Genomic DNA, 55181 nt, shown 5'->3' with positions numbered 1-55181 from the left:
AGGTATCGAAATACACGTTGTTCATGAGATGCGTATCGAGGCTCGGCTGCTTGAGCATATCGGCGAGGCCACGATAGCGCCCCCAATGATACGGCACCGCGCCGCCACCATGCGGAATGATGAACCGCAGTGTCGGGAAATCGGCGAACAGATCGCCCTCGATCAACTGCATGAACGCGATCGTATCGGCGGCGATGTAATAGGCGCCGGTCGCGTGCAGCCCCGGATTGCAGCTTCCCGAGACGTGGATCATCGCCGGCACGTCGAGCTCGACCATCTTTTCGTAGAACGGATACCAGAAGCGGTCGGTCAGCGGCGGTGCGGTGAAATGCCCGCCGCCGGGATCGGGGTTGAGGTTGCAGCCGATGAACCCCATGCCGACGCAGCGCTCCAGTTCGGCGATCGACCCGGCCATATCGGCCTTGGGGTTCTGCGGCAGCATGCACACCGGCGCGAAGATGTCGGGATACAGATCGGCGCAGCGCTTGATGAGATCGTTGTTGGCGCGCGCCCATGCCAGCGCGACGCTTTCGTCGCCGACATGCGGCGCCATTGCCGAGGCGCGCGGGGAGAAGATCGTCATGTCCGCGCCACGCTCGCGCAGCAGGCGAAGCTGGTTGGTCTCCAGCGTCTCGCGGATCTCGTCGTCGGAGATGACGGGGTAGGGGGGCGTGGCCTCGCCCGCCTTGAACGCGGCCTTCTGCGCGTCGCGCCAGTCGTTATGCGCGGCGGGGGCGGTGGTGTAATGGCCGTGGCAATCGATAATCATGCGGCGTCAGCCTTTCGGGTGAGCAAATCGAGTTTGGCGGCGAGGCCGTCGGGCGGGGTGGCGCCGATCGCGCCGATCGCGCGCTGGCGGACGACCGTGCCGGTCGTCATCGTCGCGCCGGTGCCGAGCGAGTCGAGCGTCTTGACGACTTCCTCCATCTCGGCGGCGCGGCGCAGGCCGTGCGCGAGCATGCGGTCGAGATTGTAATCGGCGCGCTCGGCCCAGGGCTTGGGTTTCTCGCTCGCGTCGAGCGAGGCGAGCACTTCGTCGAGCACGCCGGCCCGGCTCGCGGCAAGCACGCATTCGGCGGTGAGCGCCTCGAGTCCCTTCACCATCACCGAGCGGATCATCTTGATCGACGACGCCCGCCCGACATCCCCGGGGACGACGCGCACGCTGGCGAAACCGAGTGCGGTGAGAAGCGCCGCGCCAGCCTCGGCGTGCGGACCGGACACGAGCAACGGCGCGGCGGTGCGCGCCGGCAGCACCGGCGACATCACCGCGACATCGACATAGCGACCGTTCTTGGCGTGGATCGCGGCGGCGGCAGCGTGCTTGGTATCGGGCGCGACACTGTTCATGTCGAACCAGAGAGTGCCGGGTGCGATCGCCGCACTCTCGGCCGCGAGCAACGCCTGATCGGCGGTGACGAGCGACAGCACCGCCTCGGCGCCATCGAGCGCTTGCGCGGCGGTGTCGCAGCCGGTCACGCCCAGCGACTCATATTGGGCACGCTTGGCGGCGGCGAGATCAGCGCGATCGGTCTTGATGTCATACGCCCGCAGCGACGCCGACAGGCCGGGCGCGAACGCCATCGCCGCCTCGCCGAATCCGATTAGGGCTATCGTCCGCTCCATGACACCGGCTTGCCGCGTGCGTGGCGCAGCGCCCAATCGGAATGCGCGCCGGGCTATTCGAAATCCTGATGTCCACTTTCAATGGAAGCCCAAGCCGGTTAGCCCGGAGCGAAGCCCTAACCGTTCTCTCCGAACGAACTCCCAACCCGTTCGCCCGGAGCGCACCCTAACCCGTTCGCCCCGAGCGAAGTCGAGGGGCAGGCCCGGAGCGCAGGTGCCTCGACTTCGCTCGGCACGAACGGATAGTGCATCATTCTCGCCCCGAAGGCCCCGCCACCCCCGCCAACGCCTTGAGAAACCGCGCCTGCGCGCGCGTCGGTCGCCAGTCGCGCCGCGTGGTCACGCCGATCACCCGGCCGCTCACCTCGGGTTCCGGGCCGATCGCGGCCAGTACCCCGCTATCCACCTCAAGCGCGACCTGTTGCGGCGACAGCAGCGTCAGAAAATCGCTCTCAACCAGAATGCCGCGGATCACCATCACCGATCCGCACTGCACCGGCGCGCGCGGCAGCGGCCCGTCGCCGAACATCCGCTCCCAAAGCGAGCGCAGCGGCGCGCCGGCATGGCTCACCACCCACGGAAAAGCGGCGAGCTGCTCGGGCGTTGGCGCCGCCACCCCGGCGAGCGGATGGCCGGCACGCCCGACGATCACCAGCCGGTCGGTGACGAGCGGCATTTGCACCATGTCGGGCGGCCCCGGCTCGGGTCTTAGCGCGCCGATCATCAGGTCGATCGCGCCGTCGCGCAGCGCCTCGGCGAGTTCGCGCCACGATCCCTCAATGACATGGATCGCGACGTGCGGCGCCGCCGCCACCGTCTGCGCGATCGCGCGCGGCACCAGCATCGCGCGCGACAGCGGCATCGCGCCGATCACGACGCTGCCGCCCGCCTGATCGGTGATCTCGGCGATGCCGCCCGCGATCTCGGCCCGCGCCAGCCTTATGCCACGCGCGAGCCGAAGCCCTGCCGGGCTGAGCGCGATGCCACGCCCGCGCCGATCGACCAGAGCGATCCCGCACACCTGCTCCAGATCGCGCACCGCGCGGTGGATCGCCGGCTGCGACAGCCCGGTCGCGGCGGCTGCGCCCACGAAGCTGCCGGCGTCGGCGAGGCTCAGGAACGCATGCGCCTGAGTCGCGGTCATTAGCCATTCCGGGCTGGCGAAGCGCCGCCCGCCGCGCACGCCGCCGGCCAGATGCGCGAACGCGGCGGCCACGCGCGCCGCGAGCGCGCGGCCCGCCTCGGTCGGGTCCATCCCGCCCGGCCGCCGCGCGAATAACGCCACGCCGAGCTGCGCCTCCAGCTTGGCGATGCCCTGCGTCAGCGCCGGCTGCGACAGGCTGACCGCGTTCGCCGCCGCGCTCATGCTGCCCCGCTGCACGATCGCGCCGACCGCGCGCAGATGCCGCAGGTTGAGATCGAAGGGGGCGAGACTCATGCGCACGAATAGAGAAAACTTATCGGCACTTTGCAATTCGGAATTGTGATCATGCGCGGAAGGTTCAGGGCAGGCGGCAAAGGAGACTGTGAACATGGCCAGGGTCGTCACCAACATCGAACGCGCCGATCCATCGGTGATCGACGGCCTCGCGTCAGCGGGCGTCGCCACCGTCCACGAGGCGCAGGGCCGCATCGGCCTGCTCGCCAGCCACATGCGCCCGATCTACCCCGGCGCGCGCATCGCCGGCTCCGCCGTCACCATCTCGGCCCCGCCCGGCGACAATTGGATGGTCCACGTCGCGATCGAGCAGTTGCAGGCCGGCGACATCCTCGTCCTCGCGCCGACCTCCCCTTGCGAAGACGGCTATTTCGGCGATCTCCTCGCCACCTCGGCCATCGCGCGTGGCTGTCGCGGCCTCATCATCGACGCCGGCGTGCGCGACGTGCGCGATCTCACCCAGATGGGCTTCCCGGTCTGGTCGAAAGCGGTGTTCGCGCAAGGCACGGTGAAAGCCGTGCTTGGCTCCGTGAACGTGCCGATCGTCTGCGCGAACGCAGCGATCGAAGCCGGCGACGTGATCGTCGCCGACGACGACGGCGTCTGCGTGGTCAAGCGCGCCGATGCGGCGGACGTGCTCAAGAAAGCGCAAGCCCGCGAAGCCGCCGAGGAAGCCAAGCGCCAGCGCCTCGCCGCCGGCGAACTCGGCCTCGACATCTACGACATGCGCGGCAAGCTCGAAGCGATGGGGCTGAAATATGAATAAGATCCTCCCCGGCACGGGGAGGATCGTATGACATCCGCCCCCTGCATGTGGATGCGCGGCGGCACGTCGAAGGGTGCGGTGTTCCTCGCCGACGATCTCCCGCAGGACACCGCCACCCGCGACGCCTTCCTGTTGCGCGTGATGGGCTCGCCCGATCCGCGCCAGATCGACGGCATGGGTGGCGCCGATCCGCTCACTTCCAAGGTCGCGGTGGTTTCCAAATCGGCGCGCGACGGCGTCGATGTCGAGTATCTGTTTCTGCAAGTGTTCGTCGATCAGGCGATCGTCACCGATGCGCAGAATTGCGGCAACATGCTCGCTGCGGTCGGCCCGTTCGCGATCGAACGCGGCCTCGTCCCCGCGACCGCCGACGAGACGCGCGTCGCGATCTTCATGGTCAACACCGGCCAGATCGCGGTGGCGAGCGTCCAGACTCCCGGCGGCGTGCCGACCTATGCCGGCGACGCCCGCATCGATGGCGTCCCCGGCAGCGCCGCGCCGATCCCGCTCGAATTCCGCGACACCGCCGGCTCATCCTGCGGTGCGCTGCTCCCGACCGGCAACCCGGTCGATATGATCGACGGCGTCGCCTGCACGTTGATCGACAACGGCATGCCCTGCGTGGTGTTCAAGGCGGCGGATGTCGGCGCGACCGGCTATGAGGATCGCGAGACGCTCGACGCCGCGACCGATCTCAAGGCGAAGATCGAGGCGATCCGCCTCAAGGCCGGCCCGCTGATGAACCTCGGCGACGTCACCGAAAAGTCGGTCCCCAAGATGATGCTCGTCGCGGCGCCCGCGCACGGCGGCGCGGTGACGGTGCGCAGCTTCATCCCGCACCGCGCGCACGCGACCATCGGCGTGCTCGGCGCGGTCAGCGTGGCGACCGCCTGCCTCGTCGCGGGCTCGCCCGCCGCCGAGGTCGCGGTGATCCCCGAGGGCTCGCGCAAAACGCTGTCGGTCGAGCATCCCACCGGCGAGATGAGCTGCGTGCTGGACCTCGACGATCACGGTGCCGTCGCCACCGCCGCGTTGCTGCGCACCGCCCGCAAATTGATGGACGGAATTGTCTTCGGCTGACCTCCGTAATCGCACGTCGCGATCAGCCCACTTGCCTTTTGCGTCGCCGCGCGGATGATGGCGCCGCAGTTCGAGGGCGGTGCCGGCGCATTTTTCCAAGACCAGGGGCGTTCCCGTCGCATAAATGGGGCGCAACCCCGTCATAAAAGTGGCGCGCAGGCAACGAAGACGGACGAGCGACGTATATGCCTGGCAGGGAGCATTCCGCTCGAACAGGCAAGCACGGAGAGCATGATGGCACGAACGGCAGAAAAGAGCGGCAAGGGCGAGACGGCAGCCGCAGAGAAGAAGACCAAGGCGACCGCGAAGCCCGCCGCCAAGGCCACCGGCAGCGCGCGCGGCGGCATCACCGCCCCGGTCACCCCCTCGGCAGACCTGGCCGAGATCGTCGGCAAGGCGGACCTGCCGCGCAGCGAGGTCGTCAAGAAGGTCTGGGAGTATATCAAGAAGCACGATCTGCAGGACGCCAAGGACCGCCGCCAGATCAACGGCGACGACAAGCTGCAAAAGATTTTCGGCAAGCCCTCGGTCAGCATGTTCGAAATGAACAAGCACCTCAGCGCGCACCTCACCGCGAAGAAGGACTGACGGCACAGCGCGCCGCGACGCTGGCGGATCGGATGGTCCGCAACGGCGTCGCGGCGCGATGACCTCGCCCTCCGCCCGTTCGCTCAGCACGAACGGGTTGGAAAACCGTCAGCGCGGTCTCACGCCCCAGCGCAACATTTCTTGAACTTCTTCCCCGATCCACACGGGCAGGGGTCGTTGCGGCCGACCTTCGCAGCGGGCGTGCCCACCTCCGGCAGCGCGCCACCCGCGCCGCCATGCGCCGCGTAAAGCCGCACCACCTGCTCAGGGATAGCGATCGGCGCGGCGTCACTGACCTCGTTGATCTCCATGCTGGTCAGTACCGAACGGTTGTCGGCGATGTCCGCCAGTGCCAGCAGATAGATCACAGCCGCCGCAACTTCCGCGTCCGCGCCGGTGGTTATCGCGCGCCACGCATCCTCGCGCAGCGCCATCGCCAGCGCGAAACCGTCGATCCAGATCTCCCACAACACTTCGCCGTTGCGATCGTCCACGTCGAAGATCGGCACGAGCTTGCCCCGCCCCAGGTCGCGCACGATTTCGCCGTAGCGCGCGGCCACCATGTCGGCGAACAAAGTCGAGTCGGTCGGGTCTTCGAACGGCGCAGCCTCGCCATACAGGCCGCCCCAGATCGGCGGCAGCCATTCGCCGACCGCGATCGGCTCGGGGGAAGTGGCGATACCCGCGAGATAGCCGTCCAGCTCGGACAGCAGCATCGGTTCGTCCACCGGCAGATCGTACAGAATCTCGTCGAGCCGGCGCAGCCGCGAGGGAAGCTTAGCCACCTATTTGACCATGCCGTCGAGCGTCGCCGCCACTGTCGGGTGATAGGTCGCACGCGCGGTCGCATAGATGCGGCGTGCGATCGGCTGCCCCCACGCGCCTTGCGCCATCAGCCCGCGATACAGCGGATAGACGAACAACCCGCGCCCGATCGTGTGGAGATAGTGGTCGAGCGGCGTCACCACCGGATCATAATGGTTGGCGATGGCGAGGCTGAACCACGCGAAGCCGATATAGGCGCTCGGCGATTTTGACAGCCCCCAGGCCGAATCGAGTTCCGCCAGCCGCGCCGCGCTCTGCTGGCGCGGCAGCCCGTTGAGGAAGCGCAGCCATTCCTGCGTGCTCCACTTAGCGGTGTCGATCGAGGACGCTGCCGCACCCGCGTTGAACGCGGCGAGCTTGGTGTCGATCGCCGCCAGCGTCGCCGAGCGGACATGCACTGCATTGTCGGGCAGGCCGGGCTGATACGCCCAGCGATCCAGTTCGAGGTCCTTCTCCAGCGCGGCATCGCCCTTGATCAGATTGGCGCGCAGATCGGCGAGGAAGCCAGCGGTGGTCTGCGGCTGGAAGGCGTGGCGATCGAAATAGCTGCGCAGATACGCATCCCAGCGCGCCCGCCCGACGCGGTACTCGATCGTGCGCAGGAAGGTCGCGCCCTTGTTGTAATCGAGCTCGCCATAGGTGCCGCCCGGATCGCCATGCAGCCGCGTCGCGCCCGAATCCGCACCCGCCGCCTTCAGGTCGCGCTGGAGATTGTCCCAGCTAAGGTCCGCCAAAGTCGCGGCGCGCTCCTTGCCGTAGACCGCTTCGTCGATACGATTCTCGAAATAGGTGGTGAAGCCCTCGTTGAGCCACGCGTCGGACCAGGTCGCGTTGGTGACGAGATTGCCCGACCAGCTATGCGCAAGTTCGTGCGCGATCACATCGACGTTGGATTTGTCGCCGGTCAGGATCGTCGGCGTCGCGAAGGTGAGGGTGGGGTTTTCCATCCCGCCATAGGGGAAGCTTGGCGGCAGCATCAGGATGTCGTAGCGGCCCCAGCGATACGGCCCGTACAGCGCGCTGGCGGCGGCGACCATCTTCTCGGTATCGTCGAGTTCGGCGGCGGCGCGCGCCAGCGTCGCCGGCTCGGCATAGATTCCGGTGGTCGGGCCAAGCGGCTTGAATGCGAGATCGCCGACCGCGAAGGCGATCAGATACGGCGGCACCGCATGCGGCATATCGAACGCGAAGCGCTTCAGCCCCTTGCCCGCCGCCGCGCCCTGCGGCGTCAGCCGGTTGGCGCTCATCACCGTCATCATGTCGGCGGGCACGGTGAGGTGCGCCGACCAGCTCTGGCGGATGCCGGGGCTGTCCTGCGTCGGAATCCAGCTTCGGTTGTTGGTCGGCTCGCCCTGGCTGAACAGGAACGGCTTGGCCTTGCCGGCGGTGAGCGACGGCGGCAGCCATTGCAGCGCGCTCGCCTTAGGCGCGGACGTATAGGTGACGACGATCCGCCGCGCCGCGCCGATCGCGACCGTCAGCGGCGCGCCCTTGTCGGGCACGATGGCGCCGACGGTGTATTTCAGCGCACGCCCCTTGGCGTCGGTGATCCGCGCAATGACGAGCCCGTCGTCATCGAGCACGATCGTGCCGACGCCGGGCTTGGCGAGAATATCGAGCGTCGCCGTACCGCTCAGCCGCTGCGCGGTGAAATCGGCGGTAAGATCGAGATCGACATGAGTCACCCGCGCTTGTTCGGGCTCGGCGAAGGAGAGCGTATCCTTCGCCTCGGGCGTGGTGAGGATCGGGGCGGGCGCGTCCGCCGGGGTGGCGAGCGGCGCGGCGGCGAGCGCGAGGAGGGTCGGGATCATGGCGCGGTGCTACCGCGTTTCGTGGGGCGGGCAAAGAGGTGGTGGGGTGTTTGGGTCGAGCGGCGGAGCGGGGGAGCACGGTTCCGTGCGATGAACGGCTGCTGGCGCCCTCAACCGGAACCGACCCATGATGGCTGCTCGCACGCGCGGACGGCACCTCGGTAGCCCGGTAAAGCTCACCGGAGCCCAGTCCGCTGGTCGCCAAACCATCGCCAGCATGGCCGGCTTGCTCGGTTTCGATCGTTCCACCCTGTGGCGTGCAATCAAGTGATCTGCATCATTTGGTCCTTGCCTCATAAGTATGATATGTGATGCGTAACGAGTGGAGGCTTCTATGTCAGCGATCGAACGCATGACCATCACCATGCCGGCCGAGATGGCCGCTATTCTGCGCCAGACTGTTGCGGGTGGCGAATATGCGTCAACCAGCGAGGTCGTTCGCGAGGCATTGCGCGAGTGGACGCGCGCTCGCGATATTGAGCGTCGCGATCTGGAATCCTTGCGCGAAGCCATCCAGGCGGGGTTGAACAGCGGCCCCGGCATTCCGGCCGAGGAAGTCTTCGCCGAGCTACGCGCGCGTTACGCCAACAAGGCCTGATGCCCCGTGGCGTATCAGCTTTTACCGGCCGCACGGGCCGATCTGATCGAGATTGGCGATTTCATTGCGCTCGATAATCCCGCGCGTGCACAGTCGTTCATTGCCGAGATCGAGGCTACCATGATGGCGATCGCGGAGCGGCCAAGCAGTTTCCCGGCCCGCAATGAGTTGGCGACCGGCCTGCGAAGTGCGCGGCATGGTCGATATCTGATCTTCTTCGTGGCTGGCGATGTAGGGGTGCAGATTGTTCGCGTGCTTCATGGTGCCCGCGATCTCCCACAGGCCTTCGCCACCCATTGAGGAGAGGATCATGGATCAACTCTATTTCGAGATCGACCCCAATGAAGGCGGGTGGTTGCTCCGATTGTTCATGGGCAACGCGGAGCATGAAACTCGCCAATTTCCCGACGATGATGATGGTCATCACCAAGCCCGCACGGCCGGGCTCCAATTGTGCGAGGAATGGGCTGGTGGAGACTGGGCGCTCCTGCGGGATTAACGGCCGCTAGCGCCCAATTGACGACGCAAACGTCCGGGCGTTCCCGCGCTCACTCTTCGACGTCGCTGAATATCTCCTCGATCTGTTGGCCGAAAAGGCGCGCGATGCGGAACGCCAACGGCAGCAGCGGGTCGTGCTTACCGGTTTCGATCGCGTTGATGGCTTGACGCGAGACGTTGAGCCGGAGGGCCAATTCGGCCTGGCTCCAGTTCCGTTCCGCACGCAAAACCTTGAGGCGGTTGGTCATAGCCCGGTGCCACGGATACGCGTGTAGAAGTAGGCGAGCGACCAAGATGCAATGAGCACGCCGATCGTCGCGTGCATTGATACGCCACCCAAACTGGCGGTGAACAGCATCTGCCAGAGCGCGAGCGTGAAGAACACGGTGAACATGGCGATGAACGCCGATTTGGTCAGCGTTCGAAATAGAAAATCGTCGGCGTGCTTCTGGTCGTGTCGCGTGCTGAAGATAGCCAGCAAACCGGCTACGAAAATGGCGCCGATGATCGCAGCGCCCTTGATCGGCGGTTGAGCAGCGGGTGCAATCGGGGGGTAAGCTCTACTGGTGTTGAGCATTATGCCGATCACCGCAAAAGTGCCCGATGCGGCGAACAGCCCGTCAAACAGCAGTGGCGAGTATAACCTTTTGAAAAACCCGGGCATGCGAACCTCCCTCGTGTGTCAGGTATACCTGACTAGAGAAATTGGCGAAGATGTCAAGCTTACATGACATAATGTCGCAGTTTCATTACTTGAGTTGGTCGCCGGTCGGCTATCGCCCCAATTGGAGCGGCGAGACCCTATTTCGACCGTGACTCGGGCTGGCGCAAATCTGAGATATTCATGGTATGTTCCAAATTAACCGTTTCCCCGCCGGTGGTTTGTCGGTTAGATTTCATCTGCCGCTTCACGGCACCGCCGCAGGGCAGAAGGCGGAAACTATGACTTAACAGCGATCATCATTTTAAAAGCGACGGCTGAGTGGTCATCTGCTGCCTGCGTCTGGACGATTTGAACTCCCTGATTGATGGCGGAAACATAAGAACCCAGACTCTTTCACAGTCTATATCCCTGGACCTTCGAACAGAGACGACGCGCGGGCCTGTGCAGCCAATCCCAAGAGGAGATGGCTTATGCGCACCGTCAATCCCATGTTCCATATGGACGTGGACTATAACTGGCGCTGGTATTTGACTGGCGATCGGGGAAAAGTCCTGTGCATTTCGGCTCGGTCATTCTTCAATTTCGAAGATGCCCGCAGGGACTATGACGTTACGCAGGGGCAGTTCATGGCCAAAGCGGCCTAAACTGTCCCAACCTCAGATAATGTGAAGCGGTCGGGCGGCTCGGAAGGGTCGCCCGCTCTGCGTTCGGCAGGGGCAGTTGTTCCGTATTCACCAAGTCGCGACGTTCGCGATCAGCAAAGCCGACATCAGCGGCGGCCTGTCGGCAGTCACCTCACGTATTGCCGTCAAATCCTTGAGCGCCGCCTAAAAGCCGCCACGGTCTTCGCTATCCCGCCGGAACGGTTTCGAGAAACCGCGACAACAGGCCCGTCGCGCGCAAGGCGGGAAGATAGGCGGCCGCTTCGCACGATGCCCTGCTGCCCTCCGTTAGGTCGCACCCGGCAATGCCGCCATCGGGCGAGCGTGGCAACGCCGTGTCGAGGCGCTTGCGATCCGCGACCGGCAGGCTGTCGCGAAACCGGTCCAGTCGATCGAGCCGATCGGCCGGCGCCATAGCCGTATACCTCGCGGTCTGTCCGCTTCGCGCCGTCGCGCAGAGCGCGCCGGGCTGACACGGCGGCGTCTTCCAGTTCGCAATCTCTTTCTGCAAGGCGATCAACCACCGCCCGGCATAGGCGCCTCGCTCCTCCGCGCTGAGCACCCCGTCGTGATTCGTATCGGCTTCGTCGAACGCGCGATCGGCACCGGCGATCTCTTCCTCGGTCGAGATGCGGCCGTCATGGTTGGTATCCGCGCGTTCGAACGCAGCGCGCCCGACGGGGTCGTCGGGGAGTTTAGCGGTAGGGACCGGCTGCCCCTTGGGCATCATCGTCATCATCGTCATCATCGTCGCCAGCGCGGTGGCGCGGATTTCGGCATAGGTGGTGTAGCCGTCGTGGTTCGCATCCAGCCGACGGTGCAATGCCGATGCCGCTGCTTCGTTCTGCGCCCGTGTCGTCCCCGCTGGCGTGGCAACGGGGGCGGTCAGCAGGATCGCAAGTGAGAGCATGGCGTGATCCTGCTCCGCGCATCATGACGGGGCGATGAAGAGCGGGTGAAGATGGGATGGGATCACACGATACCCATTGTGGTCGGACCTGTCCTACACGCGAGGCCGGTGCCATACTTCCGGTCCCGCTCTTTGACAGTGTCCGCGCCAACCATAACGGCCCAGCTTCGTACCAAACGAGGCATGCACCCGCACGTCAGCCATGCCCAAAAGTGACACTCCCGGCACGGTGCGCCCGGTGGCTCACCTTAGCCGCGTTAAGCCAGTCTTCCGCACGCCTCAGGCCAGCGTGAGGTAGATCTCCGCCTCGATCACCCAAACGCCGCCGGTCTCGCGCCACTTGGCGGTGTACGCGCCCGAAGCGTTCGTCTGCCCGGCGGTGATGCCCTGCCAGCGGCCATGTTCGAGCGCGATCGGCTCGACCGGCGAGGCCACGATCGTATCGGGCGTGCGCGTATAAACGGTGCGCGTCACCGCCGCGAACTCGCGCTGCCACGCGGCAAGCTGCGCCTTGCGCCCGCTCAGCACCGCGCTGTCGGTGCCGGTGACGAGCATTGCATCGGCCGCGAGCAACGGCCCGATCGCGGCGAGATCACCCTCGACAAGCGCCCGGTTGAACGCCGCGCGGCGCAACCGGATGGCGAGATCGGCGCTCATCGCGCGAGCTTCACCAGCGCGGTATCGAGCGCTTGCAGGAAGCGCGAACGATCGGTCTTCGCGAACGGCGCCGGCCCGCCGATCACGTCGCCGCCGGCGCGCAGATCGGCCATGATCGCCCGCGTCGCGATCGCGCCGCCGATTGAGCTGGCGGTGAACGGCTTGCCGGTCGGCGCGAGCACCGTCGCGCCCGCCTTCAGGCAGCGGTCGGCGAGCAGGATGTCGGCGGTGATCACCACCGCGCCCGCATCCGCCCGCTCGGCGATCCAGTCGTCCGCCGCGTCGAACCCGTCCGACACCACCACGCGGCTGACCATCGGATGCAAGGGCACACGAAACGGGCTGTTGCTGACCACGACGACCGGCACATCCCGGCGATAGGCGACCTTGTAGATCTCCTCCTTGACCGGGCAGGCGTCGCCATCGACGAGGATGCGGGCGGTGGTCAGCGGGTTACGTCCTTGCCTGTGTTCCAACCCGTTCGTGTCGAGCGAAGTCGAGACATCCTGCGCCACACGTGCGGCATGTCCCTCGACTTCGCTCGGGACGAACGGCGTCTCGCAGCTACGCCGCGATCCCCTCGAGCGATTCGCTGATCTCGAACCACACCGCCTCGGCCGCTTCGAGCTTCTTCGAAACCGTCGCGTGCTCCTTCGCCCGCGCGTGCGGGTTCATCCGCGCCAGCCACGGCTCGGCCACCGACGGATCGGCGATGGCGCGGTCGATCGCGTCGCGCTGGCGGGTGAGCTTGGCGACCAGCGCCTCGGCCTCATGCGCGCGTTTCCTGAGCGCATTGGCCTGTTCGCGCGCTGCGTCGCCGGCCTTGTCCTTGGCTTTCGCCTTGCCCTTGGCCTCGGCGGCGGCGGGGTCGCCGGCCAGCACGAAGGCGATATAATCCTCCATGCTGCCGTCATATTCGCGCGCGGTGCCGTTATCGACCAGCACGAGCCGGTCGGCGGTCAGCTCGACCATGTGGCGATCGTGGCTGACGAGGATGACCGCGCCGTCATAGGCGTTGAGCGCCTGCACCAACGCCTCGCGCGCATCGACGTCCAAGTGGTTGGTCGGCTCGTCGAGGATCAGCATGTGCGGCGCGTCGCGGGTGATGAGCGCCAGCGCGAGTCGCGCGCGCTCGCCGCCGGAGAGCTTGCCGACCTTGGTGACCGCCTTGTCGCCCTGGAAGCCGAACCGGCCGAGCTGCGCGCGCACCGATGCCGGCGTCTTGCCAGGCATCACGCGCACCATGGTTTCGAGCGGTGTGTCGTCGCCGTCGAGTTCCTCGACCTGATATTGGGTGAAATAGCCGACCCGCATCTTGCCGCTCGCGTTCATCTCGCCGTGCATCGGTGCAAGCTGCGCGGCGAGCAGCCGCGCGAGCGTGGTCTTGCCGTTGCCGTTGCGCCCCAACAGCGCGACCCGGTCGTTCGGGTCGATCCGCAGGTTGAGCCGCTGGAGAATCGGCGTCTCGCCATAGCCGACCGTCGCGAGATCGAGCGTGATGAGCGGCGGCTTCAACTCGTCGGGGCTGGGGAATTCGAACGACAAGGTCGGGTCTTCGGCCATCGATGCGATCGGCTGCATCTTGGCGAGCATCTTCTGGCGCGACTGCGCCTGTTTCGCGGTCGAGGCGCGGGCGGAGTTCTTGGCGATATATTCCTGCAGCTTGGCGCGCTGCGCGTCCTGGCTCGCCTTGGCGGCGGCGAGCTGCGCCGCGCGTTCCGCACGCTGGCGTTCGAAGCTGTCGTAATTGCCCGAATACATCGCGACGCGCCCGCCCTCGACGTGGAGGATCGTATCGACGACGTTGTTGAGCAGGTCGCGCTCGTGGCTGATGACGACCATCATGTTGGGATAGGACTTGAGGAAATTCTCCAGCCACAAGGTCGCTTCGAGATCGAGATGGTTCGACGGCTCGTCGAGCAGCAGCAGATCGGGTTCGGAGAACAGCAGCGCGGCGAGCGCGACGCGCATCTTCCAGCCGCCCGAATAGCTGTCGAGCGGACGGTTCTGCATCTCCTCGTCGAAGCCCAGCCCGACGAGGATGCTGGAGGCGCGGGCAGGGGCGGTATACGCGTCGATCGCGCCGAGCCGCTCGTAAATCTCGCCGAGCCGGTCGGCATCCTCGCACGTCTCTGATTCGATCAGCAGCGCGGCGCGCTCGACATCGGCGGCGAGCACGGTTTCGATCGGCGTGGCGGTGCCTTGCGGGGCGTCCTGCTTGAGATAGCCGATCCGCGTCTTGCGCGGCATTTCGATCTCGCCGGTGTCGGGGTCGATCGAGCCGATCATCACCTTCATCAGCGTCGACTTGCCGGCGCCATTGCGGCCGATCAGCCCGACGCGGCTCTTGCCAGGCAGCGTCGCGGACGCATTGTCGAGGATCGTGCGCCCGCCAAGGCGCACCGTGATACCGTTGATATTGAGCATAAGGCTGCGCGCTTATCATGCGGTGCAGCATTCGTCACCTCCCGGCTTCGGGCCGGGTTGCCGTGGGGAACACTTCAAGGGCTGACACGTTGAATCGTGCAGGACTGACGGCGAGTCGAGTGAGAGCCTCTCTCCGCATGGATACGAGGAGCGAACGATGAACGGTGTTATCTATTTTCGCGCGGATCATGAGCTGGTTAGCCGGGTGATCGCAGAGAAACTGCGCCGCCGCACCGACCGCAATCGCATCGAAGACGGCTTCCGCGTGGTGCCCCGCAGCGGCGCGCACTTCGCGGCGGGCGCGGCGTAAGAAGACCTTAACGCGGCAAGGTGATCGTCGCGGTCAACCCGCCGCCCGCGCGATTGGCGAGCATGATATCGCCGCCCGCCTCGCGCACGATCGCACGCGCAAGCGCGAGGCCTAGACCGATCCCGCCGGTATCCTTGTTGCGCGAATGTTCGAGCCGGGTGAACGCCTCGAACACGTCGTTGAGCCGCTCCTCGGGGATGCCGGGACCACGGTCGCACACCGCGATCGTCACCTGATGCGGTGTTTCGGCGAGCTGCACCTCCACCTCGCGCGCATATTTGAGCGCATTCTCGATCAGGTTGCGCAACGCGCGCCGCATCAACGACGGCCGCAACCGCATCCGCAAACGCGCGCGCTCCTCCAACGCGACCTCCTCGCCGAGATCGAGGAAATCGTCGACCACCGCCTCGACCAGCGCCGCCAGATCGACTTCGGTCGGCGGCTCGCTCGGGCGGCCCAGCCGCGCGAGCGACAGGATGTCGTCGAGCGTGCGGTTCATCTCGGCGATCGTATCGGCCATGCGCGCGCGGTCGGTATCGTCCTCGACCGATTCGATCCGCACGCGCAAAGCCGCCAGCGGTGTGCGCAGATCGTGGCCGATCGCGCCGAGCATCCGGTCCTTCTCGTCGAGCATCGCGGTCACACGCAGCCGCAGCGCGTTGAACGCGGCGATCACGTCGCGAACGTCCTGCGGCCCGCGCCCTTCGATCGGCTCGGCCGGCTCACCGGGGCGGAAACCGCGCGCCGCGCCCGCCAGCGTGCGCAGCGGCTTGGAAATCTGCCGCGCCGCGACCAGCACCGGCACCAACACGACGACGTAGAGGATGATCGTCTGCCAGATCAGCCGCCAGAAGATCATGTCGTCACCACGGAACCACGGCACCGACAATACCAGCCAGTCGCGGCCGGGGCGTTCGACCGCGATCATCAGTTCACCGCCGGCGCGGCGGAAGCGTTCGCGACGTTCCTTGCCGGTGAAACGCAAGCGCCGGTCATCGGGCGCAAGCGCGCGCACTTCGGTCTCGACCCGGCCGACCTTGATCCCCGCCTCGGCGAGCGCGGTGCGCAGGCTGTGTTCGATATCGTTGCGATGCTCGCCCTGGGGCGCGACCGGCGAGGCGGCGACGCTGCGCACGCGCCCGCGATCGAACCGTGACGGATCGCCGAACGCATTGCGCTCGATCGCGTCGGCGATGCGCCCGACCACCGGCCCGGTCGCGCCCTCGATCCGCGCGCGCTGGCGTTCCTGCAACAACAAGGTGAAGTTGATCGCCTGCGCGACGAACAGGGCGACCGCAATCACCAGCGCCATCTGCCCGGACAGACTCCGTGGCCAAATGCGCAGGCGGAATTTCAAAGCCGCGTGACTTCGGCGGCGAGCGTATAGCCGCCGCCCCAGACGGTCTTGATGAGTTCGGGGTTCTTGGGATCGGCCTCGATCTTGCGGCGCAGGCGGCTGACCTGATTGTCGATCGCGCGATCGAACGCTGCCGCTTCGCGCCCCTGCGTCAGATCGAGCAACTGGTCGCGCGTGAGCACCTGCCGGGGCCGCGTCACCAGCGCGTGGAGCAGATTATACTCGCCGGTCGACAGCGGCACCGAGACGCCGTCGTGATCGACCAGAGCGCGCTCGCCCGACTTGAGCACCCAGCCCGCGAACGCGAACGATCCGGCGGCGGGCGCGTGCTGGCGTACCCCGCCGGCGGCGGCGCGGCGCAGGATCACCTTGATCCGCGCGGTCAGCTCGCGTGGGGAGAACGGCTTCACGACATAATCGTCGGCGCCGATCTCCAGCCCGACGATCCGGTCGGTCTCCTCGGTCCTGGCGGTGAGCAGGATGACCGGCGTGTCGCCGGTGGCGCGGATGTGGCGACACAGGCTGAGGCCGTCCTCGCCCGGCATCATGATGTCGAGGATGACGAGATCGATCGCATAGGCCGCCATCCGCATCCGCGCGCCCTCGGCGTCGCCCGCCTGCGTGACGCGGAAGCCCTGCCGCGTCAAAAACTGCGCCAGCGGTTCGCGGATCGAGCGCTCGTCGTCAACGAGGAGCAGATGCGGCGTATCACCCATAGGCTCGGGGCTTAGCATAAAGCGTCATCCTGCCAAATTCGCCGGGCGGGCGAGGGGGGAGGAACCCGCCCGCCCGGCAGCCGGACCTTATTGGCCGGCGGCGGCACCCGGCGGCGGCGGGGGCATGTCGCCGTGGCCGTGGTGTTTGTGTCCGGCGGCCAGCTCGGCCTTGTCGAGGAAGCCGTCGTGGTTGGTGTCGAGCATGTCGAAACGTTTATCGGCTTCGGCCCGCATTTCCTCGCGGCTGACGCGGCCGTCGTGATTGGTGTCCAGTTTCTCGAACCGGTCGCCGTGACGATGCGGCCCGCGCGCCTCATCGCCCGGTGGCGGGGGCGCTCCCTTGCCGGCGTCGCCGCTGCGCTCGCGGAAGCGCGCCTGCAACGCCGCCATCTCGTCCTTGGTGATCTTGCCGTCGTGATTGGTGTCGAGCCGTTGGAAGCGCGCTTCGGCCTCGGCCATGAACGCCTCCTTGGTGATCGCGCCGCCCTGCGCCCGCTCCGCCATCCGCCCGCGCACCTCGTCGCCCGAGAGCTTGCCGTCGTGGTTGGCGTCCATCCGCTGGAAGCGCTCGGCGGACTGCGCCAGAAACTCCTCGCGGGTGATGACGCCATCGCCATTGGTGTCGGCGCGCATCATCATGCCGCCACCGCCACCCGGACCCTGCGCCACCACCGCCGTGCCGGCCAGAAGCGTGCCGGAGAGCGCCGCGGCGAGAAAGAGCATCTTCATCGTGATCGTCCTCATGGTGGACCCGGCCATCCCCGGATCGTCCATGCCGGTCTACGCGCCGTCTGTACCGGGGCTATGTCAGCCAGCCGCGAATGTGTCGCAATTTGTCGCGCGGCGTTCGCCGAACGGAAGCGGTTGTCAGGGCGCCGTGGCGATGCTCGACAGATCGGTCTCCGCATCGATCGGGACGCCGGCGTCCTTGCGCTCCGAATAGCGATCGACAAGCTGGGCGGTATGCGGGCGTAGCAGCACGGTGAAGCGCACCAGCTCCTCCATCACGTCGACGATCCGGTCGTAATAGCTCGACGGCTTCATCCGGCCGGCGTCATCGAACTCGGCGAACGCCTTGGCGACGCTCGACTGGTTGGGGATCGTCACCATCCGCATCCAGCGACCGAGCACGCGCAGCGTGTTGACGCTGTTGAACGACTGCGATCCGGCCGACACCTGCATCACGGCAAGCGTGCGCCCCTGCGTCGGGCGCATCCCGCCCATCGCGAGCGGCAGATGATCGATCTGCAGCTTCATGATGCCGGTGATCTGACCGTGCCGCTCGGGGCTGCACCACACATGCCCTTCCGACCACATCGACAGCGCGCGCAGTTCGTGGACGGCGGGGTGGTCGTCGCCCGTCACCTGATCGGGCAGCGGCAGCGTTGCGGGGTCGAAGATGCGCGTTTCGCACCCGAAGAAACGCAGCAGCCGCGCGGCTTCCTCGACGCAGAGCCGGGAGAACGACCGCTCCCGCAAACTGCCGTAGAGCAGCAGGATGCGCGGGGCAGGTTCGCCGGCGCCAAGCCCGAGGGCGGGCCGTGCGATCGCATAGCGGCGGTCGAGCGCCGGCAAATGGTCGGGATCAGGAAGTTCGCGCAGGGGCATCAGGCACTTCCGATCCGCAACGCCAGGGCCGCGAGGGTGATGAGCAGGACGGGTAGGGTCAGCGTGGCCCCGACCCGGAAGTAATACCCCCAGCCGATGCGGATGCCCTTCTGCCCGAGCACGTGCAGCCACAGCAACGTCGCCAGCGAGCCGATCGGGGTGATCTTGGGGCCGAGGTCGCAGCCGATCACATTGGCGTAGATCATCGCCTGCTTGATCGCACCCGTGGCATGAGTCGCATCGATCGACAGCGCGCCGACCAGCACGGTCGGCATGTTGTTCATCACCGACGAGAGCAGCGCCGCGATCACGCCGGTGCCGATCGCCGCGCCCCACACGCCACCCTGCGCGGTGCGATCCAGCAGCGCGGCGAGATGGTCGGTCAGGCCAGCGTTGCGCACGCCGTAGACGACCAGATACATGCCGAGCGAGAACACCACCACCTGCCACGGCGCGCCGCGCAGCACCTTGCCGGTGGAAATCACATGGCCCCGCGCCGCGACCGCCAGCAGCAGGATCGCGCCGGCCGCCGCCACTGCGCTGACCGGCACGCCGAGCGGTTCGAGCAGGAAGAAGCCCGCCAGCAGCAGCGCCAGGACGATCCACCCGGCGCGGAAGGTGGCCACGTCGCGGATCGCCGCGCGCGGCGCGCGAAGCTGCGCGACGTCATAGGTCGCCGGTATGTCGCGCCCGAAGAACAGCAACAGCGCCGCCAGCGTCGCGACGATCGACACCAGATCGACCGGCACCATCACGCTGGCATAATCGCCGAAGCCGAGGTGGAAGAAATCGGCCGACACGATGTTGACGAGGTTCGACACGACCAGCGGCAGGCTCGCGGTATCGGCGATGAAGCCCGCCGCCATGACGAACGCCAAAGTCGCCTTGTCACCATATCCCAGCGCCCGCAGCATCGCGATGACGATCGGCGTCAGGATCAGCGCCGCGCCGTCATTGGCGAACAGCGCCGACACCGCCGCGCCGAGCAGCACCACCAGCGCGAACAACCCGCGACCATTGCCCTTGCCCCAGCGCGCGACATGCAGCGCCGCCCATTCGAACAACCCGGCTTCATCGAGCAGCAGGCTGATGACGATGATCGCGACGAACGCGGCGGTCGCGTTCCAGACGATGCCCCACACCACCGGCACGTCGGACAGCGAGACCACGCCGGCGAGTAGCGCCACCACGGCACCGCCCATCGCGCTCCAGCCGATGCCGAGCCCCCGGGGCTGCCAGATGACGAGCGCGATCGTCGCGACGAAGATCGCGACCGCCAGCAGCATCATGCGATCCGCTGGCCTGCGGCATCCACCACCTTTTCGCCGTCTTCCTTGGCGAATGCGCCGCGCTGTTGCACCGGCAACAGATCAAGCACGGCTTCGGACGGACGGCACAGTTTCACGCCGAGCGGCGAGACCACCAGCGGGCGATTGATGAGGATCGGGTGCGCCATCATCGCGTCCACCAGCGCGTCGTCGGACAGCGTGGTATCGCCAAGACCCAGTTCGGCGAACGGCGTGCCCTTTTCGCGCAACAGATCGCGCGGCGCGATGCCGGCGCGGTCGATCAACTCGACCAGCAACGCGCGCGACGGTGGCGTCTTGAGATATTCCACGACATGCGGCTCGATGCCGGCATTGCGGATCAGCCCGAGCACGTTGCGCGACGTGCCGCACGCGGGATTGTGATAGACGACGATATCGACAGGCATGGCAGGCTCCATCAGCAGCAGGCGAGGTCTGCAAGCAGCGGCGCGCACACTTCGGCGCGGCCCTGGCAGCAGTCTTTGGCGAGGAAGATCATCAGCGCGCGCAGCGTATCGAGATTGGCGCGCTGGATGATCTGACGGCCGCGTTTCTCAGGCGTGACCAGCCCCGCCTTCACCAGCACCGCGAGGTGCGTGGAAAACGTGCTTTGCGTCAGCCCGGCGGCGGTGGCGAGGTGTCCAGTGGAAAGGCCATCCGGTTCGTGCCGGACGAGCAGCCGGAACGTCGCGAGCCGCGTCGGATGGGCGAGCGCGGCCAGCGCGGCAAGAGCGTCGGTATCAATCACCCATCGGGAATATCCGATGTTTTCCCCGGCGTCAACGAGGTATCGGATAATCCCGATGGATGTGTTCATCGTTACCGCGCGCCGGCGCGCCGCGTCACTCGGTATTGCCGAACGTGTTCGAGGAATCGACCGCGCGATTGTAGTTCTCGACCATCGACTTGAGATTGCGCACTTCATGCCCCTGCTTGAGCGTGCGGTAATCGCCGATCATCGACGTCAGCGAACTTAGCCCGGACGGGTCGCTCTTGCTGGCTTTGGTCGCTTCCTGATGCGCGTCGGCGATCGCTTTCTCGATGATCGCGACTTCGGCGTCGCCCTTGGCGAACAGTTCGGGCTTGTTGACGTCTTCCGGCGCGTTGAACAGCCCGATCAGCGCCTTGGCGTGGAGCAGGGCGAGCTTGGTATTGTATTTGATCGGGCTGCTGCCCTTCAGCGTTTCCAGCATCGCCTGATCGCGCTTGGCGAGCGCGACGTCGAGCACCGCGCTATACCGTGCGAAGTCCTTCTCGGCGGCGTCGAGCTCGGCCAGCATCCGCGCGTCTTCCGCCTTGCCGCGCGCGAGCTTGTCGTCGAGATATTTCTTGCTGCTGTAATAGTTTTCGAGATCGGCGAGATGGGTCTGCACCTTGCCCATCGAGGCGATCAGCGCATCGGCAGCGGTATCGAGATCGCTTGAGCTGCCCGGCATCGCGCGCGCCGCCTTCAGCTTGGTCAGGCCCTGGTCGATCCAGCCGGCATCGACGTTGAACGGACCCTCGATCGAAGCATGGGCGATGTCGGACTTGCGATACGCCGCCGCCTTTTCCTCGAAGCCGAACGTATCCACGAAGCTGTTGTGCGCCTCGACATAGGTGTCGAGCTTCTTGCCCGCGCTCGCGTCTGACGCGGCGGCCGTGCCGGCGGTCTCGGCATCGCCGCTCGTGTTTCCTGCGGTCGAACCGGGCTTGTTGCAAGCGCCGAGACCCAGCAGGGCAACGCCGATCAGCAGGATTTTCGCCTTCGCAAATGTCATGAGCATACCTCGATAGGATGGCCCCCGCCCGGCACGCTTGTAGGGCGGAGCGTGTCGTCGAGGCAACACCCGGTCGCGCATGGCCTCACGCCGGCGCGACCCGCTCCCACCGTACCAGCCGCGCCGCGACGATCACCGCCGCCGCCCCAGCCAGCGCCGCCGCCAGCAGGAACGCCGCGCCCGGCGTGCCATGTTCCGTCCCGAACGCCAGCGTCTGCGTCATTGCGAGCGGCCCGATCACTTCGGCGACGCTGCCGAGACTTGCCATCCCGCCCTGCAACGCGCCCTGATTGGAGGAATCGACGCTGCGCGACAGCAACGCGTTGATGCCGGGGAACACCAGCCCCGTCAGCGATCCGAGCGCGATCAGCGCGAACACCATCCAGCCCGCCGTCGCGAAAGTGATCGCGACGAAGGTGACGAGCGCCACCACCATGCCGATCATCACCGTGCGCGCCTCGCCGAAGCGACGGATCACGCGGCCGGTGAGGAACACCTGGGTCAGCGCCATCGTCACCCCCGACGCCGCGAGCGACAGGCCGACCATATGCGGACTCCAGCCGAAGCGGATCTCGGACCAGAACGCCCAGGTGGCGGGATAGACCATCTGGGCGAATTGCCAGAGGAACGCGACGATCAGCAGCGGCGTCGCGCCGCCGGCGTGGAACACCGGCTTGAACGCGCCGAACGCATTGGCGCGGCGCCAGTCGAACGCGCGGCGGTCGGCGGGCGCGAGCGTCTCGGGCATCGCCACCGCCATCCACACCGCGTTCAGCACCGCGAGCGCAGCCGCCACCACGAACGGCGCGCGCGGCCCGAACCCGGCGAGCAGCCCGCCGATCGCCGGCCCGATGATGAACCCCGCGCCGAACGCCGCACCCATCAGCCCGAACACCTCGCCCCGCTTTTCCGCCGGCGTCACATCGGCGAGTACGGCGTTGGCGGGGCCATAGATCGCGCCCGCCACCCCGGCGAAGATGCGCCCCAGGAACAGCCAGCCGACCGTCGGTGCGAACGCCATCAGCCCGTAATCGATCGCGAAGGCGATCATTGCGGCGAGCAACACCGGCCGCCGCCCGAAGCGGTCTCCGAGGCTGCCGAAGATCGGCCCGGCGAAGAATTGCGCGGCGGCGAATGCGATCAGCAACGCGCCGCCGGTGCGCGCCGCGTCGGAGAGGGTGCCGCCCTTCAACTGCACGATCAGCGTCGGCAGTACCGGCATGACGATGCCGAAGCCGATCGTATCGATCAGCACGGCCGCCAGCACGATTGGCACCGCGCGATGTTCGAACCGCATTCTTCTGAAAACCTCATCCGCCCGCGCGCGTCGCGCTACCACGGTTGGGCGGCGTTTAGAACAGCAGCTTGGTGCCCACCACGAACAGCGTCACCGCCAGGATCGCGCGCAGCACGCCGTCGGGCACGCGCGCCGACAGCAAGCTGCCGATGACGATTCCGGGCACCGATCCGATCAGCAGGCTGCCGAGCAGCCCCAGATCGACCGCGCCCATCGCCCAATGGCCCATCCCGGCGATCAGCGTCAGCGGCACCGCATGGGCGATGTCCGATCCGACCAGCCGGTTGGTCGGCAGATGCGGGTAGAGCGCGAGCAGCGCGGTCATGCCGATCGCGCCGGCGCCGACCGAGGTGAGCGAAACCAGCACGCCGAGCAACACGCCGAGCGCGATCGTCAGCGTGGCGATGCGCCGCGCACTGAGCGCGGTGATTGTCGGTGCGATCCGCGCGACGATCTGCGTGCGGAACAGCATCGCGATCGCCGTCGCGATCAGCGTCAGGCCGAGCACGATCGTCACGACCTCGACCATCCCGCCATAATGTCTGCCGGCATAGCCGAGCACGACCAGCGTCAGCACCGTGGCGGGCACGCTGCCGAAGGCGAGCAGCCGCACCACACGCCAGTCGACGGTGCGGTTGAAGCCGTGGACGCCCGTGCCGACGCTCTTGGTCGCGGAGGCATAGAGCAGGTCGGTGCCGACCGCAGTGACGGGATGGAAGTTGAACAGCAGCACGAGCAGGGGGGTCATCAGCGATCCGCCACCCACGCCGGTCAGCCCGACGAGCGTGCCGATGGCGAGACCGGCCACTGAGTAGAGCGGGTTGATACCGGCAAGAATCATTCGCGAGCCTTCGAAACGTCGGGTCAGCCCATGCACTGCGCGCCACGGAGCCGCAACAAACAGAAGCTTGTCCGCCTGTCCATGCCGGTATCATCGCCGGGAACAGAATGAAGGTAGCGCTCCCACAATACTCGCCGCCAATAGATTGCATCTTGTCGGACAAACGCGAGTTGAACTGCGCCGTTACAAAGACGTTGCAACGCACAATCAAAAGAGGGATCATCCCGCGATGGTCGAAACCGTTCGCGATTCGCTGGCAGCCTATCTTCGAGCGATGTCGATCGACAATTTCTCGATTTCCGGTGACACCGTCCGCATCGGACGGACACATTGGGCGGCGAGCATCTGTCGCTGTGGCGACCCGGCTTGCGATGGCTGGTCGCTGGAGCCGCTGGTCCCCGGAAGCTTGGGCGCGGCTCAACGCCGCCAGGGGTTGGACTCGGCGCGCTAGCCCCGTTCATCCGCAGTAAACATTGCGTTTGTCGCGGAACCGTAATCAAATATGCACGTTTCTTCATGAAGGCGTACGTCATCAGAACGTGCAACATGTGTTAAAAACAGCGTGATAAAAAACAATGTCGATCGGCGGAATCGCTATCGGCGGGTCGATTAGGAGAGCGGTATGGGTCGCGGTAAAGAGTCGCCTGTGGAATTCGCGCCGGATGAGCTGGCTGGTGCGGGCGTTCTCGGTGGTGTGGTGCTCGGTGGTGTGATCAGTCTGGTCATCTGGGCCGGTATCGTCAGCTTCTTCGTTTTCTGATCGCGCCACCCGCGCGCGTCATCTCGCGAGCGGCTGGACGAATTCGATCTGAATCCCGCGCGTATCGACCGGGTTGATGAAGTTGCACAGGAAATCGCCCGCGCCCTTCACCGGCGCGGGTTCCAGCATGCGCAGGCCGCGCGCCGCGCACCAGTCCATCGTCGCGCGCAGATCCTCCACCTGATAGGCGAAATGGTGGACCCCGCCGGCGCCCTTGTTGAACTTCGCCAGCACGCTGCCGTCATCCGGCACGACCAGCTCGATCACCGCGCCTGCCGCAGCCACCGTGAAGATGCACCAGCACCCCCAGCGTTCGACATGGCCGCGATAGCTCTCGACCAGCCCCATCTTGGCCATGAAGTCATCGGCATCGGCAAGATCCGGACAGATGATGCCGACATGGTGCAAAGTATAGGCTTCGAACATCACTGCGGCTTGTCATTCGATAGGAAATGGAGTTGGCGGCGTCTTTCCAACGTGCTTAGCCAATCCGCCAGCCAGCGTGTCACCTTGGTCGATCCGACGCGATTGAGGTGCGCATAGTCCGTGTAGTTGCGCGGATCGCTGGCGAGGACGCCGGCGCTCATGATGAAGCCACGCGCGCGATAGAAAGCGATGTCGGCGATCGGCTGATCATGTTTGTAGATCGGCAGATAGATGAAGCCGGTCTGCACATGGTGGGCCTGCGCTAGCGACACCGCCGCGCGTGTATAGCGGCGCTCGACCGCATATTCATAATCGCGGAAGCGCGGAGGCAGGAAGATCGGGTTACGCTTCGCTACCTTGCCCTTCGCCGCCGCCGCCAACTCGGCATCGGTGTGGATCGCATCGCGATCGATCCATTTGCCGTGGATTGACCATTCGCTCAGCGTCGTGTCGCGATTGGTGCCTAAATATAGCGCTGGATCGAAGGCGAGATGCACGCCGAACAGTCCGGGCATCTGCGTCTGGAGGAATAGCGAAAGCTGGCGATACGGCTGGAAGGCGAGATTGTCGAAATACTTCGGATTGATCACCACTGGCGAGGTCAGCACGTCGCGGGTGTCGGCGACGTTGCGAAACGCGGGATGCCCCGTGCGCGAGGCATGCTCGATCAGCGAATAGAGGATCAGCTTCACCTCTGGATGAGTCGCCAGCAATTCTTTCGTCAGCTCATAATGCAGGTTGCGGCCGTCCTGCGGCATGGAGAGGTTGGCAACATGCACCGGGCGACCGAGCTTTTCGGACAGGATCGCCTGCATTCGCGGCCCACTGATCCCGGCCTGAGTGCGCGACGCGCCGATGATTGCGATGTCGATCGGCGTACGATCATAATGGAGCCGCTCATAGATCCAGCCCAACGGACGCATGATCGTACCGTCGAACTGCTGGTAGCGGATGTAGCGATCATGGGGCAACAGCGTGACGCCGACGCAACAGACGAGGAAAGCGACCACGAACAGCGCGAGCAGCCCACGTCGCGCAGGAAGGGGCGCCGGCGTTACGTTCAAGGTATCGTTCGGCTGCGCCACGGTCCCGCTCAGAAGTTGAAGTAGATGAAATTGGTGGTGCCGCGCATCATCAGCGCGAAACCGAGAAACAGGAGCACGGCCGAAGCGATCGTCGCCGCAGGCGTGAGCCGCCACTCGACCCGCAGAAGCGGCGTATCAATCTTGCGCCACTTCGCCCACTCCAGCACCGGCTCGAACCGTGTCATGATTTCCTGCGTATTGGGCGCCAGATACACGATCGCATAGACGATCGCGAGAAGCGCGAGTGTGCCGGCCAGCCCGGCTGGCCACGCCACCGCCGCAACCCCGCCGCCCAGGCCGATCATCGCGGCATACATCCGCCCCACGACCGCGAGCGACGGCGCGCGGAACGCCACAACCGCGACCACGAAGGCGACCAGGGTCAGCGCGCGGTACATCGGCTCGACGTAAAACGGCGGCGGTCCTTTACGCGCCTTGCGTGCCTTGCGGCGAGTCATCCGCCAATATTCGTTCACGGTCATGTAGAGGCCCTGCAACACCCCGAACAGCACGAACGTCCACCCCGCGCCGTGCCATACCCCGATCACCACCATCGACAGCAGGATCGGCAGCGCGAACGACAGCAGGAAGCTGGCGAATTTGCCCGCCGCGTGATCCGCCGAAAACCGCGCGAGTGGGATCGTCAGCGGTTGGAAGATGTAGCTTTGCGCCCAGCGGCTGAGCGTGACGTGCCAGCGCCGCCACAGCTCGATGATGCTCGATGCCCGCAATGGCGAATGGAAATTGAGCGGGAGCACCACGCCGAACATCCGTGCGGTGCCGATCGCCATGTCCGAATAGCCCGAGAAATCGAAATAGATTTGCGCGGTATAGGCGAAGGCGGCGATCCAGCACGCCGCCATGCCCGGCGTCGCGCCGGTTGCGGCGGCGTCGAACACCGGCGCCGCCAGCGTTGCGACGGTGTCAGCGATCACCACCTTCTTGAACAGCCCGATCGCGAAGATCGTCAGCCCGATCAGAATGTTGGTGCTGGCCGCGCCGGACGGCCGGGCACGCAACTGCGGCACCAGTTCCTCGTAGCGCACGATCGGCCCGGCGAGCAGTTGCGGGAAGAACAAGACGAACCCGGCGTAATCGATCGCCCGCTTCATCTCGAACCGACCGCGCGCGAGATCGACCAGGAAGCCGATCTGCTGGAAGGTGAAGAACGAGATGCCTAACGGCAGCGCGATGTGCCGCAGTGGCAGATCGAACCCGAACAGCCCGCCCGCGCCGACGATCACCGCCGCGAAATATTTGAAGTAGAACAGCAACGCTAGATCGAAGCCAATCCCCACCACCAGCGGCCAGCGTGCCGATCCGCCGGCGCGCCGCCGCGCCGCGATCCAGCGGGCCACCGCATAGTTCACCGCCACCGACACCAGCAGCAAGACAACGAATTTTTTCCCGCCGATCGCATAGAACAGAATCGTCAGCGCGATCAGGAACGGCTGGCGCCAGCGTTCCGCGCGCGCGAACAGGACATGATACAGGATCAGCGCGACCGGCAGGAACAGCAGCAAAAAACCCGCCGAATTGAACAACATCGATTAAGCTGCCCGCCAAGCCGTTGATTGCCCCGCCGCATGGACCTTACAGTCCTGCAGCACCCGATTGCACTGGTGCGGCCAAGCGCGGGATTTGTCCAGCCGTCCCGTCGCGGATTTCCGCAACGCGGCGGCGTTGCCCCTTGCGACGCAGCATGGTTATAACACGCAAGCGGCCACGCCATGCGCGGGTCCCCGGCAACTGGAGATGACATGACCGATACCGGCTCGCGGATCGCCCTGCGCACGATCGCGGATACCGTCGCCGCAGCGTGGCCCGAGCATGGCGGCTTCATCGCCAAGAGCCTCGCCGGCCGCTCCGACGCGGTGCTCGACGTGTCCGAACGGCTTAGCGACGCGATCCTTAAGCTCGCGCCCGATATCGAGGGCGGTTTGCCCGCGCTGGTCGCGGATTACCGTTTCCTGTGCGAAGAGATCGTGTTGCCCGAGGAAATCCATTTCCGCCGACACGACAGCTACCGGCTGAGCCGTTTCGAGGACGCCAACCGCGAATGCTACGCCAACGCGCCGTTCATGAATCGCTATATGAACGGTCTGCTGCTGTCCGACGTGCTGTGGTCGAACCACGCGCACGCCTTCGCCTATTTCGTCGATACCTATCTGCCGCGCCTGCCCGCCGGCGGCCGTCACTTGGAGATCGGCCCCGGCCACGGCCTGTTGCTCTATTTCGCCGCCGCCTCCGGGCATCTGTCCAGAATCGCGGCGTGGGATGTCAGCCCGACCAGCATCGCCAAGACCCGCCACGCGCTCGATCTGCTCGGCGTCACCGCGCCGGTCGATCTCACGCTACAGGATTTGTTCGCGGCGCCGGCGCCGGGCGAGGACGCCTTGTTCGACGGCATCGTCATGAGCGAGATTCTCGAACATCTCGAACAGCCCGTCGCCGCGCTCCAGTCGGCGGCGCGCTGGCTCGTCCCCGGCGGCTTGCTGTGGATCAACGTCCCCGCCAACAGCCCCGCGCCCGACCATATCTTCCTGTTCGAAGGTCTCGATCACGCGCAGGCGATCGCGCGTGAGGCCGGGCTGGAGGTGATCGACGCGGTGGCCTTCCCGATGTCGGGCACCACGCTCGCGCGCGCGGAAAAGCACAAACTGTCGATCAGTTGCTCGGTGCTGGCACGGCGGCCGGGCTGATCTCCCCGGTCTCGTCCACCACCCGCATCTCCAGCGCGATCTCGCGCAAAGCGCGCATCATCGCGCTGCGCCGCCTGTCGCTCTGGCAGACCAGATAGCTGCGGAGCTGGTAATCGCGCGCGCCGGTATCAAGCGGGCGGTAGGTGATGCGCGGGTCGGGCGGGCATTCCGAGGTGAGGAAGATGCTGATGCCGAGTCCGAGCGCGATCCCCTCGCGGATCGTCTCGCGACTTTGCAGTTCCAGCGTCGCGCGCGGCCGCACTTCGGCGTCACCGAGCGCGCGTTCGGTGAAGGCGCGCGTCTTTGAGGTCGGCTCGCGCAGGATCAGCGTCTCGTCGGCGAGCGCGCGGATCGGCACCTTGGCGTGGCGCGCGAGCGGATGATCGTGGCGCATCGCGCAGGCGAGGCGATCGGTGAACAAAGGATCGTAGCTGAACGCGCTTTGCGCGGGCGGATCGCTGGCGACGGCAGCGTCGATCTCGGCCTCGTCGAGCCAGCGCATCACCTCGCGCGCATTGCCCATGCGGATCTGGATGCCGGTATCGGGGTGGCGGCGATGGAATTGCTCGACCAATTGCGCGGCGTAGAGCGGCGAATCCGACCCGAGCCGGAGCGCGCCGCCGGCCGGATCGGCGGTGTCGCCGAGCAGATCGTCGATATCCGCCGCCGTCGCGAACAATTTGCGCGTCAGCGCGAGCAGGTCGCGCCCGGCGGGGGAGAGCCGCAGCGGCACCTTTCGGCTTTCGAACAACGTCACGCCGTAGCGGCTTTCGAGCGCCTTGAGCTGCTGCGACAAGGTCGGCTGCGACACGTTGAGCCGCCGCGCCGCCCGCGACACGCCGCCTTCCACCGCGATCGCGTGGAACGCGCGCAGATGCTGGTGATTCGTTGCCATCGGGGCTTCCGTCTACCCTATGGTGGTGACGGTTGCGTGACGATCCCAAGCCCCGGACGAGCGTCCGCCAAGCGTTGGAGCAGGAGGTCCATAGCTGAGACGCGGCGGCGAAGCGCACTCGACCGTGGTGTCGCCATCGTCCAAAGGCGGTGGCATGGCGCGCGTGATTCTGTTCAACAAACCCTATGGCATGCTGAGCCAGTTCACCGATCGCGGCACGGCGGATGCGCGTGCCACGCTGTCGGACTTCATCGATCTGCCCGGGGTCTACCCCGCCGGGCGGCTGGATCGCGACAGCGAGGGGCTGCTCGTGCTGACCGACGATGGCCGCCTCCAGGCCCGGATCGCCGATCCCAAATTCAAGCTGCCCAAGACCTATCTCGTCCACGTCGAAGGGGAGGTCGATGACCAGGCGCTCGATCGGTTGAGGCACGGGGTCGCGCTCAAGGATGGCTTGACGCTGCCCGCCGAAGCCGACCGTATCGACGCGCCAGCGGTGTGGCCGCGCGATCCGCCGATCCGCGTGCGGGCGAACATCCCCGATGGCTGGGTACGGTTGACGATCCGCGAGGGCCGCAACCGGCAGGTCCGCCGCATGACGGCGGCGGTCGGCTACCCGACATTGCGGTTGATCCGCTGGAGCATCGGTGACTGGACCGCCGCCGGCCTCGCGCCCGGCGAATGGCGCGAGGCCTGAGCGCCGCCTTTCGGAGGATGCCAGGTCCGCCGCAAGGCCGATCCCGGCATCGGTTTGATGTGGCTCGACGCGTGAATAGGTCGATCCACCGCTTGACGAACCGCGCCGCCGCCCCGACCATGCTGCACGTGCAAACATAAAGGGATGGCGCAGTGGTCAACGGACGAAATCGCGTAACGGCGCTGCTGGCGAGCGGCGCCTTGCTGATTGGCGGCGCGGGATATGCGGCGAGCAGGAAAGCGCCCGCCGATCCGGCCCGTGCGATCCACGAAACGCTGATCGTGCTCGATACGCATTTCGACACCCCCGCCAATCTCGGCCGCCCCGGCTGGAGCATCATGGACCGTCACGCCACCGCGACCGATGGCGACCAGGTCGATTACCCGCGCATGGTGCAAGGCGGCGTCGATGGCGGCTTCTTCGCGATCTACACGCCGTCAGGCCCGCGCACGCCGGTCGGCGATCGTGCCGCGCGCGATTTCGGCATCCAGCGCGCGGTGCAGATCCGCGAGATGGTGGCCCGGCACAGCGACGTGTTCGCACTCGCGCTCACCGCCGATGACGCCGCCAAGGCGGTGGCAGCGCACAAGCGCTTCGTGTTCCTGAGCATGGAGAACGGCTATCCGTTCGAGGGCGACCTCACGCTGATGCGGACCTTCCGCGGTCTCGGCGTGACGATGATGGGGCTGGTCCACTTCAAGAACAACGACCTCGCCGACAGCGCGACCGATACGCCCGAATGGCACGGCCTGTCGCCCAAGGGCAAGGAAGCCGTCGCCGAGGCCAACAAGCTCGGCGTGGTGCTCGACGTCAGCCACGCGTCGGACGACGTGCTGCGCCAGACCGTGATGCTGTCGAGCGCGCCGATCATCCTGTCGCATTCGGGTATGCGCGCGATCCACAACCATCCGCGTAACGTCTCCGACGAGGATGCGAAGCTGGTCGCGGCCAAGGGCGGCGTCATCCAGATCAACGCCTATAGCGGCTATATGGTCGATCCCCCCGCCGCCAGCGCCGCGCGCGACGCGGCTATGAAGGAGCTGATGGCGGGCTATGAGAAAGCCGATACGATGAGCGTCGCCGAACGCCGCGCGCTGATCGCCCGGCGCAAGGCGATCGAAACGCAATTTCCGGCACCGCGCGCCAACTTCGACATGTTCATGCAGCATTTGCTCCACGCGATCAAAGTCGTCGGGATCGACCATGTCGGCATCAGCGGCGATTTCGATGGCGGCGGCGGTCTCGACGGTCTGGAGGACATCACCGCCTATCCCAAGGTGACGGCGGCGTTGCTCAAGGCGGGCTATAGCCCGGCCGACATCGGCAAAATCTGGGGCGGCAACGCGCTACGCGTCCTGCGCGCCGCGCAATCCCTGGCCGACCCGGCATCGCTGCCGAAGGTGCCGGTGACGAACTGAGTTAGCCGCACCCACTCCCCAACCCGTTCGTGTCGAGCCCAGCGGCTGGCTTGCCAGCCAGCCGAAAGGGATCGGCACGAACGGCGGTGGAGGCATCCTCGCCTTATTGCACCCGGTCGAGCAGATCGCGCACCTTCGCCGCGAGCGTGTGGTAGGTGAACGGCTTGGAGATCAGGTCCACCCCCGGCTCCAGCCGCCCGTCGCGCATGATCGCCTCGCGCGTATAACCGGAGGCGTAGAGCACCCTGATATCGCCCTGCATCGCCCCCACGCGCACCGCGAGGTCCTGACCGGACATCTGCGGCATGACCACGTCGGTCAGCAGCAGCGAGATCGAGGTCTCTTGTCGTTCCAGCAGCCGCAGCGCCGCAGCGCCGTCATGCGCCTCGACCACGCGGTAGCCAAGCTCGCGCAGGATGCCGACCGTATAGGCGCGGACATCGTCATCATCCTCGACGACGAGGATCGTTTCGGAGAACTTGCCCGGCTGGGCGGCAGGCGCCTCGATATCCTCGTGGCGCTCGGCACCACTGTCGAACTGGCGTTGCAGGAAAATCGATACGCAGGTGCCTTGGCCGGGCGTCGAGTCGATGTCGATATGCCCGCCGCTCTGTTTGACGAAGCCATAGACCATCGACAGGCCGAGGCCGGTGCCCTTGCCGACCTCCTTGGTGGTGAAGAACGGGTCGAACACCTTGGCGATCGTGTCTGCGGTCATGCCGATGCCGCTATCCGTCACCTGGATCATCACATAAGCGCCACCGGGCACGCCCGCGATCGGCTCGCCCTCCGTACCGACGGTCACGTTGCGCGCCGCGATCGTCAGCGATCCGCCATCGGGCATCGCGTCGCGCGCGTTGACCGCGAGGTTGAGGATGACGTTTTCGAGCTGATGCGGATCGGCCTCGATGCTCCACAGATCGGCGGCGGGCGCGATCTGGATCGCGATCGCCTCGGGGATCGAACGCGTCAGCAGGTCGGACATGCCCGACAACAGCCGATCGACCTCGATCCGTTTGGGGGCGAGCGGCTGGCGGCGCGAGAAAGCGAGCAGCCGCTGGGTGAGCGAGGCGGCGCGGTCCGCGCCCTTGAGCGCGTTCTCCAGCGCGCGCCGCGCGCGCGGGTCGGTCGCCGGGTCGAAACGGCGCAACACGGTATCGATATTGCCGATGATGATCGTCAGCAAATTGTTGAAATCATGCGCGATGCCGCCGGTGAGCTGGCCGACCGCCTCCATTTTCTGCGCCTGGCGCAGCGCCTCCTCGGCCTCCTGCCGCTCGGCGATCACGCTGGCGACGCGCATCTCGAGCGTTTCGTTGAGCTCGCGCAGCCGGGCTTCCTGCTCCTTGGCGCGCGTCACGTCGTAGATCACGCCGACCAGCCGGTAGCCCGAGCCTTCGCGCAGGATCTCGCCACACCGCGCGATCCAGCGTTCGCCGCCGTCGTCCGCGCGCCGCACGCGGAAGACGTGGTCGAGCGTCTCGGGCGGCGGTTCGCGATCGGGTTCGGGGATCAGCGGCACGGCGCTGTCGCTGAGCACGCCGTTGATCGTCCGCACCGGCAGCGCCTGCGCCGGATGCAACCCGAGCAGCCGGCAGAATTCCTCGGAGACGGTCGCGGTGGCGAAGCCGTCGCTATATTCGAAGCTGCCGACGCCGCCCGCCGACTGCGCGATGCGCAGCCGTTCCTCGGCGCGCTTGCGTTCGGTGACATCGACGAGCAGGCCAGTGAAGCGCACCGGCTCGTCCATCGCGTCGAGGTGACTCTGCCCGCGCGCGTGCATCCACAAAGTCGTGCCGGCGGGCGTGACGATGCGGAACTCCTTGGAGAACAGCTCGGCGCCGGCCAGGATCGCCGCCACCGCGATGCGGATGCGCGGGCGATCATCCGGGTGGATCGCGGCGAAGAAGCGCGCGGTCGGCAGGTCGGCCAATCCGGCAGCCGGATCGAAACCGTATAATTCGGCGAAGCGTTGATCGACACGCAGCCGATCCGCGACGATGTCCCAATCCCACGTTCCGCTCGCGCCCGCTGCGGCGAGCATCGCGAGCAACCGTTCCGCCTCGGCGGCGGCGTCAGGCATCGTCGCCGACCACGCGCGCGATGAAATCGTCGAGCAACGCGCGCAACGTCTCCAACGCGGGCAGGTCCATGATCATCGCGATATAGCCACGGATATCGAGGCGGCGCACCGCGAAATCGATGTAGAGGAACAGGACCAGCCCGTCGCTCGGCGACGTCTCGTCGACCTCGAACAGCATCGCGCCCGATCCGCGCAGCAGCTCCGGGATCGTCATCGACAGCGAGCTTTTGAGCAGATTTGCCATCGTCGCCAGGCACGAATTGAGGATGACGTTGCCGGTCTCGACCAGCGCCTCGCGCTCGATTTCGATCACCTCTTCAGGCGAAAGCTCGCCCTGCGTCACCGCGCGAACCAGTTGCAGGCTGTTGGCCTCTGGAAAGATCAGCAGCGCGCGCCCGCAGAAAGGCCCGGTGAAATCCTGCCGTACCGCGATCAGATCGGTCGCTTCGCGTTCGGTGATGAGGCGCGCGGCACGCCGCTGGCTGACCACGTCGATCGACGGCACCGAGAGGATGACATGGTCGCCGATCATCTTGCGCAGGTTGGAGGCCGCGCGGCTGACGCCGATGTTGACGATCTCGGTCAGCGCGTCGCGTTCGAGATCGCCGAGCGCCACCCCCTCGGGCATCATGATCGCGCCGCGCGCAGCCGCAACGCGGCCCCCGACAGGAAGCCTTCGAGACCCTCGGGCGTGACCGGCTTGGCGACGAACGCCGCGCCCACCGCGCGCGCGCGCGCGACGATCTCGTCCTGGATGTTGGCGGTGATGATTGCGATCGGCATATCCGGGAAACGCTGGCGCAAAGCGCCGGCGAGTTCGAGTCCGTCCATCTCGGTCATATTGTAATCGATCAGCGCGAGATCGACCGGCGTCTGGTCGATGAGGTCCAGCGCCTGCACGCCACCACCCGCCTCGACCTTCGACCATTCGGGCTGGAGCGCGGCGAGCGCCTTGCCGGCAACAATCCGCGCGAGCTTGCTGTCATCGACGATCAGGACGTTTACGGGCATTGAGAACTCCGAGGCGCCCGTGCGGGCAGATGGCACGCGTATACCGCCGGCTTAGGCAAAGTCGTCACGGGATGGACTGATCCAGATCAAAGTGCGAGAAGAAACCGCGCCGCGCCCAGATCAACGGGAATATTGGCCAACGGCGGTCGCGCGGCGAGCAACACTTGCACCACCGCCATGTGCAGCCGGGTCGCCCCCGCGAGCGACACGGTCGCGTCGGCATTGTCCTGCAAGGCGAGCAGCAGCGGTTCGGCATCCTCGACCAGACAGCGGCCTTCGAGATGGATCATCCCGGCTTCGACTCGGACGCTCATGCCACCAGCTCGGACAGATCGAGCACCAGCAGCACGTCACCGTTGCCGGTCAGCGCGGTGCCGGTGACGCCGGGCACTGCCGCGAGCACGCCACTGGGCGCACGCACCAACGTGTCGATCCGCTCGCCGAAGCCATCGACACGCACCGCCACCAGCGCGCCATCCGCCTGCGTGACGAGCAGTCGCGCGTTCCCGCCGGCTGATCCGGCGCCGCCGAGCAAGGTGGCGAGATCGAACACCGGCACGGTCTTGTCGCGCAGCACGACGGCGGTGCCGGTGCCGAGCGGGCGCAGCGCATCCGCGCCGACCTTGACCGTCTCGACGATCTGGTCGAGCGCGACGCCGTAGCGGTCGCCGCCGACCTCGACGACGAGGATTTGGGTGGTGATGGCGTGGACCGGCAAGCGCAGCCGGAAGGTCGTGCCGGTGCCAAGCGTGCTGTCGATCTCGATCGTACCGCGCAACCGCTCGATCGCGGCGAGCGCGGCATCCATGCCGACGCCGCGCCCCGAGACGCCGGTGACGGCAGCGGCGGTCGAGAAGCCGGCGCGGAAGATCAGCCGCATCGCCTGCGCGTCGCTCAGCGCGTCGGCCGCTGCGGCGTCGATCAGCCCGCGCGCAATTGCCGTGGCGCGGATGCGGGCAGGGTCGATGCCCGCACCGTCATCGCTGAGCGTCACGACGATCTGCCCGCCTTCGCGCGCGACGTGAAGCGACAGCGCCCCCTCGGCGGGCTTGCCGGCGGCGGCGCGGGTGGCGCCATCCTCGATACCGTGGTCGATCGCGTTGCGGACAAGGTGAAGCAGTGGCTCGAACACGCCTTCCGCGATCTGCCGATCGACCTCGGTGGTGTGCCCGCGCATGTCGAAGCGCACCGCCTTGCCGAGCTGCTCGGCGATCTCGCGGACCAGCCGGGGCAGGCGGCGCAGCGTCGGTTCGAGCGACACCATCCGCACCGCCGACACGGTGCGCAACAGCGCCCCGACCGAACGGCCGATCAGCGCCTGCGCGGCGCGCAGCTCCAGCGCGGCGCCGGCATCGATCCGGTCGAGCCGCGCGGCGATCGGCGCGAGCGTGTTGGCGGCGACCACCAACTCGCCAAGGTCATCCCCCAGCGCGTCGATCCGCGCCGGGTCCACGCGCAGCAACGCGGTGCCGGCGGTGGCGCTCTCGGCGGCGGCAACCGGCGCTGCGCGGTGCGTTACGGCGGCGAGCTCGACCTGATCGGAGACCATGCGAAACGCGGCGCGCACCGCCGCAACCGGCGCACCGCTCAGCCCCTCCAGCCGGGTGGCGCACTGGAACGGCTCCAACGCATCGAGCGTCGGCCACGCGCCCGCGACCGGCAACGCGGTCAGCGCGAGCAGATCGGGCACGGCCCCGACGATCGCGAGCGGATCGTCACCGCGAAAGAAGCAGTCGGCATCGGGCGTGTACCGAAAGGCGGTCTGCGGCACGGCGCCATCGGTCAATCGCGCGGCGGCGCACAGCGCCTCGGCCCAGTCGGCCTCGGGCGCGGTTTCGGCGGGCAGCGACGCCGCGCTCGCCTCGGCCACGATCGCGTCGCCGCGTTCTAGCGCATCGATCCAGCGATCGGTCTGGTCGAGCGTCGCAACCAGCGTCGCCACCGTCGCCGCGTCGAGCGCGACATCGCCCTTGCGCGCGCGCTCCAGCACATCCTCGGCGGCGTGGAGCAGCGTTTCGGCGGGTGCCATGTCGAACAGTCCGACCGACCCTTTCAGCGTGTGGACCGCACGAAATGCGCTGTCGATCGCGCGCGCATCGGCCGGGTCGCGCGCCAGCGTCGCGAGATCGGCCTGCGCCTGCGCGACGAGATCGCGGCCTTCGATCAGGAAGTGTTCGAGCAGGTCGTCCATCACGCGCGACGATAGACGATCGCGTCGTCAAGGCGAACCATCGTGAACCTGTCCGAGATGCGCGCCATCGATTCGCTGTGCCCCAGCGCGAGATAGCCGCCGGGAGCGAGCCGCTCGAACAGATTGTCCGCCGCGAGGGTACGCGCGGCATCGTCGAAATAGATCAGCAGGTTGCGGCACAGGATCACGTCGAACAGGCCCTGATCGACCAACGTCGCGCGATCGACGAGGTTGGCGACGGTGAACTGCACCGACTCGCGCAAATCGGCGATGATGCGACGGGTTTGGCGATGCTCGGGTTCGAAATAGCCGGCGATCAGCGGTGCCGGCAGCCGCGCCAGCGCGCGCGCCGAATACCGTCCCTCCCGCGCCAGCGCGAGCGCATGGGTGTCGATGTCCGATCCGACGATCTCGATATTATAGGCATCGACCAGCCGCCAGTTTTCCAGCAGCCAGATCGCGATCGAATAGGCTTCCTCGCCGGTCGAGCAGGGCATCGACCAGATGCGGATGCGGTCGCCCGGTCGCCGATCCGCGATCAACGCCGGCAGGATTTGCCCGGCGAGCGCCGCGAACTGATGCTCCTCGCGGTAGAAATAGGTTTCGTTGATGGTGAAGGCGTTGATGAGCGCTTCGCGTTCGCCAACATCGACGGCGGCGAAGGCGAGGTACGCGCGCGACGTGTCGTGTCCGGTGCGCTTCATCCGGTCGGCGATACGGCGCTCGATATAATAGCGCTTGCTTTCACCGAAGGTCATGCCGGTCCAGCGGTAGATCAGCGCACTGGTGCGGACGAGGTCGTCGTCGGCGAGACGGGCCGGCGATTCGATCATGTCGCGAACAGGCCGGCCAGCGCGGGCGCGATGCGATCGAGCGGGAGCGTCTCGCTCGCGCCACCCGCCGCGACCAGCGCGCCGGGCATGCCCCAGACGATCGCCGTATCGGCGCTTTCGGCGATGGTGTGGCCACCGCCGCGGTACAGGTCGGCCATCGCCTTCGCCCCATCATTGCCCATGCCGGTCATCAACACCCCAACGAGGCGTTCGGGGGCGAGCAAGGCGGCGGCGCTTTCGACGAGTCGATCGACGCTCGGGTGCCACAGCCGCGCCGGATCGCTCGGCGCGGACATCGCCACGAGCGCGCCGGCGCGGCGCGAGACGATCACATCGGCATCGCCGCGCCCGATATAGGCTCGCCCCGGTTCGAGCGGCACCGCTGCCGATACCTCGACCACGTCGAGCGCGCAGAGCCGGTCGAGCCGCCGCGCCAGCGCGCCGGTGAAGCTCGCCGGCATGTGCTGCGCGATCACGATCGGCCAGGGGAAATCCGCCGCGAGTGCGCCGAGCAACGCGTCGAGCGCGGGTGGTCCGCCCGTCGAGCAGCCGACCAGCACCAGCCCGGCCGGCGGGTCGGCGCGGTTTGGTGCGCCGACGCTGGCGGTGCGGGGGCGCGGCGTAGGCTTGGGCGGGGGCGAGGCGACGGCGCCGGTCCGCGCCCGCACGCGCTCGGTCAGCCGCGTCGCGCGCGAGATGCGCGCGGTGGCGGCGGCGCGAACCTTGTCGATCAACAGCGGGGCGAGCGCATCGATCTCAAGCGAAATCGCGCCGCGCGGCTTGGCGATGAAATCGACTGCACCCAGCGCCATCGCCTCCAGCGTCTCGTCGGCGCCCTCGGCGGTGAGCGCGGAGACCATCACCACCGGGCAAGGGCGCAGCAGCATGATTTGGTCGAGACAGGCGAGTCCGTCCATCTCGGGCATGTGGATGTCGAGCGTGATGACGTCGGGCGCGAAGTCGCTCAGCAGCGCCAGCGCCTCGGCCCCCGAACGCGCGACCGCGACCTCGAAATCGCCCGCGCCTGCGAAGATGTCACCCAGCAGCCGCCGCATCAGCGGCGAATCATCGACGATCAGCAATCTCGTCACGGCTGTACGACCGCGCCTTCCGGCCCGAATGCCGCGAGCATGTCCTGCTCGGTGCGGTCGAGCAGTTCGCGCGGCGAGACGATCAGCACGATTCGCTGGTCGTCGGCGAAATTGGCGACTCGCTCGAACACCCGCGTCTCCGCGCCGCCGAGTTCGGGCGCGTTGCGCAATGCGGATACCGGCACACGCAGCACCTCGGGCGCGGCATCGACGGTGAAGCCGACCCGCATCGCGCCGAGCCGGACGACGATGACGCGGCGCTTGGCGCCCCGCGCCGCGACACCGCTGAACCGTCGTACCTGATCGACCACCGGCACCACCGCGCCGCGCAGGTTCATCACGCCCTGCACGAACGCCGGCGCCTTGGGGAGCCGGGTCAACGTCTCGGGCACCTGCACCACGTCTTCGATCGCGGCGACGGGCAGGCCGAACTCGCCGTCGCCGACGCGGAACAGCAGGAACTGTTCGGCCGGCTCGTCCCGCGCGTTCGCCACCACCGGCTTTTCCTCGCTCGATTGCAGCAAGCGGGCCGTCAGCGCGTCGCTCAGCAGATGGTCCACGGCGAGCACCGAGACCAGCCGTCGCCCGCCGTCGAGCCGGCAGATCGCCTGAATACGCGCTTCAGCGCCGCCCCGGTTGAATACGGCAGGCACCGCATCCACGCCGCTTTCGGGCACGCGTTCGACGGCGCGCATCGCATCGACGACGAGGCCGAAGCGGTGCGCGCCGATCCGCACGACGATCACCGGCGCGCGCGCGCCCGCTGCCGCGCCCGGCAATGCAAGCAATGTGGCAAGCGAGAGCAGCGGCAGCACAGTGTCACGCAGCGCGATGCTGCCGACCACCGCCGCCTCCGCTTGCGGCAGCAATGTCACATCGCGCGGCAGCCGCAGCACCTCCTCGACCGCGCCGAGCGGCAGCGCGAACTCCTGCCCGCCGACCGCGAAGACGAGCAGCGGGATCTGGTCGCGCCGTTCCGTCACTTGTGCCGCCGCGAGACCCCCGCGCGCGCCGCGCCGCCCGGCGGCACGCGCAAAGCTGGCCGCAATCAGCGGCGCCAGTGCCACCGGCTCGGCCGCCACATCGGCCTCGCCCGCGATTCCCTCGACCGAATCGACCGCGATGCCGACGGGATCGCCGTCCTCGACCAGCAGAATCCGCGCCTCATCGCCGCGCGGCCGCGCCAGCAATGTCGCGAACGACAGCACCGGCAGCACCGCGCCCCGGAAATTGCCGATCCCGATCAGGCTTGCCGGCGCATGCGGCACGCGCGTCAGGCGCGGCACGCGCGCCACCTCGCGCACGCTCGCCGCCGGAATTGCGAAACGTGCGCCGTCGACCCGGAACGTCAGGCTTGGCTCGCCCGCCATCCGCCTATGCGGCCGTGTCGACCAGCGCGGCGGCGAGGGAGGCGATCTCCTCGATCGCCGCCGCCAGCATCTCGGCGCCCTGCGATTGCTGGCGCGCCGCCGCGCCCGCCTCGCGGCTCGCGCCGGCGGACAACTCGGCGGCCTGCGCGATCTGCTCCCCGCCGCTGCGCACCTCGCGCACCGACAGCAGGATCGCCTCGGCGCCGGTCAGGATCGCCGCATTGGCCTCGCGCGCCGCATCAAGGTCGGCGGCGATCGCGCGCGTGCGCTCGATCACGACGCGGCTGCGCCCCATCTCGATCTCGGCGGTGGCGACGACCTGATCGAGATCGCGCCGCACCGCGCCGACCTGATCCTGAATACCGCGCACGACATCCTTGGCGCGATCGGCGGCGGCCGCCGACTCGCGGGACAATTTGCGGATGTCGCCCGAGACATTGGCGAAGCCGCGGCCGGCGTCGCCCGCGCGCGTCGCTTCGACCGCGCCGCTCACCGCCAGCATGCTGGTCTGCACCGAGACGAGCGCCAGGCCATCGGTGATCTTCTCGATCTGCCGCGCCGTCCCGCCGAGCGCGCCGAGCAGATCGAGCACCGCGCGCACCTCGGCGACCGATGCCGCAACGCCGTCGGTCAGCCGCTCGACCACCGCCCGGCCGTCCGTCACCGACGCCGAGACCGCGACGATCCGCTCGACCGCAGTATGCGCGCGCGTCCGGGCGAGATCGGCGGTCTTCTCGATCTGTGCCATCGCCGTGCTCGACTGGAGCGTTGCCGCCGCTTGCGCCTGCGCACCGCGTCCGATCTGCTCGATCGCGATCAGAATTTCCCCCGATGCGCCCGAAAGCTCCTGCACCGTCGCCGACAATTGCTCGGCGGCGGTCGCGACCTGCTCGATCGCGAGCGCATCGGTGGCGTCCGCGCGCAGATCCTGCGTGAGCGCGCCCAGTTGCTCGGCGGTCTGCTGGCTTTCCTCCAGCGCGGCGCTTTGCTGTTCGAGCGCCTGTTGCGCCTGCGATGCCGCGGCCGATTGTTGCTCGGCCGCGCTGGCGACCTGTTCGGAGCCGCGCTCAGCCTCGCGCAGCGCGCTGTCGGCTTCGATCGAGGCATCGACCATCTCGCGCACGCCCTCGCCGAGCGTGGCGAGATCACCGCGCGCTGCGTCGAGTTGCGCGACCACCTGCCGTCCGGTCTCGGCCTCGCTGACGGCGAGCGCCGCGCCAGACCGCACGCTCGCCGCGATGTCCTGCACCGCCCGCGTCACCGTGCCGGCGAGCGTCTGCATCTCGCCGGCGCTGGTCTCGGAGGCTTCGGCGAGCGCACGCACCTCGTCGGCAACCACCGCGAAACCCTGGCCGTCATCGCCCGCGCGCGCCGCCTCGATCGTGGCGTTGAGCGCGAGCAGGCTGGTCTGGTCGGAAATCTCGGTGATCGCGCCGCCGATCCCGTCGATCCGCGTCGCCGCGTCTTCGAGCGCCGCGATGATCTCCACCGTGGCAAGCTGGCGCTCAGCGTTGCGCTCGATCGCGATCACCGATCCGTCGATCTGCGCGCCGACCTCGACGAACGCGGTCTGCACGGCTTCGGTCTGGCGCCGCGACGCCTCGGCGCGCTCGCGCGCGTCGCGGAAGTTTTCGCCGAGCGCACCGATCAGCCCGAGCGATTCCTGCGCGGCGCCAGCGGCTTCCTCGGCACCGCTCGCGATCTGGTCCATCGCACGTTGCAGTTCCGCCGCCGCCGCCGAGGCTTCGCCGATCCCGCTGGCGAGTTCCTGAGTGGCCTGGTCGATCCGCTCGACCGCGCTGCCCGCCGGCCGTGCGCGCTTGGCGGGCTTGCGCGCGGTTGGCGGGGCGTCGGGCGCCGGTTCGACGGGGCCATGCGCCGCTACGCCGCGTGCGCTCAGGGTCGATTTCTTGACTAGCGCCATGACGTTGCTCTGCGTGGACGATTGGATATCACACCGGCATAGGACAAGCCTTCCGCCGACACCAGCGGGCGCGGCGGACGATGGCTTTGTGTCGTGCCGGGGGAACCCTTTGCCCGTTTCACACGTCCAGCCGGTAGAGCGCCTCGTGTTCGCAGCGTAACGACATGCTAACAGGTGCTTCGTGCCGATCCTGAAGGAGAACCGAATGTCCGCCGCCACGGACGCAGTGACCTTGCCCGCGCCGCCGCCGACTCTGCTCGAGTCCGCCAGCCTTTTCCTCGATTTCGACGGTACTCTGGTCGATCTCGCCGATCGCCCCGATAGTGTCGCGGTCGATACGGACCTGACCGATCTGCTCGCCGCCCTCGCGCGCCGTCTGGATGGCCGCGTCGCGGTCGTCAGCGGGCGCTCGATCGCGCAGATCGACGCGTTGCTCGGCCCGGTCGCGCATACGCTGGCGGTGTCGGGCAGCCACGGCTGCGAACATCGCTGGCACGGGATTGTCGCGCAACCGGAGCGGCCCGACGGCCTGACCCACGTCGCCACGGCGATGCACGCCGCCGCCGCCGGGCAGGACGGCGTGATCGTCGAGGAGAAGAGCTTCGGCGTGGCGCTCCACTACCGGCTCGTGCCCGCGTTCGAAGCGGAGGCGCTCCGCCTCGCCGAGACGCTGGCCGCGCGGCACGATCTCGCGATCCAGCACGGCAAGATGATGGTCGAACTGCGCGTACCCGGCAGCGACAAGGGCGTCGCGGTCGCGCGGCTGATGCAGCGACCCGACATGGCCGGCACCACGCCGATCTTCATCGGTGACGATCTTACCGACGAACCCGCCTTCGTCGCGGCGCGTGACGCGGGTGGCCACGCCATCCTCGTCGGGGATGCGCGCGCGAGCGCGGCCGATTATGGTTTGCCCGATCCCGCCGCCGTGCGGGCGTGGCTACAGGAGAAAATTGCATGACCGCGACGCTCGATCTCTGGCCGATCGGCAATTGCCAGGTGTCCGCTCTGGTCGATCGCGCCGGGCGCTTCTCCTGGGGGTGCGTGCCGCGCGTCGATGGCGATCCGGTGTTCTGCTCGCTGCTCGACGACGCACCGAGGGGCGGGGAGGGCGCGCGCGGCTTTTGGGAAATCGATCTCGAAAACGGCACCAAGACGACGCAGCAGTACATGCGCAACACGCCGATCCTCGTCACCCGGCACGAGGATAACGCCGGCAACGCGATCGAAGTCACCGATTTCTCCCCGCGCTACGTCCGCGAGGGGCGCACCTATCGTCCGGTCGCGTTCGTGCGGATCGTCCGCCCGGTCGCGGGCAGCCCGCGCGTGCGCGTGCGGCTGCGCCCCGCGAAGGACTGGGGCAGCGCGGACCCCGAGCGGACGCAAGGCTCCAACCACATCCGCTACCTCAACACCGCGATGACGCTGCGGCTCAGCACCAACGCGCCAGTCGGCTGGATTCAGGAAGAGCGGCTGTTCCGCATCGAGCGCCCGCTCTATTTCTTCCTCGGCCCAGACGAGAGCTTCAGCGGCGAACTGCCCGCCACGATCGAGATGATGCTCGAACGCACCGTCGCCGAGTGGCGGCAATGGGTGCGCGGTCTCGCCACGCCGCTCGAATGGCAGGAGGCGGTGATCCGCTCGGCGATCACGCTCAAACTGTGCCAGCACGAGGAGACCGGCGCGATCGTCGCGGCGCTCACCACCTCGATCCCCGAGCATTCCAACAGCGAACGCAACTGGGATTATCGCTACTGCTGGATTCGCGACGCCTATTACACGGTGCAGGCGCTCAACCGGCTCGGCGCGCTTGACGTGCTGGAGGGGTATCTCGAATATCTGCGCAACATCGTCGATAGCGCGCGCGGCGGGCATATCCAGCCGCTCTACGGCGTCGGCGGCGAGGCGACGCTGGAGGAACGCGTCGCGCCAGGCCTCAACGGCTATCGCGGCATGGGGCCGGTGCGCGTCGGCAATCAGGCCTATGAGCAGATCCAGCACGACGCCTACGGCCAGATCATTCTGTGCAACGCGCAGGCGTTCTTCGACCACCGGCTGTTCCGCGTTGCCACCGTCGAGGATTTCCGCGCGCTGGAGACGGTCGGCGAGCGTGCATGGGAATCCTACGACAAGCCCGATGCCGGCCTGTGGGAATTCCGCACGCGCAGCGACGTCCACACCTATTCGGCGGCGATGTGCTGGGCGGCGTGCGACCGGCTTGCCAACGCCGCCTCGGCGCTCGGTCTCGAAGAGCGTCGCGCCTTCTGGTGCGACCGCGCCAACATCATGCGCGAGACGATCGAAACGGCGGCGTGGCGCGAGGATACCCGCCGGCTTTCCGCGACGTTCGGCGGTGACGATCTCGACGCCAGCCTGATCCAGTTGCTCGACCTGCGCTTTCTCGCGCCCGACGATCCACGCTTCCGCGGCACGCTCGAAGCGGTCGAAGTCGGGCTGCGGCGCGGCTCGAACATGCTGCGTTATGACACCGAGGACGATTTCGGCCTGCCCAAGACCGCGTTCAACGTCTGCACCTTCTGGCTGATCGAGGCGCTCCACGCGACCGGCCGCGATGCCGATGCGCGCGCGCTGTTCGAGGAGATGGTGTCGCGCCGTACCGCCGCCGGGCTGCTGTCCGAGGATATCGATCCGGTCAGCGGCGAATTGTGGGGCAATTATCCGCAGACCTATTCGCTGGTCGGCCTCATCAATTGTGCCGGGTTGCTCAGTAAACCCTGGAGTTCCGTGCGATGAGCAGGCTCGTCATCATTTCCAATCGCGTCTCCGCGCCGAGCGGCGGCGGCGCGCAGGGCGGGCTCGCGATCGCGCTGTCCGCCGCCTTGCGCGAAAGCAACGGCATCTGGTTCGGCTGGTCGGGCGAAGAGATCGAGACCTTCACCGGCAACATCAACTTCCAGCGCAATCAGGGCGTCGCCACCGCGACGATCGATCTGGAGGCGCAGGATATCGACGAATATTACAACGGTTTCGCCAACCGGACCCTGTGGCCGCTGTTCCACTACCGGATCGACCTCGCCGAATATGAGCGTGGCTTTGCCGGCGGCTATGAGCGCGTCAACGCGCGCTTCGCCGAGACGGTGGTGCCGCTGATCGAGGAGGACGATCTCGTCTGGGTCAACGATTATCATCTGATCCCGCTCGGGCGCGAGTTGCGCGCGCGCGGCTGCGAGAACCGGATCGGCTTCTTCCTCCACATCCCCTGGCCACCGACGCGGCTGCTGATGTCGCTGCCAAGCCACCGCGAACTGGTCGAGTCCCTGTTCGCCTATGACGTGATCGGCTTCCAGACCGAAGATTCGCTCGACGCCTTCCGGGGTTATGCGCGCTCGCAATTCGATGCGGAGATCGACGATGCCGGCGTGATGACCTATGACGGCCACAGCGTCCGCCTGATCGCCGATCCGATCGGCATCGACACCGCCGATTTCCGCGCCAGCGCCACCAGCGAGACCGCCCGCGAGCGCTTCTCCCGGATGCGCGAGAGCGCGGACGGCCGCACGATGATGATCGGCGTCGACCGGCTCGATTATTCCAAGGGTTTGCAGGAGCGCTTCCTCGGCTACGAGCGCTTCCTGTCGGCCAACCCGGAGCAGCAGGGCAAGGTGTTCCTGCTCCAGATCGCGCCGCCCTCGCGCGGGGAAGTGCAGAGCTATCAGGAGATTCGCGCGACGCTCGATTCGCTGTCGGGGCGGATCAACGGCGAGTTCTCCAACGTCGAGTGGGTGCCGATCCGCTACGTCAACAAGGGCTATCCGCGCGAGCAGCTCGCCGGCATGTACCGGGCGGCACGCGTCGCCTTGGTGACGCCGCTTCGCGACGGCATGAACCTCGTCGCCAAGGAATATGTCGCCGCGCAGGACGAGGCCGATCCCGGCGTGCTGATCCTGTCGCGCTTCGCCGGCGCGGCCGAGCAACTGACCGACGCGATCCTCGTCAATCCGCACAGCCCCGAGGAAGTTTCGGACGCGATTGCCACCGCGCTGGCGATGCCGCTGGAGGAACGCATCGCGCGCTGGCGGGCGATGATGGACAATATCGAACAGGAGGACGTGTTCTGGTGGCGCCGCCGCTTCACCGACATGTTGGAGGCGACCCCGCACGAGATGACGGCGTAGTCGCCGCCGCCCCGAAAAAGGACGCGGTTAACCATAATATGCGATGGTCGAAATCGTAAACGGCGCGTTAACCTCTCGCCATGCAGATTCGCCATCTCCACGCGGCCCCCGCGCCGCGCCACCCCTTCCGCCAATCGATCGCGCGGGCGCACGCCGCCCGCACCGATCGCAGCGAAGACCACGACATCAAGCTCTTCGTGCTGAGCTTCACCGCGTTCTTCATCTGCTTCTACACGTTCATTTTTTGAAACGCCGCCGAGCGCGCTGACGACGGCGCTTCAACCTGCCGTCACCCCAGCGCAAGCTGGGGTCTGTCGCGGCCCTTGTCACGACTTTCCCCACGAAGATCCCAAGTTACACTGGGATGACGATCAGACGGGAGGATTTCCCCTCAATCGCACGCCAGATGCAGCTTCTGCGCGAGCCACGCCGAGATCGGCGACATCGCCGCCACCACGAACAGCATGTTCTCGGGCGTGATCCCCGCCGATGCCAGGCCCTGCACGAACACCGCGCCGATCACCATCGCGCCCGAATTGACGACATTGTTCGCCGCCACCGTGCGCGCGGTCTGGTCCTTGGTCACGGTGGTCGTCAGGAATGCGTAGAGCGGCACCACGAACATGCCGCCGGTCACCGCCACCGCCATCAGCACGACGACGATCAGCACGCCGTGCGGGATCTCCAGAAAGGTCGTCAGGTCGTACAGCGTCCCCGCCGGCGCATGCGGGAAGGTGCGCGTCAGCAGCGAGAAGACGACGATGCACGCGCCCATCGCCAGCACGCAGAACGGCGCGAACTTGGCCGAGGTCTTGCCGCCCAGCATCGCGTTGATCGCCACCGAGCCGACCGCGACGCCGATCGAGAACAACGCGATCACGAAGGTCGAGACGTGCTTGTCGGCGGTCAGCACGTTCTTCACCAGCGGCGGGAAGATGATGATGAGCACCGCGCCCATCGTCCAGAAGAAGCTGATCGCGCAGATCGCCAAGAACAGCCGGGGAATGTGCATCGTCGCGTTGATGAGCCGCCACGATGAGGTGAGCGGGTTGAAATTGACCGTGAGTTTCGGCCCCATTCGCGGCGCCGGCGGCACCAGCAGCGCCATCAGCCAGCCGATCGCGGCCACCACCATCACCGTGATCGCGGTGCCGCGCACCGACAGCAGCCCGGCCGCGACCGTCCCCATCAAAATCGCCAGATAGGTCGCCGCTTCGACCAGCCCGGTGCCGCCGAGCACCTCATGATCTTCGAGATGCTGCGGCAGGATCGCATATTTGATCGGCCCGAAGAACGCCGAATGCACCCCCAGACACAACACCGCCGACAGCATCATGACCAGGCCGAGCGTCGTCAGCCCCGAACTCGCCACCAGCAATCCGCCCGCGCCGAGCAGCATGATGCCGACCTCGGCGGTCTTGACGATGCGGATGATCCGCGCCTTGTCGTGGGTGTCCGCCAACTGCCCGGACAGCGCGGAGAGCAGGAAGAACGGAATGATTCCGATCGCGGTGGCGAGCGCGTTGAAATTCTGCTCGCCGGCGGGATGGTGGAAAATCTGATAGGTGGCGAACAATACCATCGCCGTCTTGAACAGATTGTCGTTGAAGGCTCCCAAAAACTGCGTCGTGAAAAGCGGCAGGAACCGGCGCTCTTTCAGCAAGCCGAGCGCGTTAAGCATGTTAAGGTCCGTGGTCTGTGGATGGCGAAAAGATGGCAACGCATAGACGACGCCACAAGGGAGCGGCAACCTACTTGTCATGCACGGCTTCCGCTGGCGCGGGCGTGGGGGTAGAGCGGAGCCGATGCTGACCCTGCCCAACCTGCTCACTTTGTCGCGAATCGTCGCGGTGCCCTTGCTCGTCTGGGCCTTGTGGTGGCCGGCCTGGGCGCCCGGGTACGCGATCGGCTTCGCGCTCTACTGCCTGATGGGCATCACCGATTATTTCGACGGCTATCTGGCGCGCGCGCAGGGGACGGTGTCGAAGCTCGGCATCTTCCTCGATCCGATCGCCGACAAGATCATGGTCGCGTCGGTGGTGCTGCTGCTCGTTGCCAATCACGATATCGCCGGCTGGAACCTGATCGCCGGGCTCATCATCCTGCTGCGCGAGATCGCGGTGTCGGGCCTGCGCGAATTTCTCGCGCAATTGCAGGTGTCGGTGCCGGTGTCGCGGCTGGCGAAGTGGAAGACGACGCTGCAACTCGTCTCGCTCGGCGGGCTGATTTTGGCCGGAGCGCTGCCGGGGTGGCCGTGGCTGCAAACGATCAGCCTGATCGCCTTGTGGGGCGCGGCGGCGCTCACGCTCCTCACCGGCTGGGATTATCTCCGCGTCGGCCTGAAGCACATGGACTGATGGCGACCGAAATCCTCTATTTCGCGTGGGTGCGGGAGAAGATCGGCACGGGCGCCGAGACGCTCGATCTGCCCGCTGGCCTTACGAGCGTCGGTGATCTGGTCGCATGGCTCGCCGGCCGCAGCCCCGGCCACGCCGAAGCGTTCGCCGATCCGGCGCGGCTGCGCGCGGCGGTCGACCAGACCTTCGTGCCGCTCGACGCGCCGCTCGGCCGTCCCCGCGAAGTCGCGATCTTCCCGCCGGTGACGGGCGGATGATCGCCGTCGCGGTCGATCCCGCGCCGATCGACATCGGCGCCGAATATGCCGCCATCGCGGTGGGCGGGGCAGGGGGGATCGCGACCTTCGCCGGCCTCGTCCGCGCCGACGATGGCGTCGAGGCACTGACACTCGAACATTATCCCGGCGCGACCGAAGCGGCACTGGTCGCGCTCGCCGAGGCGGCGGTGGCGCGCTGGGACCTGACGGCGGCGCGGATCACCCACCGCGTCGGGCGGATGGTGCCCGGCGAGACGGTGGTGTTCGTCGCCACCGCCGCCCGCCACCGCGCCGCCGCGCTGGAGGCCTGCGCCTTCCTGATCGACCGCCTCAAGACCGAGGCGCCGTTCTGGAAAAAGGAAACGCTCGCCGGCACCGAACGCTGGGTAGAGCCACGCGGCAGCGACGATGTCGCCGCCGCGCGGTGGAACGACGCTCTATAAACGCCGTTCGCGCTGTTACCCCAGCTTCGGCAGCAGCACGCCGTTGACGACATGCACCACGCCGTTCGACTGCATCACGTCGCCGGTCGAGATATAGCTCTTGTTACCGTTGACGTCGGACAGTTCGATGACGTTGTTATTGACCGTCACCTTGAGCGGCTCACCCTCGACCGTGGTCAGCGTGGTGCTGCCGCCAGCGGCGGTGGCCTGCGCCTGAAGCTGCGCGATCGTGATCTTGCCGGGGACGACGTGATAGGTCAGCACCTTGGTCAGCGTCGCCTTGTTGGCGGGCTTGAGCAAGGTGTCGACCGTGCCGGGCGCGAGCCGCGCGAACGCGTCGTCGGTCGGCGCGAACACCGTGAACGGGCCGGGGCCGGAGAGCGTGGCGCCGAGGCCGGCGGCCGTCACCGCCTTCACCAGCGTCGACAGGTTGGGCGCGGCGGCGGCGTTGACCGGGATCGGCTTGGTCGCGTCCATCGCGGCGCCGCCGACGGTCGGGTTGGGGGCGGCGGCGGCATTTGCTGCCGGTGGCGTTGCGGTCGTGCCTTGCGCGGCGGGAGCGGCGGCGCCCGGCGCGGCGGGAGTCGCGGGGGGGGCAGGCGCGGTGGTCTGGGCGGTGCCGGCGCTCGCGATCATCAGCGCGCCGATCGCGGCGAGAGAGATTTGGGTGGTGCGGATCATCGGTTTCTCCAAGGATTACGGGCGGCGCCGGTGAGGGCGCTCCTGGGAAATACGGATCAGAGCCGAAATGGTTTCGTCCGCGTCATCATTGCGCCTCGGTCAGCGCGTCGGCGAGCAACTGGAAATCCTTCTCGCGCGGGGATGCACGCCGCCACACCAAGGCGATCTTGCGCGACGGATTGGCCGCCGACAGCGGTCGTGCGACGAGGCTGGTATGGTCGAGAATCCCGGCGTTGAGCGCCATTTCCGGCAGCATCGTCACGCCCAGCCCATTGTCGACCATCTGCACGATCGTATGCAGCGACGTGCCGAGCATCGTCGCTTCGGCGCGCAGTTCGGGCCGGTTGCACGCGGCGAGCGCATGGTCCTTGAGGCAATGCCCGTCCTCCAGCAGGAGCAGCCGCGTCTCGTCGATCGCCTCGGCGCCGACGCTGACGCCGCCCGCGCCGATCTCGGCTTCGGGGCCGGCAAGGAACAGCCGGTCCTCGAACAGTACCTGCGACGAGACCTCACCGCACGCATAGGGCAGCGCGAGCAGCACGCAATCGGTGCGGCCGTGGTTCAGCCCCTCGCACGCCGGGGCGCTCGCCTCTTCGCGCAGGAACAATCGCAGTTCTGGATAATCGCGCCGCAGCCGGGGCAGGATGCGCGGCAGCATGAACGGCGCGATCGTCGGGATCACGCTCATTCGCATGTCGCCCGACAGCGGCCGCCCGGCGGCGCGCGCCATGTCGCCGAGTTCCTCCGCCTCGCGCAGCACGCGCCGCGCCTTTTCGGCGATCCGGTCGCCGAGCGGCGTGAAGCGCACCACCCGCCGCGTGCGCTCGACCAGCACCACCCCGATCAGCGTCTCCAGTTCGCGAATTCCCGCCGACAAGGTCGATTGCGTGACGAAACACGCATCCGCCGCCCGCCCGAAATGGCCGCTGTCCTGAAGCGCGACAAGATACTGGAGCTGTTTCAGCGTGGGGAGGTAGGTGGCGGCCAAAATCGTCTCCGTCGATCAACATGGGTGCGTTGAGCGGTAACGGCGATCAATACCAGCCGAACCGCCAGGTCAAGCCGATCCCGTCGATTTCAGTCGCGTGCGGCGGGACGGCGCCGGTTCAACTCCATGCTCGCGCGAAAGCGTCGAGCTTGGCCAGATACGCCGCCTTGCGGTTCGCCGGCAGCCACGCCGCGTTGAAGGCGTTGCGTTCGAGACCGATCAACTCCGCGCGCGTCAACGCGCTGCGGGTCTGGGCGCGGACCAGCACGGTGTTGAGATACTCGCTCCCCATATACGCCGGGTCGTCCGAACTCACCGTCACGTTCAGTCCGGCGTCGATCATACCGCGCAGCACGTCCACCGGCGGCGTCGATGTGCGCAGCGTCCCGGAAAAGGTCGGGCAGACGGTGAAGTACAGGTTCCGCTGCTTCGCCAGCGCGACCAGTTCCGGCGATTGCAGGATGTTGCCGCCATGATCGATTCGATCGACCTTCAGATCGACGATCGCGGTGCGCAGGTGCGCCAGCGTGTCGTCCTGATCGACATCGCAATGCGCGGTCACTTTCAACCCGGCCGCGCGCGCCTTGGCGAAATGCGCGGCGAACTTCTCCGGTGGATTACCCTTTTCGTCCGAATCGAGGCCGACGCCGACCAGATACTGTTTCAGCGGCAGCGCGGCGTCGAGCGCGGCCATCGCGCTCTCCGCCGACGAATCGCGGACGAAACACAGGATCAGTTGCGATTGGATGCCGAGCGCGCGTTCGGCATCGACCCGCGCGCGCGTAATGCCGCCGATCACCGCCGCCATCGGCACACCGCGTTTCAGATGCTCCTGTGGATCGAAGAACATCTCGGTATACAACACGGTCTGCGACGCGGCCTTGGCGAGATAGGCATACGCGAGATCGTAGAAATCCTGCTCGGTCAGCAGCACTTTCATGCCGTCATAATAGATCGCGAGGAAGCTCGGCAGGTCGTGGTAGATATAGCTTCGCTTCATCGCCGCCACATCGGCGAACGGCAGCTTGAGGCCATTGCGCGCAGCGAGCGCGAATTTCATCTCGGCTTCGAGCGTGCCTTCGAGATGAACATGATATTCCGCCTTGGGCATCGCGGCGATGAAGCGGGTGATATCGGCTTTTGCGTCGGGGGTCGGACGCGGAGCGGCCGATGCCCAGCCGGGCAGCATCGCCAATGCCGAAACGCCAAGGCCCCCGCACATCGCGGCGCGTCTGTCGATCATGTGTCCCCCCGGAGTGAGCGAGATGCCCAGTCTGGAGTGCTCATGGCCGCCGCGTGCTGTCCATCACCGTTTTGGCGATGGCGGGTTCGAGAAAAGCCCGCAGGGTGTCCGGGCGACCAAACCGTTCTCCCGCGAAAGCGGGAGTCCAGGGCCACGAACGCAGCGCGTGTGGCTCTGGACCCCCGCTTACGCAGGGAAAAAGGGGCAGATTACTCCGCCGCGACCAGTTCCTGCTCCGCCGCATCGACTGGCTCATTGCGGATCAGGTAATCGAACGCGGACAGAGCCGCCTTCGCGCCATCACCCGCCGCGATCACGATCTGCTTGTACGGCACGGTCGTCGCGTCCCCCGCAGCGAAGATGCCGGGGCGCGAGGTTTCGCCGCGATGATCGATCTCGATCTCGCCACGCGGGCTGAGGGCAATCGTGTCGCGCAGGAACTCGGTGTTCGGCACCAGCCCGATCTGGACGAAGATGCCCTCCAGTTCGATCTCATGAAGCGTGTCGTGGTTGCGGTCCTTGTAGACCAGCCCCGACACCTTCTCGCCATCGCCAATCACTTCGGTGGTCAGCGCCGACGTGATGATCTTGACGTTGGGCAGGCTGGCGAGCTTGCGCTGGAGCACCGCATCGGCGCGCAGATCGGTATCGAACTCGATCAAGGTGACATGCGCGACGATCCCGGCGAGATCGATCGCCGCTTCGACGCCCGAATTGCCGCCGCCGATCACCGCGACGCGCTTGCCCTTGAACAGCGGGCCGTCGCAATGCGGGCAGTACGCCACGCCCTTGTTCTTGTACGTGTCCTCGCCGGGCACGTTCATCTGCCGCCAGCGCGCGCCGGTCGAAAGGATCAGCGTCCGCGTCTTGAGGCTCGCACCATTGGCAAGCTGCACCTCATGCAGACCACCGGCTTCGCTCGCGGGGATCACCTTCTCGGCGCGCTGGAGGTTCATGATATCGACGTCATAGTCGCGAACATGGCGTTCGAGGTCGGCCGCGAACTTGGGGCCTTCGGTGTGCGGCACCGAGGCGAAATTCTCGATTCCCATCGTGTCGAGCACCTGCCCGCCGAAACGCTCGGCGACGACGCCGGTGCGGATGCCCTTGCGCGCGGTGTAGATCGCAGCCGCCGCACCGGCGGGGCCACCGCCGACGATCAGTACGTCGAACGGCGCCTTGGTCTTGATCTTCGCGGCGGCGCGGCCTTCGGCGGCGGTGTCGATCTTGGCGACGATCTGCTCCAGCTCCATCCGCCCGCTTGCGAACGGTTCGCCGTTCAGGAACACGGTCGGCACCGCCATGACCTTGCGCTCTTCGACTTCCGCCTTGAACAAGGCGCCATCGATCGCGGTGTGCTTGATGCGCGGGTTGAGCACCGCCATCAGGTTGAGCGCCTGCACCACATCGGGGCAGTTCTGGCAGGTCAGCGAGAAATAGGTTTCGAAGGTGAAGTCGCCGTCGAGGTTCTTGACCTGCTCGATCAGGTCAGCCGCCGCCTTGGACGGATGCCCGCCGACCTGAAGCAGCGCCAGCACCAGGCTGGTGAACTCATGCCCCATCGGCAGACCGGCGAAGCGCACGCCGATATCGGTGCCGACGCGGCGGATCATGAAGCTCGGCTTGCGCGCATCGACGCCGTCGACGACGGCGATCTTGTCGGAAAGCGCGGCGATATCGGTCAGCAGCGCACCCATCTCCTTCGACTTGGGCGAGTCGTCGAGCGACGCGACCAGTTCGATCGGCTGCGTGATGTTGACCAGATAGGTCTTGAGCTGCTGGGTCACATTGGCATCAAGCATGGGTGAAATTCCTTGTTGAATGAGCCCCGCTACCCCGTTCGTCCCGAGCGCAGTCGAGGGACATCGTCCCTCGACTGCGCTCGGGACGAACGGATATGCGGTGGCGGTCCTACTTAAAGCAAAATGGCCCGGGGCGGACGGCAGTCCACCCCGGGCCACACGGCGACCCCAGGGGGCTTTGGTTAGATCTTGCCGACCAGATCGAACGAGGGAGCGAGCGTCTCTTCGCCCTCTTCCCACTTCGCCGGGCACACTTCGCCGGGATGCGAAGCCCAGTACTGAGCAGCCTTGATCTTGCGCAGCAGTTCGGCAGCGTTACGGCCCACACCCTCGGGCGTGATCTCGACGAGCTGAACGACGCCATCGGGATCGGCGACGAAGGTGCCGCGGTCGGCAAGGCCGACGCCTTCACGCAGGATGTCGAAATTGTTCGAGATCACATGATTCTGGTCGCCCAGCATGTAATAGTTGATCTTGCCGATCGCGGGCGAGGTGTCGTGCCAGGCCTTATGGCTGAAGTGCGTGTCGGTCGAAACCGAATACACTTCGACATCCATCTTCTGGAGCGTCGGGTAGATGTCGGCGAGATCTTCGAGTTCCGTCGGGCAGACGAAGGTGAAGTCTGCGGGGTAGAAAAAGAAGACCGACCACTTGCCCTTCACGTCGGCATCGGTGACGTCGACGAACTTGCCTTCCTTGTACGCGGTCGCGGTGAACGGTTTGATCGTCTTTCCGATGATCGACATGCAATATTCTCCTTTGCAGTGGACGAGACCGATATAGGCCAACCACGCGCCCACGGGAAATTGGGAAGTTCGTTCTGATCGATCGAGTAAAGCGATCAGTGCAAAGATATTGAGTGATTTTGCAAGCGAAAGGCCACCGCTCCGCGAGCGCAACCACTCCCCTCCCTGAAAGCAGGGCTATCGCATTTGAGCGAGGAGAGAAGAGAGATAGTCGTCGTGCCATCCGGCGTGTTTAAATTTTCTGCGGATGGAGAGTTTTCGGGTGTCGTGCTGGAGCAAATTGAGGGCGAGGCGTC

Annotated in this window: 59 protein-coding genes (1 of these 59 running past the window's edge); 19 read left to right on the top strand and 40 right to left on the bottom strand. The window is 66.7% G+C overall.

Translation table 11 applies throughout. The features are described 5' to 3' along the window. The 3 genes from EWE75_RS12470 to EWE75_RS12460 all read right to left on the bottom strand — a co-directional run. A protein-coding gene (locus EWE75_RS12470; RefSeq protein ID WP_130157920.1) for an amidohydrolase family protein crosses the window boundary here: on the bottom strand, positions 1 to 769 show its 5' portion. 248 nt of this gene lie to the left of the window's left edge; 769 of the gene's 1017 nt are visible here — the first part of the coding sequence; it begins with the start codon at positions 767 to 769; the stop codon falls past the left edge of the window. Further along, positions 766 to 1626: an NAD(P)-dependent oxidoreductase gene (locus tag EWE75_RS12465; protein WP_130157918.1), complete on the bottom strand. Its 861-nt coding sequence runs from the start codon at positions 1624 to 1626 to the stop codon at positions 766 to 768. The genes EWE75_RS12470 and EWE75_RS12465 overlap by 4 nt, the downstream gene beginning before the upstream one ends. Before the next feature lie 250 nt (positions 1627 to 1876). Further along, complete coding sequence (locus EWE75_RS12460; RefSeq protein ID WP_130157916.1) at positions 1877 to 3064, bottom strand: LysR family transcriptional regulator; 1188 nt, start codon at positions 3062 to 3064, stop codon at positions 1877 to 1879. Between the two features lie 94 nt (positions 3065 to 3158). Here EWE75_RS12460 and ligK point away from each other — a divergent pair, with 94 nt between their 5' ends. The 3 genes from ligK to EWE75_RS26150 are packed head-to-tail and all read left to right on the top strand — an operon-like array spanning position 3159 to position 5498. After that, positions 3159 to 3830, top strand: a complete 672-nt coding sequence (gene ligK / locus EWE75_RS12455; RefSeq protein WP_130157914.1) for a 4-carboxy-4-hydroxy-2-oxoadipate aldolase/oxaloacetate decarboxylase — start codon at positions 3159 to 3161, stop codon at positions 3828 to 3830. Between the two features lie 27 nt (positions 3831 to 3857). Continuing rightward, positions 3858 to 4910, top strand: a complete 1053-nt coding sequence (locus EWE75_RS12450; protein WP_130157912.1) for a 4-oxalomesaconate tautomerase — start codon at positions 3858 to 3860, stop codon at positions 4908 to 4910. Positions 4911 to 4967: 57 nt separating this feature from the next. Beyond that, on the top strand, positions 4968 to 5498 hold the full coding sequence (locus EWE75_RS26150; protein ID WP_345789379.1) for an SWIB/MDM2 domain-containing protein: 531 nt from the start codon (positions 4968 to 4970) through the stop codon (positions 5496 to 5498). Positions 5499 to 5617: 119 nt separating this feature from the next. On the opposite strand, the gene EWE75_RS12440 is transcribed toward EWE75_RS26150, so the two are convergent. Then, a complete protein-coding gene (locus EWE75_RS12440; protein WP_130157910.1) occupies positions 5618 to 6283 on the bottom strand; it encodes a UPF0149 family protein in 666 nt (221 codons plus the stop codon). After that, on the bottom strand, positions 6284 to 8134 hold the full coding sequence (locus tag EWE75_RS12435) for a M1 family metallopeptidase (protein WP_130157908.1): 1851 nt from the start codon (positions 8132 to 8134) through the stop codon (positions 6284 to 6286). Between the two features lie 334 nt (positions 8135 to 8468). On the opposite strand from EWE75_RS12435, the gene EWE75_RS12425 reads away from it, so the two are divergent. The 3 genes from EWE75_RS12425 to EWE75_RS12415 are packed head-to-tail and all read left to right on the top strand — an operon-like array spanning position 8469 to position 9231. Further along, a complete protein-coding gene (locus tag EWE75_RS12425; RefSeq protein ID WP_130157906.1) occupies positions 8469 to 8732 on the top strand; it encodes a type II toxin-antitoxin system ParD family antitoxin in 264 nt (87 codons plus the stop codon). Positions 8733 to 8738: 6 nt separating this feature from the next. Further along, positions 8739 to 9032 (top strand): type II toxin-antitoxin system RelE/ParE family toxin, encoded by a 294-nt coding sequence (locus EWE75_RS12420; protein WP_130157904.1) that lies wholly within the window; start codon positions 8739 to 8741, stop codon positions 9030 to 9032. 10 nt (positions 9033 to 9042) lie between these two features. Then, positions 9043 to 9231 carry a hypothetical protein gene (locus EWE75_RS12415; RefSeq protein WP_130157902.1) on the top strand — a complete coding sequence of 63 codons (189 nt, stop codon included), beginning with the start codon at positions 9043 to 9045 and terminating at the stop codon, positions 9229 to 9231. A 49-nt stretch (positions 9232 to 9280) separates the two neighbouring features. Here the strand turns inward: EWE75_RS12415 and EWE75_RS12410 are convergent, their stop codons facing one another. Together EWE75_RS12410 and EWE75_RS12405 are read right to left on the bottom strand one after the other, a co-directional pair. Then, on the bottom strand, positions 9281 to 9478 hold the full coding sequence (locus EWE75_RS12410) for a helix-turn-helix transcriptional regulator (protein ID WP_130157900.1): 198 nt from the start codon (positions 9476 to 9478) through the stop codon (positions 9281 to 9283). Continuing rightward, positions 9475 to 9894, bottom strand: a complete 420-nt coding sequence (locus EWE75_RS12405; RefSeq protein ID WP_130157898.1) for a hypothetical protein — start codon at positions 9892 to 9894, stop codon at positions 9475 to 9477. Before EWE75_RS12405 ends, EWE75_RS12410 begins: the two co-directional genes overlap by 4 nt. 470 nt (positions 9895 to 10364) lie before the next feature. Here EWE75_RS12405 and EWE75_RS25070 point away from each other — a divergent pair, with 470 nt between their 5' ends. Next, a complete protein-coding gene (locus EWE75_RS25070) occupies positions 10365 to 10538 on the top strand; it encodes a hypothetical protein (RefSeq protein ID WP_165388369.1) in 174 nt (57 codons plus the stop codon). Between the two features lie 205 nt (positions 10539 to 10743). Here EWE75_RS25070 and EWE75_RS12400 read toward each other — a convergent pair whose 3' ends face one another. The 4 genes from EWE75_RS12400 to EWE75_RS12385 all read right to left on the bottom strand — a co-directional run bounded on the left by EWE75_RS12400 (position 10744) and on the right by EWE75_RS12385 (position 14550). After that, positions 10744 to 11466, bottom strand: a complete 723-nt coding sequence (locus EWE75_RS12400) for an EF-hand domain-containing protein (RefSeq protein WP_130157896.1) — start codon at positions 11464 to 11466, stop codon at positions 10744 to 10746. Positions 11467 to 11745: 279 nt separating this feature from the next. Further along, positions 11746 to 12123, bottom strand: coding sequence for a nuclear transport factor 2 family protein (locus EWE75_RS12395; RefSeq protein WP_130157894.1), 378 nt, complete (start codon positions 12121 to 12123; stop codon positions 11746 to 11748). Continuing rightward, positions 12120 to 12599, bottom strand: a complete 480-nt coding sequence (locus EWE75_RS12390) for a YaiI/YqxD family protein (protein ID WP_231708333.1) — start codon at positions 12597 to 12599, stop codon at positions 12120 to 12122. The genes EWE75_RS12395 and EWE75_RS12390 overlap by 4 nt, the downstream gene beginning before the upstream one ends. An 88-nt stretch (positions 12600 to 12687) precedes the next feature. After that, positions 12688 to 14550: an ABC-F family ATP-binding cassette domain-containing protein gene (locus tag EWE75_RS12385; protein WP_130157892.1), complete on the bottom strand. Its 1863-nt coding sequence runs from the start codon at positions 14548 to 14550 to the stop codon at positions 12688 to 12690. A 157-nt stretch (positions 14551 to 14707) separates the two neighbouring features. Here EWE75_RS12385 and EWE75_RS25065 point away from each other — a divergent pair, with 157 nt between their 5' ends. Further along, positions 14708 to 14860, top strand: coding sequence for a hypothetical protein (locus tag EWE75_RS25065; protein ID WP_165388368.1), 153 nt, complete (start codon positions 14708 to 14710; stop codon positions 14858 to 14860). Between the two features lie 7 nt (positions 14861 to 14867). Here EWE75_RS25065 and EWE75_RS12380 read toward each other — a convergent pair whose 3' ends face one another. The 10 genes from EWE75_RS12380 to EWE75_RS12335 form a co-directional block, all read right to left on the bottom strand. After that, the gene (locus EWE75_RS12380) at positions 14868 to 16172 is read right to left on the bottom strand and encodes a sensor histidine kinase (protein ID WP_130157890.1); all 1305 of its coding nucleotides are present in this window, start codon (positions 16170 to 16172) and stop codon (positions 14868 to 14870) included. 41 nt (positions 16173 to 16213) lie between these two features. Next, the gene (locus EWE75_RS12375) at positions 16214 to 16933 is read right to left on the bottom strand and encodes a response regulator (protein WP_130157888.1); all 720 of its coding nucleotides are present in this window, start codon (positions 16931 to 16933) and stop codon (positions 16214 to 16216) included. Positions 16934 to 17020: 87 nt separating this feature from the next. Further along, a complete protein-coding gene (locus EWE75_RS12370; protein ID WP_165388367.1) occupies positions 17021 to 17662 on the bottom strand; it encodes an EF-hand domain-containing protein in 642 nt (213 codons plus the stop codon). Positions 17663 to 17800: 138 nt separating this feature from the next. Beyond that, a complete protein-coding gene (gene arsH, locus EWE75_RS12365; protein WP_130157884.1) occupies positions 17801 to 18541 on the bottom strand; it encodes an arsenical resistance protein ArsH in 741 nt (246 codons plus the stop codon). Beyond that, the gene (locus EWE75_RS12360) at positions 18541 to 19827 is read right to left on the bottom strand and encodes an arsenic transporter (protein ID WP_130157992.1); all 1287 of its coding nucleotides are present in this window, start codon (positions 19825 to 19827) and stop codon (positions 18541 to 18543) included. Before EWE75_RS12360 ends, arsH begins: the two co-directional genes overlap by 1 nt. Beyond that, positions 19827 to 20255: an arsenate reductase (glutaredoxin) gene (gene arsC / locus EWE75_RS12355; RefSeq protein ID WP_130157882.1), complete on the bottom strand. Its 429-nt coding sequence runs from the start codon at positions 20253 to 20255 to the stop codon at positions 19827 to 19829. The genes EWE75_RS12360 and arsC overlap by 1 nt, the downstream gene beginning before the upstream one ends. Positions 20256 to 20266: 11 nt before the next feature. Continuing rightward, the gene (locus EWE75_RS12350) at positions 20267 to 20593 is read right to left on the bottom strand and encodes an ArsR/SmtB family transcription factor (protein WP_206364754.1); all 327 of its coding nucleotides are present in this window, start codon (positions 20591 to 20593) and stop codon (positions 20267 to 20269) included. Between the two features lie 97 nt (positions 20594 to 20690). Beyond that, positions 20691 to 21608, bottom strand: a complete 918-nt coding sequence (locus tag EWE75_RS12345; protein ID WP_165388366.1) for a DUF3829 domain-containing protein — start codon at positions 21606 to 21608, stop codon at positions 20691 to 20693. 85 nt (positions 21609 to 21693) lie between these two features. Continuing rightward, a complete protein-coding gene (locus EWE75_RS12340; RefSeq protein ID WP_206364752.1) occupies positions 21694 to 22905 on the bottom strand; it encodes an MFS transporter in 1212 nt (403 codons plus the stop codon). 55 nt (positions 22906 to 22960) lie between these two features. Further along, the gene (locus EWE75_RS12335) at positions 22961 to 23746 is read right to left on the bottom strand and encodes a sulfite exporter TauE/SafE family protein (protein WP_130157875.1); all 786 of its coding nucleotides are present in this window, start codon (positions 23744 to 23746) and stop codon (positions 22961 to 22963) included. 622 nt (positions 23747 to 24368) lie between these two features. Between EWE75_RS12335 and EWE75_RS25060 the strand changes: the two genes are divergently transcribed. Further along, a complete protein-coding gene (locus EWE75_RS25060) occupies positions 24369 to 24506 on the top strand; it encodes a hypothetical protein (RefSeq protein WP_165388365.1) in 138 nt (45 codons plus the stop codon). A gap of 18 nt (positions 24507 to 24524) precedes the next feature. Here EWE75_RS25060 and EWE75_RS12330 read toward each other — a convergent pair whose 3' ends face one another. Genes EWE75_RS12330 through EWE75_RS12320 form a run of 3 tightly spaced genes read right to left on the bottom strand, consistent with a single transcriptional unit; the run spans position 24525 to position 27564 of the window. Further along, on the bottom strand, positions 24525 to 24932 hold the full coding sequence (locus EWE75_RS12330; protein ID WP_130157873.1) for a VOC family protein: 408 nt from the start codon (positions 24930 to 24932) through the stop codon (positions 24525 to 24527). Beyond that, positions 24932 to 26017, bottom strand: coding sequence for a hypothetical protein (locus EWE75_RS12325; protein WP_130157871.1), 1086 nt, complete (start codon positions 26015 to 26017; stop codon positions 24932 to 24934). Before EWE75_RS12325 ends, EWE75_RS12330 begins: the two co-directional genes overlap by 1 nt. A gap of 8 nt (positions 26018 to 26025) precedes the next feature. Further along, the gene (locus EWE75_RS12320; RefSeq protein ID WP_130157869.1) at positions 26026 to 27564 is read right to left on the bottom strand and encodes an MBOAT family O-acyltransferase; all 1539 of its coding nucleotides are present in this window, start codon (positions 27562 to 27564) and stop codon (positions 26026 to 26028) included. A 213-nt stretch (positions 27565 to 27777) separates the two neighbouring features. On the opposite strand from EWE75_RS12320, the gene EWE75_RS12315 reads away from it, so the two are divergent. Continuing rightward, positions 27778 to 28719, top strand: coding sequence for a class I SAM-dependent methyltransferase (locus tag EWE75_RS12315; protein WP_165388364.1), 942 nt, complete (start codon positions 27778 to 27780; stop codon positions 28717 to 28719). Here EWE75_RS12315 and EWE75_RS12310 read toward each other — a convergent pair. Further along, complete coding sequence (locus tag EWE75_RS12310; protein WP_130157865.1) at positions 28685 to 29614, bottom strand: LysR substrate-binding domain-containing protein; 930 nt, start codon at positions 29612 to 29614, stop codon at positions 28685 to 28687. The two genes, EWE75_RS12315 and EWE75_RS12310, sit on opposite strands and share 35 nt — an antisense overlap. Positions 29615 to 29768: 154 nt before the next feature. Here EWE75_RS12310 and EWE75_RS12305 point away from each other — a divergent pair, with 154 nt between their 5' ends. Together EWE75_RS12305 and EWE75_RS12300 are read left to right on the top strand one after the other, a co-directional pair. Then, a complete protein-coding gene (locus EWE75_RS12305; RefSeq protein ID WP_130157863.1) occupies positions 29769 to 30311 on the top strand; it encodes a pseudouridine synthase in 543 nt (180 codons plus the stop codon). A 152-nt stretch (positions 30312 to 30463) separates the two neighbouring features. Continuing rightward, positions 30464 to 31729 carry a dipeptidase gene (locus tag EWE75_RS12300; protein WP_231708332.1) on the top strand — a complete coding sequence of 422 codons (1266 nt, stop codon included), beginning with the start codon at positions 30464 to 30466 and terminating at the stop codon, positions 31727 to 31729. A 103-nt stretch (positions 31730 to 31832) separates the two neighbouring features. Here the strand turns inward: EWE75_RS12300 and EWE75_RS12295 are convergent, their stop codons facing one another. The 9 genes from EWE75_RS12295 to EWE75_RS12255 form a co-directional block, all read right to left on the bottom strand. Then, entirely contained in the window at positions 31833 to 33812 is a 1980-nt protein-coding gene (locus tag EWE75_RS12295; protein ID WP_130157861.1) for a hybrid sensor histidine kinase/response regulator, read from the bottom strand. Further along, positions 33805 to 34443: a chemotaxis protein CheC gene (locus EWE75_RS12290; RefSeq protein WP_130157859.1), complete on the bottom strand. Its 639-nt coding sequence runs from the start codon at positions 34441 to 34443 to the stop codon at positions 33805 to 33807. Before EWE75_RS12290 ends, EWE75_RS12295 begins: the two co-directional genes overlap by 8 nt. After that, positions 34440 to 34823, bottom strand: a complete 384-nt coding sequence (locus EWE75_RS12285; RefSeq protein WP_130157857.1) for a response regulator — start codon at positions 34821 to 34823, stop codon at positions 34440 to 34442. Before EWE75_RS12285 ends, EWE75_RS12290 begins: the two co-directional genes overlap by 4 nt. A gap of 86 nt (positions 34824 to 34909) precedes the next feature. Continuing rightward, positions 34910 to 35137, bottom strand: coding sequence for a hypothetical protein (locus tag EWE75_RS12280; RefSeq protein WP_130157855.1), 228 nt, complete (start codon positions 35135 to 35137; stop codon positions 34910 to 34912). Continuing rightward, positions 35134 to 37014 (bottom strand): chemotaxis protein CheA, encoded by a 1881-nt coding sequence (locus tag EWE75_RS12275; RefSeq protein ID WP_130157853.1) that lies wholly within the window; start codon positions 37012 to 37014, stop codon positions 35134 to 35136. The genes EWE75_RS12280 and EWE75_RS12275 overlap by 4 nt, the downstream gene beginning before the upstream one ends. Continuing rightward, complete coding sequence (locus EWE75_RS12270; RefSeq protein ID WP_130157851.1) at positions 37014 to 37847, bottom strand: CheR family methyltransferase; 834 nt, start codon at positions 37845 to 37847, stop codon at positions 37014 to 37016. The genes EWE75_RS12275 and EWE75_RS12270 overlap by 1 nt, the downstream gene beginning before the upstream one ends. Beyond that, positions 37844 to 38938, bottom strand: a complete 1095-nt coding sequence (cheB, locus tag EWE75_RS12265) for a chemotaxis-specific protein-glutamate methyltransferase CheB (RefSeq protein ID WP_130157849.1) — start codon at positions 38936 to 38938, stop codon at positions 37844 to 37846. Before cheB ends, EWE75_RS12270 begins: the two co-directional genes overlap by 4 nt. Continuing rightward, positions 38935 to 40308: a chemotaxis protein CheW gene (locus tag EWE75_RS12260; protein ID WP_130157847.1), complete on the bottom strand. Its 1374-nt coding sequence runs from the start codon at positions 40306 to 40308 to the stop codon at positions 38935 to 38937. The genes cheB and EWE75_RS12260 overlap by 4 nt, the downstream gene beginning before the upstream one ends. A 4-nt stretch (positions 40309 to 40312) precedes the next feature. After that, positions 40313 to 42232 (bottom strand): methyl-accepting chemotaxis protein, encoded by a 1920-nt coding sequence (locus tag EWE75_RS12255; RefSeq protein WP_130157845.1) that lies wholly within the window; start codon positions 42230 to 42232, stop codon positions 40313 to 40315. A 205-nt stretch (positions 42233 to 42437) separates the two neighbouring features. Here EWE75_RS12255 and otsB point away from each other — a divergent pair, with 205 nt between their 5' ends. From otsB to EWE75_RS25055, 4 genes are all read left to right on the top strand, one after another. Next, the gene (otsB, locus tag EWE75_RS12250; RefSeq protein ID WP_130157843.1) at positions 42438 to 43193 is read left to right on the top strand and encodes a trehalose-phosphatase; all 756 of its coding nucleotides are present in this window, start codon (positions 42438 to 42440) and stop codon (positions 43191 to 43193) included. Further along, positions 43190 to 44986, top strand: coding sequence for a glycoside hydrolase family 15 protein (locus EWE75_RS12245; RefSeq protein ID WP_130157841.1), 1797 nt, complete (start codon positions 43190 to 43192; stop codon positions 44984 to 44986). The genes otsB and EWE75_RS12245 overlap by 4 nt, the downstream gene beginning before the upstream one ends. After that, entirely contained in the window at positions 44983 to 46368 is a 1386-nt protein-coding gene (otsA, locus tag EWE75_RS12240; protein WP_130157839.1) for an alpha,alpha-trehalose-phosphate synthase (UDP-forming), read from the top strand. The genes EWE75_RS12245 and otsA overlap by 4 nt, the downstream gene beginning before the upstream one ends. Positions 46369 to 46448: 80 nt before the next feature. After that, complete coding sequence (locus EWE75_RS25055; protein WP_165388363.1) at positions 46449 to 46616, top strand: hypothetical protein; 168 nt, start codon at positions 46449 to 46451, stop codon at positions 46614 to 46616. Positions 46617 to 46759: 143 nt separating this feature from the next. Here EWE75_RS25055 and EWE75_RS12235 read toward each other — a convergent pair whose 3' ends face one another. Further along, positions 46760 to 48049, bottom strand: a complete 1290-nt coding sequence (locus tag EWE75_RS12235; RefSeq protein ID WP_130157837.1) for an MFS transporter — start codon at positions 48047 to 48049, stop codon at positions 46760 to 46762. Positions 48050 to 48173: 124 nt separating this feature from the next. Here EWE75_RS12235 and pgsA point away from each other — a divergent pair, with 124 nt between their 5' ends. Genes pgsA through EWE75_RS12220 form a run of 3 tightly spaced genes read left to right on the top strand, consistent with a single transcriptional unit; the run spans position 48174 to position 49425 of the window. After that, the gene (gene pgsA / locus EWE75_RS12230; protein WP_130157835.1) at positions 48174 to 48725 is read left to right on the top strand and encodes a CDP-diacylglycerol--glycerol-3-phosphate 3-phosphatidyltransferase; all 552 of its coding nucleotides are present in this window, start codon (positions 48174 to 48176) and stop codon (positions 48723 to 48725) included. Beyond that, entirely contained in the window at positions 48725 to 48982 is a 258-nt protein-coding gene (gene moaD, locus EWE75_RS12225; protein ID WP_130157833.1) for a molybdopterin converting factor subunit 1, read from the top strand. Before pgsA ends, moaD begins: the two co-directional genes overlap by 1 nt. Next, complete coding sequence (locus tag EWE75_RS12220; protein WP_130157831.1) at positions 48979 to 49425, top strand: molybdenum cofactor biosynthesis protein MoaE; 447 nt, start codon at positions 48979 to 48981, stop codon at positions 49423 to 49425. The genes moaD and EWE75_RS12220 overlap by 4 nt, the downstream gene beginning before the upstream one ends. Before the next feature lie 15 nt (positions 49426 to 49440). Here the strand turns inward: EWE75_RS12220 and EWE75_RS12215 are convergent, their stop codons facing one another. From EWE75_RS12215 to ahpC, 5 genes are all read right to left on the bottom strand, one after another. Next, positions 49441 to 50106 (bottom strand): fasciclin domain-containing protein, encoded by a 666-nt coding sequence (locus EWE75_RS12215; protein WP_130157829.1) that lies wholly within the window; start codon positions 50104 to 50106, stop codon positions 49441 to 49443. Positions 50107 to 50191: 85 nt separating this feature from the next. Next, positions 50192 to 51094 (bottom strand): hydrogen peroxide-inducible genes activator, encoded by a 903-nt coding sequence (locus tag EWE75_RS12210; RefSeq protein ID WP_130157827.1) that lies wholly within the window; start codon positions 51092 to 51094, stop codon positions 50192 to 50194. Between the two features lie 118 nt (positions 51095 to 51212). Continuing rightward, positions 51213 to 52337 (bottom strand): adenosine deaminase, encoded by a 1125-nt coding sequence (gene add, locus EWE75_RS12205; protein WP_231708331.1) that lies wholly within the window; start codon positions 52335 to 52337, stop codon positions 51213 to 51215. Between the two features lie 209 nt (positions 52338 to 52546). Further along, positions 52547 to 54139, bottom strand: coding sequence for an alkyl hydroperoxide reductase subunit F (gene ahpF / locus EWE75_RS12200; protein ID WP_130157825.1), 1593 nt, complete (start codon positions 54137 to 54139; stop codon positions 52547 to 52549). 182 nt (positions 54140 to 54321) lie between these two features. Then, positions 54322 to 54885 (bottom strand): alkyl hydroperoxide reductase subunit C, encoded by a 564-nt coding sequence (ahpC, locus tag EWE75_RS12195; protein ID WP_165388362.1) that lies wholly within the window; start codon positions 54883 to 54885, stop codon positions 54322 to 54324. Positions 54886 to 55181: the final 296 nt, after the last annotated feature.

The sequence above is a fragment of the Sphingomonas populi genome (genome assembly GCF_004208535.1).
Taxonomy (GTDB): domain Bacteria; phylum Pseudomonadota; class Alphaproteobacteria; order Sphingomonadales; family Sphingomonadaceae; genus Sphingomonas; species Sphingomonas populi.
Note: the sequence above shows the minus strand (reverse complement) of the source record. Positions and strands in the feature narration are given on the sequence as shown.

Coding starts and splice junctions, on each gene's coding strand:
- EWE75_RS12465 (WP_130157918.1), bottom strand. CDS start 1,626: ATGGAGCGGACGATAGCCCTAATCGGATTCGGCGAGGCGGCGATGGCG.
- EWE75_RS12460 (WP_130157916.1), bottom strand. CDS start 3,064: ATGAGTCTCGCCCCCTTCGATCTCAACCTGCGGCATCTGCGCGCGGTC.
- ligK (WP_130157914.1), top strand. CDS start 3,159: ATGGCCAGGGTCGTCACCAACATCGAACGCGCCGATCCATCGGTGATC.
- EWE75_RS12450 (WP_130157912.1), top strand. CDS start 3,858: ATGACATCCGCCCCCTGCATGTGGATGCGCGGCGGCACGTCGAAGGGT.
- EWE75_RS26150 (WP_345789379.1), top strand. CDS start 4,968: ATGGCGCCGCAGTTCGAGGGCGGTGCCGGCGCATTTTTCCAAGACCAG.
- EWE75_RS12435 (WP_130157908.1), bottom strand. CDS start 8,134: ATGATCCCGACCCTCCTCGCGCTCGCCGCCGCGCCGCTCGCCACCCCG.
- EWE75_RS12425 (WP_130157906.1), top strand. CDS start 8,469: ATGTCAGCGATCGAACGCATGACCATCACCATGCCGGCCGAGATGGCC.
- EWE75_RS12415 (WP_130157902.1), top strand. CDS start 9,043: ATGGATCAACTCTATTTCGAGATCGACCCCAATGAAGGCGGGTGGTTG.
- EWE75_RS12410 (WP_130157900.1), bottom strand. CDS start 9,478: ATGACCAACCGCCTCAAGGTTTTGCGTGCGGAACGGAACTGGAGCCAG.
- EWE75_RS12405 (WP_130157898.1), bottom strand. CDS start 9,894: ATGCCCGGGTTTTTCAAAAGGTTATACTCGCCACTGCTGTTTGACGGG.
- EWE75_RS25070 (WP_165388369.1), top strand. CDS start 10,365: ATGCGCACCGTCAATCCCATGTTCCATATGGACGTGGACTATAACTGG.
- EWE75_RS12400 (WP_130157896.1), bottom strand. CDS start 11,466: ATGCTCTCACTTGCGATCCTGCTGACCGCCCCCGTTGCCACGCCAGCG.
- EWE75_RS12395 (WP_130157894.1), bottom strand. CDS start 12,123: ATGAGCGCCGATCTCGCCATCCGGTTGCGCCGCGCGGCGTTCAACCGG.
- EWE75_RS12385 (WP_130157892.1), bottom strand. CDS start 14,550: ATGCTCAATATCAACGGTATCACGGTGCGCCTTGGCGGGCGCACGATC.
- EWE75_RS25065 (WP_165388368.1), top strand. CDS start 14,708: ATGAACGGTGTTATCTATTTTCGCGCGGATCATGAGCTGGTTAGCCGG.
- EWE75_RS12380 (WP_130157890.1), bottom strand. CDS start 16,172: ATGGCGCTGGTGATTGCGGTCGCCCTGTTCGTCGCGCAGGCGATCAAC.
- EWE75_RS12375 (WP_130157888.1), bottom strand. CDS start 16,933: ATGGGTGATACGCCGCATCTGCTCCTCGTTGACGACGAGCGCTCGATC.
- EWE75_RS12370 (WP_165388367.1), bottom strand. CDS start 17,662: ATGAAGATGCTCTTTCTCGCCGCGGCGCTCTCCGGCACGCTTCTGGCC.
- arsH (WP_130157884.1), bottom strand. CDS start 18,541: ATGCCCCTGCGCGAACTTCCTGATCCCGACCATTTGCCGGCGCTCGAC.
- EWE75_RS12360 (WP_130157992.1), bottom strand. CDS start 19,827: ATGCTGCTGGCGGTCGCGATCTTCGTCGCGACGATCGCGCTCGTCATC.
- arsC (WP_130157882.1), bottom strand. CDS start 20,255: ATGCCTGTCGATATCGTCGTCTATCACAATCCCGCGTGCGGCACGTCG.
- EWE75_RS12345 (WP_165388366.1), bottom strand. CDS start 21,608: ATGACATTTGCGAAGGCGAAAATCCTGCTGATCGGCGTTGCCCTGCTG.
- EWE75_RS12340 (WP_206364752.1), bottom strand. CDS start 22,905: ATGCGGTTCGAACATCGCGCGGTGCCAATCGTGCTGGCGGCCGTGCTG.
- EWE75_RS12335 (WP_130157875.1), bottom strand. CDS start 23,746: ATGATTCTTGCCGGTATCAACCCGCTCTACTCAGTGGCCGGTCTCGCC.
- EWE75_RS25060 (WP_165388365.1), top strand. CDS start 24,369: ATGGGTCGCGGTAAAGAGTCGCCTGTGGAATTCGCGCCGGATGAGCTG.
- EWE75_RS12330 (WP_130157873.1), bottom strand. CDS start 24,932: ATGTTCGAAGCCTATACTTTGCACCATGTCGGCATCATCTGTCCGGAT.
- EWE75_RS12320 (WP_130157869.1), bottom strand. CDS start 27,564: ATGTTGTTCAATTCGGCGGGTTTTTTGCTGCTGTTCCTGCCGGTCGCG.
- EWE75_RS12315 (WP_165388364.1), top strand. CDS start 27,778: ATGACCGATACCGGCTCGCGGATCGCCCTGCGCACGATCGCGGATACC.
- EWE75_RS12310 (WP_130157865.1), bottom strand. CDS start 29,614: ATGGCAACGAATCACCAGCATCTGCGCGCGTTCCACGCGATCGCGGTG.
- EWE75_RS12305 (WP_130157863.1), top strand. CDS start 29,769: ATGGCGCGCGTGATTCTGTTCAACAAACCCTATGGCATGCTGAGCCAG.
- EWE75_RS12295 (WP_130157861.1), bottom strand. CDS start 33,812: ATGCCTGACGCCGCCGCCGAGGCGGAACGGTTGCTCGCGATGCTCGCC.
- EWE75_RS12290 (WP_130157859.1), bottom strand. CDS start 34,443: ATGATGCCCGAGGGGGTGGCGCTCGGCGATCTCGAACGCGACGCGCTG.
- EWE75_RS12285 (WP_130157857.1), bottom strand. CDS start 34,823: ATGCCCGTAAACGTCCTGATCGTCGATGACAGCAAGCTCGCGCGGATT.
- EWE75_RS12280 (WP_130157855.1), bottom strand. CDS start 35,137: ATGAGCGTCCGAGTCGAAGCCGGGATGATCCATCTCGAAGGCCGCTGT.
- EWE75_RS12275 (WP_130157853.1), bottom strand. CDS start 37,014: ATGGACGACCTGCTCGAACACTTCCTGATCGAAGGCCGCGATCTCGTC.
- EWE75_RS12270 (WP_130157851.1), bottom strand. CDS start 37,847: ATGATCGAATCGCCGGCCCGTCTCGCCGACGACGACCTCGTCCGCACC.
- EWE75_RS12260 (WP_130157847.1), bottom strand. CDS start 40,308: ATGGCGGGCGAGCCAAGCCTGACGTTCCGGGTCGACGGCGCACGTTTC.
- EWE75_RS12255 (WP_130157845.1), bottom strand. CDS start 42,232: ATGGCGCTAGTCAAGAAATCGACCCTGAGCGCACGCGGCGTAGCGGCG.
- otsB (WP_130157843.1), top strand. CDS start 42,438: ATGTCCGCCGCCACGGACGCAGTGACCTTGCCCGCGCCGCCGCCGACT.
- EWE75_RS12245 (WP_130157841.1), top strand. CDS start 43,190: ATGACCGCGACGCTCGATCTCTGGCCGATCGGCAATTGCCAGGTGTCC.
- otsA (WP_130157839.1), top strand. CDS start 44,983: ATGAGCAGGCTCGTCATCATTTCCAATCGCGTCTCCGCGCCGAGCGGC.
- EWE75_RS25055 (WP_165388363.1), top strand. CDS start 46,449: ATGCAGATTCGCCATCTCCACGCGGCCCCCGCGCCGCGCCACCCCTTC.
- EWE75_RS12235 (WP_130157837.1), bottom strand. CDS start 48,049: ATGCTTAACGCGCTCGGCTTGCTGAAAGAGCGCCGGTTCCTGCCGCTT.
- pgsA (WP_130157835.1), top strand. CDS start 48,174: ATGCTGACCCTGCCCAACCTGCTCACTTTGTCGCGAATCGTCGCGGTG.
- moaD (WP_130157833.1), top strand. CDS start 48,725: ATGGCGACCGAAATCCTCTATTTCGCGTGGGTGCGGGAGAAGATCGGC.
- EWE75_RS12220 (WP_130157831.1), top strand. CDS start 48,979: ATGATCGCCGTCGCGGTCGATCCCGCGCCGATCGACATCGGCGCCGAA.
- EWE75_RS12215 (WP_130157829.1), bottom strand. CDS start 50,106: ATGATCCGCACCACCCAAATCTCTCTCGCCGCGATCGGCGCGCTGATG.
- add (WP_231708331.1), bottom strand. CDS start 52,337: ATGATCGACAGACGCGCCGCGATGTGCGGGGGCCTTGGCGTTTCGGCA.
- ahpF (WP_130157825.1), bottom strand. CDS start 54,139: ATGCTTGATGCCAATGTGACCCAGCAGCTCAAGACCTATCTGGTCAAC.
- ahpC (WP_165388362.1), bottom strand. CDS start 54,885: ATGTCGATCATCGGAAAGACGATCAAACCGTTCACCGCGACCGCGTAC.